Below are 57,671 nucleotides of genomic sequence, written 5' to 3'. Positions count from 1 at the left end.
CTACACCAGCCTGACCCGACGCCTCGGCATCGAGGAACTGACGACGCTGCTCGAGGAGTTCGAGTCGATCGCGACGGACATCATTGCCCGTGGCCGCGGGTCCGTCATCAAGAATGTCGGCGACGAGGTCATGTTCAGTGCGCAGACCGCCGAAGATGCGGCACATATCGCTCTCGATCTCCAGCATGCGTTCGAGGCACACGAGGACATGCCCGAACTCCGCATCGGTTTGGCATGGGGATCGGTGCTCGCCAGGTACGGCGACCTGTACGGCTCGGTCGTCAACATAGCTGCCAGACTTACCAGTTCGGCACATCCGGGAACCATTCTGGTGGACACCGCGATGACCGGGATGCTCGACGGCGACTCGGAGTTCCGCCTCAAAGCCATCAGATCCCTGCGGGTGCGTGGTTTCCACAAGCTCAAGCCGCATGCACTGCGTAGAAGCGCGGACGTTCAGCCGAAGGAACGGTAGCCGTGCCCGGACCGATACCCTGGGGTCTGTCCGCACCACTCGCCTGCAAGTAAGAGGAACAAAGATGATCGGCGCCGTCAGCGGCCTGTTGTATGCGATGTCACTGGTCGTCGGCGTATGGGTACTCGTCAAACTTTTCTCGAACAGCCCGGTGCTGTTGAAGAACCGAGCCGACCGTGCCCTCTTCTGGACCATCTCAGCGACAGAGGTGGTGGTTCTCGCGCAGGCCATCATCGGATTTGTCGCGATGTTCACCAGTGATCGCGAGATTCATCGGCTCACCTTCGGCGCGTACCTGATCGGCTTGCTGCTACTGCTTCCGATCGGTACGTGGTGGTCGCTAGGCGACCGCTCTCGCGGCGGCACAGCGGTTCTGCTGGTCGCCGTCCTCACCCTCGCGGCCATGGTGCTGCGCCTGAGCCAGATATGGGCCGGATATGCCTGATACTTCCCAAGACGACAGCCTGAAGAAAGCAACCCGTACCGGTTTCGGCCGTTTCCTCATCGCGGTCTACGCAGTCTTCGCGGTCGCGGCGACATCGAGATCTCTGGTCCAGCTGACGACGCGCTTCGACGAAGCTCCGTTCGCGTACATCTTGTCGGCGGTGGCAGCGGTGGTCTACATCATCGCGACCGTCGGGCTCGCGCGAGCAACCGAGGCCTCGCGACGGGTGGTGATGGTCTCCTGCATCATCGAGCTGGTCGGAGTGCTGGCTGTGGGCGCTCTCAGCTACCTTCAGCCCGATGATTTCCCCGACGCGACCGTGTGGTCGCACTTCGGGCAGGGCTACGTGTTCATCCCGGTGATTCTGCCGATTGCTGGGCTGTGGTGGCTGCGTCGCACCCGCAACGCCGGGGTCTAGGCGGGTAGAGCGGCGAGGTTCGCCACCGACTTGGTGACGTCCGAGCCCAGAGCCCGCGCGACGACACTGCCGACCGGCCCGAAAAGCACTCCCCCACCGAAATAGGCGTCGAGCGTCAGTTTCGATCCGCTCCGATGCTTGCGGACGTGGATGGTCAGCGAGATCTTGATGCCGCCTTTGCCTGTTCCCGACATCTCGATCAGCTTGGGTTCGTCGAACTCGGTGAACGTCCATTGGATCGTGTTCTTGAAGCCTTTGACCTTGACGAGGGACTCCACTTCGGTGCCTTTGCTGAGCACTTTGGGGGGCGGGGAGCACCAGCCACCGTGGATTGTCATCCACTCGTCGAACCTGTCGAGCGCCGACGCTTTGTCCCATGCGCCCTGCGGATCCTCGGGCATCTCTACCGAGACGCTGATCGTTGCCATGCTTCGAGCTTTGCACAACTCTCTCGCGGCCCCGCTGGCGACCGTTAGCCTGAGCACATGGCGACGCTCGACATCGCAGGTCGGAAGGTCTCGGTGACCAATCTCGACAAGGTGCTGTTTCCGAGTACTGGCACTACCAAAAGCGAGGTCATCGAGTACTACACGAGCATTGCCCCGGCAATGCTCCCGCACATCATCGGCCGAGCGGTCACCAGGAAGCGCTGGCCGAACGGCGTCGAGCAGCCCTCGTTCTTCGAGAAGAATCTTGCGTCCTCCGCTCCGGACTGGCTCGACAGGCGCGAGATCAGGCACTCCGATCGCGTCGTGACGTACCCGCTGTTCTCCAGCGCTGCCGATCTCGCGTGGCTCGGACAGCAGGGCGCGATCGAGGCGCATGTTCCGCAGTGGCGATTCGACGGGAACTCACCCGGCCCCGCCACGAGGATGGTGTTCGATCTCGACCCGGGTGACGACGTCGATCTGGACCGCTGCGCCGAGGTCGCATGCGAGATTCGGGACATGATCGCCGAGATCGGATTCCGGGCGTTTCCCGTCACCAGCGGGAGCAAGGGGATTCATCTCTATGTGCCGTTGGGGAAGCCGCTTTCGTCCTCTGGTGCCTCGACGGTGGCCAAGCGCGTCGCGACGCTGTTGGAGGATCGATCGCCCGATCGAGTGACAGCGACGATGGCGAAGGCCAAACGCGCCGGCCGGGTGTTCGTGGATTGGTCGCAGAACAACGGGAAGAAGACGACCGTTGCGCCGTACTCGCTCCGAGGACGGGCCGAACCTACCGTCGCCGCCCCACGGTCGTGGGAAGAACTCGAGTCGCCAGGACTGAGGCAGTTACGTTTCGAGGAAGTCCTCGACCGTTACCGCCGCGACGGTGACCTGCTCGCCGAGCTGGATCCACCGATCGAGTACCTCGAACCGGACAAGCTGACCACTTATCGGAACAAGCGCAGTGCCGCCAAGACCCCGGAACCGATACCGGAGAACACCGAGGAGACCGGGAACGGCGATACGTTCGTCATCCAAGAACATCATGCTCGACGGCTGCACTACGACTTCCGGCTCGAACACGACGGCGTCCTGGTCTCGTGGGCGGTGCCGAAGAACATTCCCGAGGACCCGGAAAAGAACCGCCTCGCCGTGCGCACCGAGGACCACCCGCTCGAATACGCATCGTTCGAGGGCAGCATCCCCAAGGGTGAGTACGGGGGTGGGGAGGTCTCCATTTGGGACAGCGGAACCTACGAACTGGAGAAGTGGCGCGAGAACGAGGTGATCGTTGTCCTGCACGGCGACAAGGCGAAGGGGCGCTATGCGCTGATCCGCACCAAGGGCGATCAATGGCTCATGCATCTGATGAAGGACGCGGCTCCGATCAAGGCTGACATCGCGCCGATGCTCGCCACGGCGGGTGACATCACCGACCTTGCGGACGGAGAGTGGGCGTTCGAGGGAAAGTGGGACGGATTCCGTGTGATCGCACGGTGTGCCCACGGAGAAATGAAGCTTGTATCGCGCACCGGTAACGACCTCACCGCGCGCTTTCCCTCACTTTCTACGATGGCCGACGAACTGGCAGACCACGATGTCGTTCTCGACGGTGAAGCCGTGGTATTCGATGACGACGGCATTACCAGCTTCGAATTGCTTCAGAACAGTTCGGGCCGAGAAGTGCGCTTTATCGCCTTCGATCTGCTGAATCTCGACGGCACGTCGCTGCTGAAGAAGAAGTACTCCGATAGGCGACGCCTACTCGAATTGCTGACGACCGGACTCGAGTCGGTGCTCGTGCCGGAGCAACTGATCGGCACGGCAGAAGACGCACTCGCCGAGAGCGTCCGACGCGGCTGGGAGGGGGTCGTCGCCAAACGAACCGACTCGATCTATCAGCCCGGCAAGCGAGCCAAGACCTGGATCAAAACCAAGAATTGGCGGACCCAGGAGGTGGTCATCGGAGGGTGGCGACGCGGCCGCGGCCGTCGGGCAGGCGGCCCTGGGTCGCTGTTGGTCGGTGCTCCCGGGCCTGACGGGCTCCAATATCTGGGTCGCGTCGGAACCGGTTTCAGCGACCGCGCACTGGAGCAGCTGAGTGAGCGGTTGGCTCCGCTCGAGACCGACGTATCACCATTCTCCGAGCAACTTCCCACCGCAGACCGGAAAGACGCCGTCTGGACCACACCGACTCTCGTCGCCGAGGTGCGGTTCTACGAATGGACCGATTCCATGCATCTCCGTCATCCGAGCTGGCGTGGAATACGTGAAGACAAACGACCTTCGGAGGTCGTCATCGAGAACAACCGATAGCCTCGTACAGCACACCTCTTACGGGGCTCCAATAGTTTTTCGGCGCACTTTCCCTGCTGCACCCTGGGGAGCGGCGAGTAACAGGTGGGATATCTTTTTACATATACCCCTCGTGTGGTTGCGAAATGAGCCAGTCTCAGTTCGGGTCGGATAATTTTCGAAAGGGTACGACGCTATGCGCGCTATTGCATTGATGGGGGCTGCCGGAATGACCGCGGCCCTGGTCGCGTGTTCCGCCCTGGTGGCAGCGGTGCCGACTGCCGCCGGTCCGCTACAACCGACGCCGATCTCGGACGCGTTCTACGGTCCGACGCCGGATCTGGAGGCGAAGAACCCGGGCGACATCATCTCGAGTCGACCGATGGCTCCGCCGGCAGGATTTTTGGACGTAGATGTCTGGCAGCTGCGATTCCGCTCGACGAATTCGACCGGTGCACCGATCGCGGCGGTCACCACCGTCATCGCTCCTAGGAACAAAGCGCCCAATGGCCCCTTGCTTTCCTACCAACACATCATCAATGCACTCGGTTTGGAATGCGCTCCATCACAGGCGCTGTGGTCCAACGACCCCAACCTCGTCATTCGCGAAGCCCCGGCACTCAACGCGGCGCTGCAGCGCGGTTGGACCGTCAACATCGCTGATCACCTCGGACCGAACAGTGCGTACGGCGCCGCGAAGTTGGGCGGACAAATCGTCCTCGACAGCATTCGGGCCGCCCAGCACTTCGATCCACTCCAGGTAGCGCAGAGCCCGGTGGCCCTCGCGGGATACTCGGGCGGCGGAATGGCTACGGCGTGGGCTGCGGCCCTGCAGGCTGCCTACGCACCGGAACTGAACATCGTCGGAAGCGCCGCAGGCGGAGCTCCGATGAACCTCGAACGGATGGCTCGCGACCTCGGATTCAATCCCCATCCTGTCTTCGGCCTCGCTTTCGCAGCAGCCCTCGGTCTCGAACGCGAATACCCCAACCGCATTCCGATCACCGCGCAGCTCAACCCGCTCGGACAGCAAATGGCCCGTGAAATGCAGAACGGATGCACCAACGACATCCTTCGCGTGGGCGCAGGCAAGAGCGCGACCCAGGTCGCCGACACCACCGACCTGATCAACAGCCCAGAAATGGTCGCCGCCGTCAACGAGAACAGCGTCGAAATGTATCCAGGAGTGCCGAAAGCGCCGTACTTCGAGTGGCACAGCCCGACCGACGCCCTGATTCCAGTCTCGTCGATCACCAACACACTCGGGCGCTACTGCGCAGCCGGCGTCCAGGTCCAAGAGGTCCAGGTGGAAAGCAACGACCACCTCACCGCAGCGGTCCTCGGATTGCCGCAAGCACTGGACTGGATCAATGCCCGCTTCGACGGGGTCCCTGCACCCAGCACCTGCTGAGCCCTACCCCCGGGTCACTCCGCAGGCTGCGCTTCCACCCACCCGGGTCACTCCGCAGGCTGCGCTTCCACCCACCCGGGTCACTCCGCAGGCTGCGCTTCCACCCACCCGGGTCACTCCGCAGGCTGCGCTTCCACCCACCCGGGTCACTCCGCAGGCTGCGCTTCCACCGAAAACTGGGTCCGATGCAGCTCCTCGTAGCGTCCCCCCGCTGCGAGGAGTTCGTCGTGGGTACCGCGCTGGACGATCCGGCCTGCTTCGACGACCAGAATGACGTCGGCGGCACGGATGGTCGACAGTCGGTGGGCGATCACCACGGACGTCTTCCCTGCCAACGCTTCACTCAGCGCAGCCTGGACGGCGACCTCCGACGTCGAGTCCAACGACGCAGTGGCCTCGTCGAGAATCACCACACGCGGGCGCGCGACGAGTAGACGTGCGATCGTCAGTCGCTGTCTCTCTCCGCCGGACAACCGGTACCCACGCTCGCCGACGACAGTGTCCAGCCCGTCGGGCAGCGAAGCGACGAGATCGCTCAACCTGGCCCGGTTCAGCGCATCCCACACTTCCTCGTCCGTCGCGTCCGGTCGCGGCAACACGATGTTCGCTCGGATGGTCTCGTGGAACAGATGCCCGTCCTGGGTCACCATCCCGACTGCACCGCGAATCGACTCGGCGGTCAGGTCGCGCACGTCTACACCGGCGAGGCGTACTGCGCCACTGTCGACGTCGTAGAGCCGTGCGATCAACTGGGCGATCGTCGATTTACCTGCACCCGAGGTGCCGACGAGTGCCACCATCTGGCCGGGCTCCGCGCGGAACGACACACCGTGCAGAACTTCCTCGCCGCCTCGTGAATCGAGCGTGGACACTTCTTCGAGCGAGGCCAGGGACACCTTGTCTGCCGACGGGTAGGCGAATCGGACGTCGTCGAGTTCCACAGATACCGGCCCGTCGGGAACGTGTGTCGCGTCGGGCTTGTCCTGGATCAACGGAACCAGGTCGAGAACTTCGAAGACTCGCTCGAAGCTGACGAGCGCACTCATGATCTCGACCCGGGCGCTGGCCAGCTGCGTCAACGGCGAATACAGCCGAGTGAGTAGCAAGGACAGTGCCACCACAGAGCCGGGGTCGAGCTGACCACGGAGAGCGTAGAAACCGCCGAGCCCATAGACCACGGCGAGCGCAAGTGCCGAGACGAGCGTCAACGCCGTGATGAAGACCGTCTGCACCATCGCGCTGCGGACGCCGATGTCGCGGACACGGGAAGCACGTACCGCGAACTCGGTGGATTCGATGTCGGGTTGGCCGAACAACTTCACCAGCGTCGCTCCCGGGGCGGAGAACCGCTCGGTCATCTGTGTGCTCATCGCCGAGTTGTGATCGGCCGCCTCACGTTGCAAACGCGCCAGCCGCCGGCCCATCCGCCGTGCGGGTATCACGAAGACCGGCAACAGAATCAGGGCCATCAGAGTGATCTGCCAGGAGATCCCGATCATCACGACCAGAGTCAGCACCAGGGTGACCAGGTTGCTCACCACTCCGGACAGAGTGTCGCTGAACGCCCGCTGGGCGCCGATGACGTCGTTGTTGAGTCGACTGACGAGGGCGCCCGTCCTGGTGCGGGTGAAGAACGCAATCGGCATCCGCTGTACATGGTCGAACACTGCGGTACGCAGGTCGAGGATGAGACCCTCGCCGATGTTCGAGGACAGCCACCGACTGAAAAGGCCGATAGCGGCGTCGACGATGGCGATGAGCCCGATCAGCAATGCCAGGCGCAGGACAACCTCGAACGCGTCGCCGTCGACGATTGCGTTGACGACTCGACCGGCGAGGACGGGCGTTGCGACCGCCAACGCCGCCAGCACGACACTGAGCAGCACGAATCCGATCAGCTTGCGGCGGTGTGGCTGCGCGAATGTCAATATCCTGCGTGCGGTCTCAGCCGAGAACTTCGTCTGTTGCGAGGAGGCATTCATCGTCCGATACATCTGGTTCCGCGCCGTGACTTCCATGCTCATGTCTTGACCGTAGAACCTCGATGAAATTCGAGTTCGAGCGGTTACCGTGGCGACGGTAGGCCGTGCAGCAGTTCTAGTGGCGGCGCGTCGGAATCGTTCCGAGCACGACCGTTGCATCGAGCTCATCCGAGCGCACCACGCGTGTGTCGAAGCCTGCCTCTCGAACGAGGCTCTCGGTCTCGGGCGCCTGCACCGCGCTGGTTTCGATCAGCAGATGACCGCCGGAGACAAGCCAGCGCGGTGCGTCCGCCGCCACGCGCCGCTGCACCTCGAGACCGTCTACGCCGCCGTCGAGGGCCACCATCGGTTCGTGATCGCGCGCTTCCGACGGCATCGAGCCGATCTCATCCGTCGGAACGTAGGGCGCATTTGCCACCACGACATCGACGTTGCCGCGCAGGTTCAGCGGTAGTGCCGCATACAAGTCACCCTGGTGCACCTGTCCACCGAGGGACTCGACATTGATTCGGGCGAACTCCAGAGCAACCGGATCCACGTCGGTGCAATGCAATTCGATGCCCGGGAGCCCGGATATCAGGGCGGCTCCGACGGCGCCCGAGCCGCAACAGATGTCGACCACGGTCTCGATCGATAATGATGCGGCCTGCTCCACCAACAACTCGGTGCGTCGGCGAGGCACGAAAACGCCGGGGCCGACGGTGACGCGTATGCCACAGAACTCGGCCCACCCGAGCAACTGCTCCAGCGGGATCCCCGACGCGCGTCGGGAAACCATGTCTTCGAGTTCGGCGCCGCCGAATGCGGCGGTGAGCAACTGTGCTTCGTCCTCGGCGTAGACGCATCCGGCGGAACGGAGGATGTGGACGACGTCGAGGAGCAACAACGGATGGAGCGAGTCCTGTCGAATCATCGAGGAGCCTTCCGGGACGACCGTGTCCAGCGCCCTAACGACTGTGTGACTTTCGATTCGACTTTAACGCAGCTCCCATTCTCACGCAGGGAGAAAAATTCGGCCGGACACCGATCCGCGCACCGTGTTGGTCGCCACGACCGCCCATGCGATGACGAGGAGCACGAACAATGCGACTGCAAGCAGATGTAGCCCGGTACTGTTCGTTGCTGTTCCGAGAGCTGCTGCACCCGTAACGCAGGTGCCGACGGGGAAGGTGAAGCTCCACCAGGTCAGCGAGAACGTCAGTCCCTGCGACGCCGCCCTGACGGTCAATGCCGTGGCCGTCGCGAACACGAGCGCGCCGAATACTGCCATCACAATTCCGTACACGATCCCGAAAACATGCAGACCCGACGCGATCGCTGCATCGTCACCGGAAAACACCTTTGCCGAGACGGCGCCGAGCAGGTTCGCTGCGGTGATGGACTGGCCGATCAACCCCAGACAGATCCACACGGTGGGCATGGCCGCAAGCGGCGGAGTGCCGCCGCGAAGCAGGTGTCGCCCGATCAGCGCCATGGTGAACATGCCGACGGTCAGGCTCAACGCGAACATCGCGTAGCAGGCGACAAGAAGAACCAATCGCGGCCGACCGTCCATGTGCTGCAACAGGAATACTCCTGTCGAGGCAGACACCATGGGTGGGACGACGGGCATCAGCCAGGCCGGCAGTGGCGCAGCGTGGGCGCGCGTAGCGATCATCCGCCATGGAATCCACACGGTGGTCGCCAGCCCCATCAGCGTGCCTGCAGTCCACAGGACTACGTCGATCGACAATGCCGCGCTCTGCCCCAAGACGTCTTTGCCGACGAGGAGCGTTCCGGCGCCGACCGTCAGAAACGCCATCGGTGGGGCCCCGTAGAACAGCGACGCAACGGGGTGTCGTGCGTATCGACGGGCATTGCCGCCGTGCAGGATCCAGTGCGCTGCGAAAGCGACGACCAGTGCGATCAACGCCGTCGACGCGATCGCCCACACGATCAGCGCGAATGAGTGAAGGCCGGTGACCTGCAGCGGAAGCGTCGCGGCTGCATTGGCGACGATCCCGGTACCCATGATCGATGCGAACCAGTTGGGGCCGAGGTGTTCGAGCACCTGCCCCGGACGGTCGAGGTTCTCGAACAGCCGCGTCCGCGATGAGGTCAGGGTGGCTGGTGCGGTCATGCCTCCACGTTGACTGCTCGATGGCGCGACCGGTAGAGGTCTTGCACTTGTGCGGCCACAATTTCTGATTGTTACGCCAGGTCGGTCGAGGTAATTTGACCGGCGCATCTGGGTCGGACCACAGTTGACGGGTGACTCCGCCCGCCCCACGACCCAACCTGCTCGCCGACTGTTCGAGCTGCTTCGGCCTCTGCTGTGTCGCGCTGCCGTTCGCCCGATCCTCCGACTTCGCGGTGAACAAGGATGCAGGCGAGCCCTGCCGCAATCTGCAGGAGGACTTTCGCTGCGGAATTCACACGAAGCTCCGCAGCTCGGGGTTTCGTGGGTGCACGGTGTACGACTGCTTCGGCGCCGGCCAACAAGTCTCACAGCACACGTTCGGCGGCCGAAGTTGGCGCGAGGACACCGCTCTTGCAGGTCGGATGTTCGAGGTCTTTCCAGTCGTGCGTGCGCTGCACGAACTGCTCTGGTACTTGACCGAGGCAGTCGGCATTCCAGCGGCAGAGCCCGTTCGTGCTCGACTGCAGAGCACGCTCGACGCCACCGAAGCACTGGCCGACGGGTCGGCCGAGGAGCTCGCACAACTCGACGTCGATCGACACCGAGCTCGGGTGAACGAGGTATTGCTGACAGCCAGCGATCTGGTTCGGGCGCAGGCGAAGGGCAAGAAGAAGAACTATCGAGGTGCGGACCTCATCGGGAAGAGGTTGACGGGTGTCGACTTGGCCGGTGCCAACTTCCGCGGCGCCTACCTCATCGCCGCCGACATGCGGGGGTCCGATCTGCGATTCGCCGACATGATCGGCGCAGACTTACGCGACACCGACCTCTCCGGCGCGGATCTTCGAAAGAGCTTGTTCCTCACACAGTTTCAGATCAACGCCGCCAAAGGCGATGCCGAAACCAGGATTCCCGACGCGCTGGAGCGTCCGCCGCACTGGGGCTAGGCGACGACTCCGCATTGAGATAGGGCATTTCCGCTACCGTCGGCGGTCGTGCACGCCAACCAATTGTCTGTCATAGTCCCTGAGTACAACGAGGAAAACTACATAACCGCCTGCCTCGAAGCGCTACTCGAGCAGGGCGAAGATGTGGCTGAAATTCTTGTCGTGAACAACAATTCCACCGATTCGTCAGTCTCGATCGTCAAGTCCTTTGTGCGCGATTCAGCGAAGGTCGTCTTGCCCGATGAATTTAAGCGTGGTGTCGCATTTGCCAGGAATGCCGGGTTCGACGCCGCATCACACGACATTCTCGGCCGTGTCGATGCCGATTCCCGCGTATGCCCAGGTTGGGCTCGCACCGTCATCGACTACTTCGACCGTGGACACCGCGCAGATCGGCGCCGTGACAGGCCTCAACAATTCGTACGACTCCCCTTTCCGCTCACTGAAAGGTTGGTTCGTCGAAAAGCAGATTTCTCGTGGCGTATTCGGTGGTGAACGCAAGATTCAGAACATTCATGGCGCAAATATGGCAATCCGGCGCTCGACGTGGCTACAGGTGCGCGACTCGGTCAGCGTGCACCCAGACATTCACGAGATCGAGCGCGCACTTCGAATTCACTGGACATGGCACGTGCTGCTCTTCGCGCAGCACAAGCCGTACGACACGGAGCGCGGTAGATACTCGCTCCGCTATGTTCTCGGCCAGAACCGCGCACGCGGACTCCCGATCGACATGAACCGCTGACGTCGCGCGCTGGTCCGTGTGCTCAACTCAACGCGATCAAGTTCCTGGGGTCGGACAGCATCGATGCAATGTCGGCAAGAAATCTCGAACCTTGTTCGCCGTCGACGAGACGGTGATCGAACGACAAGCTCAAGGTGGTCACCGATCGTAACGCGATCTCCCCCTCGAACTCCCACGGTTGACGCCGAATTGCGCCGAAGCACAAGATCGCCGCCTCGCCGGGATTCAGAATCGGTGTTCCCGAATCCACCCCGAAGACACCGATATTGGTGATCGTGATCGTTCCTTCGGCGATATCGCCGGGCCCGGTCTTGCCTTCTTTTGCCGTCCCGGTCAACGTGGCCAGTGCACACGCAAGATCTTTCAGGCCGAGCAGATGCGCGTTCTTGATGTTGGGCACCATCAGACCCCGCGGCGTGGCAGCGGCGATACCAAGATTGACGTAGTGCTTGGTGACGACTTCCTGCCGGTCCTCGTCCCACTCGGAGTTCAAGCCCGGATTGCCCCGCAGCGCGACCAACAAGGCTTTGGCAACCATCGCCAACGGCGTCAAGCGCACCTCGCGGAAATGATCCGTGGTCCGCAGTGAGTCCAGTAGTTCGATGGTCGGTGTGACGTCGACGGTGATGAACTCGGTGACGTGTGGAGCCGTGAAGGCACTGGCGACCATCGCTGCGGCCGTGTGCTTTCGGACGCCTGCGATCGGAGTGCGAGTCTCATCCCTCCCAGCATCGACCTCCTCTGGAGCCCGGTCGAGATAGGCAGCGATATCTGCACGAGTGACGTCGCCATGCGCTCCGGTGGCGGGCACCTCGGCCAGATCGACGCCTTCCTGCTGCGCGACGTGCCGGACCGGCGGTGACGCCAACGGTTTGGCGGCAGCCGAATCGGCCACCGGAGGCGCGGGCTGTCTGCGGTTCGCTCGTTTGCTCGGCGCCACCCCGGCAACCCCGTATCCGACCAGGACGGGAATATGCTCTTCTTGTTGAGCCGGTTCTTCCGGCGCAGGATCGACCTCCGCTACTTGCGAGATATCGATCAGCGCGGTGCCGACCTCGACGGTAGTTCCCGGCTCCGCACGAAGAGCGGTGACGACGCCCGCGTAGGGAGAAGGCAGTTCGACACACGCCTTGACGGTCTCCACCTCGGCGATGACCTGGTTGAGTTCGATGGTGTCACCGACCTTGACCGACCAGTTGATCAGTTCGGCTTCGGTGAGGCCCTCCCCGAGGTCTGGAAGCAGGAAGCTCTTGACAGTCACCATGTCAGGTCTGCCCGAAAGCAAGTGCGCGGTCCACGGCGTCGAGAATCCGGTCGGCATCGGGAAGGAAGTGCTCCTCCAGCTTCGCCGGCGGGTACGGAGTGCTGAATCCACAGACTCGCAGTACCGGAGATTCGAGGCTGTAGAAACACTGTTCCTGCACGCGCGCAGCAACTTCCGCACCGATACCGAGGAAGGTAGCGGCCTCGTGCGACACGACGAGTCGGCCGGTTTTACGTACCGAGGCGCTGATCGTGTCCATGTCGAGCGGCGAGAGAGAGCGCAAGTCGATGATTTCGATCGAATGTCCCTCCTCTGCAGCAATATCCGCTGCCTGAAGCGCGGTGGTCACCAGAGGTCCGTACGTGACGATCGTCGCGTCGGTGCCTGCGCGCACGACGCGCGCCTTGTGCAGCGGATAGGCATCGTCGAGTGAAGCCGTGACGTCGACCTCGCTCTTCTGCCAATAGCGCCGTTTGGGTTCGAAGAACAACACCGGATCGTCCGACGCGATGGCCTGCCGAATCATCGTATTGGCGTCGGCCGCGTTGCTGCAGCTGACAACGCGGAGGCCCGCGGTCTGGGCGAAGTAGCCCTCGGGGGACTCCGAGTGATGCTCGACGGCGCCGATACCACCTCCGTAGGGGACGCGGATGGTGATAGGCATCTTGACGTTGCCGCTGGTTCGATAGTGCAGCTTGGCCACCTGCGAAACAATCTGGTCGAACGCTGGATAGATGAAGCCATCGAACTGGATCTCGCAGACCGGGCGATAACCGCGAATGGCCAAACCTACTGCCATTCCGATGATTCCGGACTCGGCAAGCGGCGTGTCGATCACCCGGTTCGGCCCGAAGTCCTTCTGCAGCCCCTCGGTGATCCTGAAGACCCCACCTAGTTTGCCGATATCCTCACCGAGGAGGATCACCTTCGGATCTTCGTCCATGGCTCGGCGCAGGCCGGCGTTCAACGCCTTTCCGAGCGGAAGCGTCTTCGGCGCGATCGGGAGCGTCCTGGGCGCGGCGAGTGTTGCAGTCATGACCGTGCTCCTTCGAATCCGGCGAGATAGGCGGAATAGTGTTCCCGCTCTTCGCTTATCAGGGAATGCGGTTCGGCGTAGACGTGGTCGAACAGCGACATCGCCGACGGTTCGATCGTGCCGAGACATCCCGCTCGCAGCTGATCGGCCGTCGTGTCCGCGCGGTCCCGTACTCGGGACTGAAATTCCTCGTCCAGGCCACCTGCGCGCTCGAGCAGCAACCGGATCCGTTCGATCGGATCCTTACGCTTCCACTCGTCGTCGACTGCGGCGGACCGATACCGCGTCGGGTCGTCGGATGTGGTGTGCGGACCCATGCGATACGTGAGAGCCTCGATCAGCGTCGGGCCGCTTCCTTCACGTGCCCTGGCCAACGCGATACGGGTAGCTGCCAGAACTGCCAGGACGTCGTTGCCGTCCACGCGCAGGGACGGGACCCCGAATCCGCGCCCTCGCTCGGCAATGGTGATGTGGGTTTGAACCGATACCGGCGCCGAGATCGCCCACTGATTGTTCTGGCAGAAGAACACCACCGGTGCACTGAAACTGGCAGCGAATCCCAGCGCCTCGGAGATGTCACCCTGGCTGGTGGCGCCGTCGCCGAAGTAGGTGATGACAGCGCCTTCCGCTCCGTCGAACTTCATCCCCAGCCCGTAGCCAGCGGCATGCAGCCCCTGAGATCCGACGATGATGGCCGGCGTTGTCATGTTGTAGTCGTAAGGATTCCAGCCCGACTGTGTCGAACCACGCCAGAATCGGAGCATCTCCGTCGGGTCGACGCCCCGGCAGTATGCGACGCCGTGTTCACGGTAGCTGGCGAACACGAAGTCCTCGGAGTGCAGAGCGCGAGCCGAACCCACCTGCGCGGCTTCCTGACCGAGTAGCGGCGCCCACAGTCCGAGCTCACCCTGACGCTGCAACGCTGTCGCCTCGGCGTCGATGCGGCGAACCACGACGAGATCCTCGTACAGCTCACGCACGGTGTCGATCGTGACGTCCGCGATCGCGTCGCTGTACTCCGACTGGGGTGTCCGCTTGCCCTCCGGTGTGACAATCTGGATGAGCGTGTCGGCACTGCTGTTCGCGAACATGACCTCGCCTCCAATTCAACTGCACTGTTACCTACGACACAACTCGCAATCATCAGCTAGCGCAATAGTTGGTTTCCCAATTGAGCAGGGTGCACGGTTACAGCCTGGGCACGAGTGCTGACTTTGCGCTCGATGTGCCATCAGCCGGCTCTGACCAGGGGACGTGGGCTACTCCGCGTCACCTCGCCCGGATGACACGCACCACATCGCGAATCCAGCGCCCATCACCCCTGGTCGTTAGGTTTGCCAATCCTGGGTATGGCATCATTTTTGTAGACGGCTGGAAAGGTCCCGCTGCGCCGACAAAGGACATTCGATGAAAAGACGAAACGGACTGACGTCTGCGGTTGCACTTGCTGCTGCCGCTGTGTTGACCATGTCGGGGTGCTCGAATTCCGGATCGGACAACGAGACCGACTCTGGCGCGGCCAAGAAGATCACCGTGTACAACGCGCAGCACGAGTCGCTGACGCAGGAGTGGGCCGACGCCTTCACTGCGGAGTCCGGCATCGAGGTGGAACTGCGTAACGGCAGCGATTCCGAACTCGGCAACCAACTCGTAGCCGAGGGCGATCGGTCACCCGCAGATGTGTTCCTCACCGAGAACTCCCCCGCTATGACGCTGGTGGAGAACGCCGGGCTGTTCGCCGACGTGAACCAGGACGCCCTCGACCAGGTGCCGAGCCAATACCGTCCGTCGAGCAACAAGTGGACCGGCATCGCAGCCCGTTCCACCGTCTTCGCATACAACAAGGACATGTTGAAGCAGGATCAGCTGCCGAAGTCTCTGCTCGATCTGCAGGATCCCGCATGGAAGGACCGCTGGGCCGCCTCACCATCGGGCGCCGATTTCCAAGCAATCGTCAGCGCGCTGCTGGAGCTGAAAGGTGAAGACGCCACTCGGCAATGGCTGGCGGGGATGAAGGACAATGTCCGCACCTACAAGGGCAACAGCACGGTGATGAAGGCCGTCAATGCCGGTGAAATCCCGGGCGGGGTCATCTACCACTACTACTGGTTCGGGGATCAGGCCAAGACCGGCGAGAACAGCAACAACGTCGCACTCCACTACTTCAAGAACGAGGACCCGGGCGCATTTGTCAGCGTCTCCGGCGGGGGCGTTCTGGGATCCAGTTCGAAACAGGATGCGGCACAACAGTTCCTGAAGTTCATCACTGGTCGCCAAGGTCAGGACGTCTTACAGACCGGGACGTCGTTCGAGTACACGGTGGGCAGCGACGTCGCGGCAAACCCGGAGCTCGTTCCGCTGGCTGATCTACAAGCGCCGCAGGTGGACCCGGCGAAGCTCAACAGCCCGCAGGTTTCCGAACTGATGACCGAAGCCGGCCTGCTCTGAATCTCGAACTGATCGGCCGGCGACGGCCGAGGGAGTCGAATACGTTGCGTCGCGGTAGATCCCGACGTCGTATCTCGCTGCCCTTGGCCGTCGCCGCGCTCGTCGTGGCGGCCGCATCGATCATCCCGCTCGGGTACGTGATCGTAGAAAGTATCGACACGGGCTTCGATACTGCGTCGTCGTTGTTGTTCCGACCCAGGGTTGGGGAGCTACTCACCAACACGGTCTTGCTCGTCGTCATCACAGTGCCGATCTGCATCGTCATCGGCGTCATGGCTGCCTGGCTCGTCGAACGCACCCGAGTGTTCGGAGCCAAGGTCTGGGCAGTGCTGCTGGCGGCGCCACTTGCCGTACCGGCGTTCGTGAACAGTTATTCGTGGGTGAGTACCGTCCCCTCCCTCGGTGGCTTGCATGGCGGCGTTCTCATCGCGACGATGTCTTATTTTCCGCTGGTCTACATACCTGTGTCTGCGACGCTACGTCGGCTGGACCCAGCGGTAGAGGAGTCGGCGCGCGCTCTCGGAGCCGGTCCGTGGGCCGTGTTCTTCCAGGTCGTGGTGCCACAGTTGCGGCTGGCCATAGCCGGCGGGGCTCTGCTGGTTTCCCTGCACCTGCTCGCCGAGTACGGCGCGTTCGTCTTCATCCGGTTCGACACGTTCACCACCGCGATCTTCGATCAGTACCAGTCGACGTTCAACGGGTCGGCAGCGACGATGCTCGCCAGTGTCCTGGTATTGCTCTGTCTCACGCTGCTGGTGATCGAATCGGTCGTCCGGGGCAACGCGCGGTACGCCCGAATCGGCGCTGGTGCTGCGCGTCGGGCCGTCCACGCCGAACTCGGTTGGAAGAACTCGATGGTCGCGCTGTTGTTCCTCGCTGCGCTGATCGTCCTGTCCGTCGGTGTCCCGGTCGTCAGCGTCCTGCGCTGGCTCGTCATCGGCGGAGCCGCGGTGTGGGAGCTCGATTTCCTCGGCTCCGCGGTGGTCCAGACTGTCGGCTTCGGTGTTGCCGGCGCGGTAGTAACCTGCGTTCTCGCCTTCCCGATCGCCTGGATTTCGATCCGCCGCCGCGGGCGACTCAGTCGCATCCTCGAAGCCTGCACGTACATCTCGAGTTCGCTACCAGGAATCGTGGTGGCACTGGCATTCATCACCGTGTCCATCCGCTACCTGCAGCCGCTCTATCAAACAGTCACCGTCGTTATCGCGGCGTACGCACTGCTCTTTCTGCCCCGCGCGCTGGTGAACCTGAGAGCCGGACTTGCGCAGGCGCCCATCGGTCTGGAGGAGTCCGCACAGTCGCTCGGTATCTCACCGCTGTCGGCCTTCATCCGAGTGACGTTGCCGCTCGCTGCCCCAGCCACGGCGGCCGGTGGGGCGTTGGTGTTCTTGGGAATCGTCAACGAATTGACCGCGACTCTGCTGCTGGCACCGACCGGTACTCGTACCCTGGCCACGCAGTTCTGGTCACTGAGCAGCGAGATCGACTACGCCGGGGCGGCGCCGTACGCATTCATGATGATCGTGCTGTCGCTGCCCATGACCTACGTACTCTTCACTCAGTCGAAGAAGGTAGCCGGACTATGACCTACACACTCGAAGTGCACGGCCTCGACAAAAGGTTCGGACCTACGACCGTCTTGAACCAGATCGGATTCACCGTCGAGAGTGGATCCACCACCGCGATCGTCGGTCCATCCGGTTGTGGCAAAACGACGTTGCTTCGTCTGATCGCCGGATTCGAACGACCGGACGCCGGAACCATCGCACTCGCCGGCCGTGTCGTTGCCGGCGGAAGTTGGACACCCGCACACCGGCGGTCGATAGGCTACGTCGCCCAGGACGGGGCATTGTTCCCGCACACCACTGTCGGTGCCAACGTCGGATTCGGGTTGCCCCGGCGGGGCCGGACCACAGCCAGAATCACCGAACTACTCGAAATGGTCTCGCTGGACGCATCTTTCGCTACCCGTCGACCCGACCAACTCTCGGGCGGGCAGCAGCAACGCGTTGCGCTAGCTCGGGCCTTGGCCCGCGAACCCGAACTGATGTTGCTCGACGAACCGTTCTCAGCGCTCGACGCCGGGTTGCGGGCGCATACGCGTCGGATCGTCGCCGGCGTTCTGGAGAAGGCCGGAATCACCACGATTCTCGTCACTCACGATCAGCCCGAGGCGCTTTCGTTCGCAGACCGCGTGGCAGTGATGAGTGCAGGCCACCTCGCGCAGATCGGAACCCCCAGCGAAATCTATTCCACGCCCATCGACGTCCCCACCGCTCGATTCATCGGCGACGCCGTCGTATTGGCAGCGTTCGTCACCGCAGGCACGGCCCGCTGCGCCCTCGGCGACATCGCGGTCGCATCGAACAGCGCTCATGGCGACGTGCGCGTCATGGTGCGTCCGGAGCAGATAGAACTCACGCCGGACGGTACAGGCGTATCCGGAAGAGTGATCGACGTCGAATACCTCGGATCGGAGATGTTGCTCGGCATCCGCCTGGATACCGCAACTGGAACGGACACCGGACGGGTGACGGTCCGGCGCTTCGGTGCCACCACCCTCATCCCTGGGGACCACGTGCGCGTCCGTGTCGTCGGCCAGGCCGTGACCTACCCCGCCTGAGGCGCCCAGTTACCCTCGGTTATGGCCGTACACCCGAAGCTCCACGCAATTCCAGGCCTCGCCAGCACCTTTGCCGATCAGTTGGAAGGCCTTGCGGTCCCGTGGGAAGGCGCGTCCGCGCCCGAGCCGAGACTGCTCGTACTCAACGAAGAGTTGGCGGCGTCGTTGAACCTCGACGTCGATGCGCTGCGCGGTGAGGACGGGGTGGCCATCCTGTCCGGATCAGCAGCTCCCGAAGGTTCGAGCCCAGTGGCGATGGCCTACGCCGGGCATCAATTCGGTGGATACGTACCCATGCTCGGCGACGGGCGCGCACTGCTGCTCGGTGAGCTCAGCAGCGCCAAGGGCCAGGTCGATCTGCACCTCAAAGGATCTGGCCGTACACCTTTCTCACGCGGCGGCGACGGCCTGGCCGCGACGGGACCGATGCTGCGCGAATACTTGATCAGCGAGGCGATGAATTCGCTCGGCGTCCCCACCACGCGAGCGCTGTCGGTCACCGCCACTGGCCGCGACGTAATGCGCGAGGGCCCCGAACCCGGTGCGGTGCTCGCCCGAGTCGCCGCCAGTCACATTCGCGTCGGAACGTTCGAGTTCGCGGTTCGACAGGAAGGCCAGGTGCAACTACTCGCCGATTACACCATTGCCCGTCACTATCCGGATCTTGCCGGGGACTACTCGGCGTTCTTCGAGGCCGTCGTCGAAGCACAAGCGTCACTGGTCGCGCGATGGATGCTCACCGGATTCGTCCACGGTGTGATGAACACCGACAACACCACGATCTCCGGCCAGACCATCGACTACGGCCCCTGCGCGTTCCTCGATGCCTACGATCGGTCTGCGGTGTTCAGTTCGATCGACCACGGTCGCCGCTACGCCTTCGAGAACCAACCCACCGTGCTGCAGTGGAACTTGGCGAGATTCGGCGAAACGCTGCTCGCGCTCATCGGGCCTACTCCCGAACAAGCGATCCCGGTTGTGACCGACATTCTCGATACCTTCTTCGATCGGTACGAACGCCACTTCGCGACGGGTATGGCGGCCAAGCTCGGCCTGACCGAGGAACAACTCGACGGAGTAGCGGTCGACGATCTGCTCCAGCTCATGGAAACCCATGGCGCCGACTGGACCGGCACCTTTCGCGCTCTCGCCGACGAACTGCGCGGCAACCCCGAGCCCCTCGACGCTCTGATCCCGCGCGAACACAGCCGGCCGTGGCTCGACCCTTGGCGGTCGGCCCTGACCGACGAAGCGCACACAGCCGACGCGATGGACCGCATCAATCCGCTCTACATCCCACGGAACCATCTCGTCGACGCCGCCCTACGCGCTGCAACAGGCGGCGACCTCGAGCCGTTCGAGAAGCTACTGGACGTCGTGACCCATCCGTTCGACCTCCGCGAAGGCTTCTCGGACTATGCGCAACCTGCACCGCAACTGTTCGCGGAAAGCTTCCGGACGTTCTGCGGGACCTGATCCGTGCTCGAAGACTAGGCAGTTCGGTTGTCGACGCCAGGGATCAGGTGCGTTGTGATGCCGATGCGATTCCACGCGTTGATGGTGAAAATTTGCGCGATCAACTGGGCAATGCCGTGGTCGTCGAAATGCTCGGCGACGCGGTCGTACACGTCGTCGGGGACACCACCTTGCGAGATCAACGTGACCGATTCGGTGAGTGCCAGGACGACCTGCTCCTTCTCATCGAAGAAATTTCTCGCATCCCGCCACACCGCCACCAGCGCCAGCCTCTCTTCGCTCTCCCCAGCTTTGCGTGCGTCGGATGTGTGCATGTGCAGGCAGTACGCGCACCCGTTCAGCTGCGATGCTCGGATCCTGATCAGCTCCGCCAGGGATGGATCGATTCCCGCTCTGGTGGCGGCATCGAGTGCGACCAATGCCTTGCGGACTGCAGGATCGGAAGATGCGAAGTCGATTCGTGTTGTCATGCCAGGAACACTACGAGGCCAGGTGACCGCAGGTATGGTTCAATCCCGTGGTCGAAAATCTGGTCAATCGACATCCATCTGCCGTCGATCTGCATCTGAATCTCGCTCCCGACGGCTCTCGTAAGGCAGCACTGTCCGAAGCATTGCGCGAGGCAGTGACCTCGGGTCGTCTCGAATCCGGATTCAAGCTTCCGTCCTACCGAGCACTGGCCGAGGACCTCGCAATTGCGCGAAACACCGTGGCCGAGACCTACGCCGAACTCGTCTCCGAGGGGTGGCTGGAGGCACGGCAAGGCTCCGGCACCCGCGTCGCACATCGCCCTGGAGCACCGCAAGAAAAGGCCAGAGCAGTCATCCGAGCCGAGATTCGGCCACAGTTCGAATTCCGTTCCGGCAGGCCGGATCCCACGACCTTCCCCAGGTCGCGATGGCTTGCCTCTGCTCGACGCGCAGTAACAGCAGCACCGACGCACGCATTCGGGCCGGGTGATCCGCACGGCAGGATCGAGTTGCGTCGGGCACTGGCCGACTATCTGTCGCGCACGCGCGGGTTGGTCACCGATCCACGCAAAATTGTGGTGTGCGCCGGCTTTTCTCACGCCGCTGAGATCCTTTCCGACGTGGTTGCGGCGCCACCGTTCGCAGTCGAATCGTACGGACTCCCGTTTCACCGAGCGATCTACGAGAAGACCGGCCCGACGATTGCGCTTCCGATCGACCGAAACGGTTGCATCACCGACGAACTCACGAGCACGGACGCGCAGGTGGCGGTATTGACTCCGAGCCACCAATTCCCCACCGGATCATCACTACATCCACGACGGCGCACCGCTGCCATCGACTGGGCACGCACGACCGGAGGGCTAGTGGTGGAGGACGACTACGACGGCGAGTTCCGGTTCGACCGAACTCCGGTAGGTGCAATGCAAAGCCTCGACCCGGACCGAGTGATGTACGTGGGCTCGGTGTCGAAGAGCCTCTCTCCCGCGCTTCGGTTGGGTTGGATGGTCGTTCCGGAACGACTACTGGATCCGGTCCTCGAAGCCAAGGGTGTTCGCGAATCGACCGTGGGCGTGATCGACCAACTCACTCTCGCCGATCTGATCGCAACCGGCGGGTACGACCGCCATGTCCGCGCGATGCGAACGCGCTATCGGCGCCGCCGTGCTCACTTGATCGATGCTCTCGGAGAACGAGTTCCGTATGTTGCAACGATGGGGATCTCCGCGGGTTTGCAAGTAGTGGTGACACTCCCACCGGGCACAGAATCGGCGGTGCTCCGCGCGGCCGGCGATGTCGGAGTCGCCGTCGACGGACTCTCGCGGTTCCGACACCCTGACGCAGCCGGCAAGAAGGTGGACGGCCTTCTCGTCGGCTACTCCGCTCCGACGGAGCACACGTTTCCTGCTGCAGTCGACGCGTTGGTGAACGTCTTGGTCAGCGTTGGCCGAGTCCGCTGAGTGGGTTCGGGGCGGATTCCGCGCGCCCCTGATCGCTTCAATGGTCCTTTCATACGATTGTTTCGTATGAAAGGACCATTGAAGCAAAGGAATTGGGCGCGAGCGGAATTTGGGTTGCGCGAGGCCGTCAGGCGCCGAGACCTGCTCCGGCCCGCGTGACGACGATGCGCGGAACCACGGCGCGGGAGGAGAGGTTCAGAATGCTCGTGGCCAGTTCGACGATGTCGGCGACCTGGATCATCGTGTCTGCCGGAATCTTGTCCTTGGTCCAGTCGCTCATGTCCGTGTCCACGTACCCGGGTGCGATCGAGGTGCCGGTGACGCCGTTACCACTTTCCTCCGAGTTGAGTGTGTCGATCAGGGAGAGCACCGCTGCCTTCGTGGCACCGTAGATGCCGAGTCCGGCTTCGGAATAGACGCCGGCAAGGGACGCGAGTGCAATGACTTTTGCGCCCTTGTCCGGGTTCTTCTCGGCCGCGGCACGCAGCAGCGGTATCGAACTCTGCAACAACGTGAACGGTGCTCGCAGATTGACGTCGAGCGTCTTGTCGAATCGACGCATCGGGTAGTCGGCAATCGAACCTGCGGTTCCCACACCGGCATTGAGGATCAGGGCATCCATGGAATCGAAGTGTTCACGGTGTGCCGCGACGATCTTGTCGGCGGACTCACGGTCGGCAAGGTCGGCGGCGACTGTCACGACGCGTGGTGCACCTGCCGCGCGCAACGCCGGTTCGACAGCGTCGAGTGTCTCCTTCGTTCGCGCAGTGATGGTGAGCGAGTACCCCAATTCCGCTAAGCGGGTAGCGATTCCGAGGCCGATCCCGCGCGATCCGCCGGTGATGAGAGCAGATTTTCCGACCATCAGTTCTTCCCTTCGATCGCTCGTAAGCCTGCTGCCATGAACTCGTGTGTCGCTTCCGCTGCGGCTGCCGCCCCCGAACCGGTGTCGGAGCCCGCCAGTGCGCGATGAGTGATGCCCTCGCCGATGACCCCGAGCTTGAAGTTCGCCAGCGCGATGTAGAAGTTCCAGTCGGTCAGCTCGACTCCGCTCGCTTGCGAATACAGTTGAGCCAGTTCGTCCGCGGTCGGGTAGCGATCACTGGTCCATGCCGCGCTGACACCGAGGACGTCGTCGAAAATCGGCTGCCGATAGACACACATCAATGCGACGTCGGTAAGCGGATCGCCCAGCGTGGACATCTCCCAGTCCACGACGGCAGCAATGGAACTGGTGTCACCTTCGGTGAGGATGACGTTGTCCACCCGGTAGTCGCCGTGCACGATGCTCGACGCCGACCTGGACGGAATTGCGGCCTGCAGCTTGTCTCGCAGCCGATCGACATCAGCGAGATCGCGCGTCTTGACCGACTCCCACTGCCGTGCCCACGTCCTGACCTGCCTGCCGACGAAACCGTCCGGCTTTCCGAACGACCCGAGCCCTACGGCCTCGAAGTCGACCGAATGAAGCAGTGCGATCACTCGGACCAATTCCGCTGTGTTGGCGGCAATGTCGGCATCGGACAGATCGTCGAGATCGGCGCGTGTTCGAATGACCCGGCCTGGCTCGAAGTCGACGATGGTCATGGGAGCACCGAGGACTACGCCCTCGGCGTCGAAGGCAACGGTTTTCGCAACTGGAACCTCGGTACTCTGCAGCGCGTTGGTGACAGCCCACTCGCGGGCCATGTCATGCGCCGACGGCGTCAACCCGCTGGTGGGCGGTCGGCGAACCACCCATGCCGAGGTGTCGTCGTAGGCTTTGAAGGTCAGGTTGGAGCGGCCGCCGCTGATCAGCTCGACCCTGAGCTCACCGGAGACTTCGACGCCGCTCTCGGACAGGAGCTTTTTCAGCGCGGGCGTATCCATGCCTGGTAGTTCGCTCATGCGTTCGCCTCTCGTCCTGCTCTTTTCGCGGCGCCGACAACCCGCTTCGCGATGGCCCAGCGATGGACCTCGGACGGGCCGTCGTATACCCGGAAAGGGCGGATTTCACGCGAGAGCCGCGCGAGGGGAAGGTCATCGGAAACCCCGAGGCCGCCGCACATCTGGATACTGCGGTCGACGATCCGGAAGACGGCTTCGGCGGCGAAGGTCTTCGCGATCGACGTCTCGTTGCCGGCAGTCGAGCCCTGATCGAGCGCAAAGCAGGCCTGGACCAGTAGCGCTCGCGTCGCGGCGATGTCGATTTCGTTGTCGGCAACCATCTTCTGGATCATGCCCAAATCGCCGAGGACCGAGCCGAACCCTTCACGCTGCGCGACCTGTGCGACAGCGATCTCGTGTCCGCGTCTGGCTGCACCGAGCCAGCGCATGACGTGTGTCATGCGGGCGGGTCCGAGACGCACCTGCGCGTAATTGAATCCTTCGTCGACGGCACCGAGCACGTTCTCGTCGGGGACGAAGACATTGTCGAAGAAGACCTCGCAGTGCCCACCGATCGTCGCTTGGTCGAGTGTGCCGATGTGGCGGCCGACCTTGATACCTTCGGTGTCGGCGGGAGCGAGGAACATCGTCGCTCCTGCGCGGTCACCGGGCTTGCCTGCGGTGCGGGCCATGATGATGAAGAATCCTGCGCCGTCGGCGCCGGTGATGAACCATTTGTGCCCGTCGATGCGCCAGCCGCCGTCGACCTTGATTCCGGTGGACCTCAACGCCGAGGGATCCGAGCCGGCACCCGGTGCGGGTTCGGTCATCGCGAATGCCGACCGGACATCGCCCGCTGCCAGCGGCGCCAGGAACTGTTCTTTCTGTGGCCCGGAGGCAATGTGCGCCAGCATGTGCACGTTTCCCTCGTCGGGCGCCCCGATGTTGAGCGCGGCAGGTCCGAAGAGCGAGTATCCGCCCTCTTCGAACAGGGGTGCGCGGTCGCTCATGTTCAGGCCTGCGCCGCCGTACTCGATGGGTGCGTGGGGCGCGAACACGCCTGCTTTCTTCGCCGCCTGTTGCAGCGAAATCCGCAGCTCATCGCCACCTGCGTCGGTGAAATTTCCGAGGAATTCGTCTTCGACCGGGAGGACTTCTTCCCGTATGAACGTCCGCGTTTTGCCGATCAGCGCCTGGACGTGGGGTGAGTAGGTCAGATCGACAGCCACAGACATGCTCCTCGAAATCTCAGACCGAGCGATCGCTCGGTAAGGAGCACGCTCCCATGCTTCGGCCGGGTCCGTCAAGATGCGACATCGCTTCCGAAGCGCTGGGCCAGCCGCACGAGGGAGGTCGCTTCCAGATCCGGGGCGTGAAAGTAGTCGGGGTACCCGCCGCCGTCGCGGTTCAGCCACGCCGTGGCCAACCCGGCTCGGCTTGCCCCATCGATGTCCCAGGGATGGACGGCCACGAGCATGGCCTCGCGTGGATCGTCGACGTCGCATTGCGCGAGTGCGTACTCGTAGGCGTGGGCAGCAGGCTTCCATTCTCCGACTGCATCGACGGAGAGCAGCATCTCGAATCTGCTCAGCAGTCCGGCCGAATCGAGAAGTTTCTCGGCGACGCCGACCGACCCGTTACTGAGGGTGATCATCCGAATCCCGATCTCTGCCAAGGCGGTGACCCCGTCCGCGACGTCCGGGTGGACGTCGAGCCTGAGGAATCCGTCCATGATGTGTTCGACTGCTGCGTCGAGCGGTCGGTTGAGCTGCACACCATGAAGCATCGCTTTCAGCAACCTCGACCCCACGTCCGCGAACTTCCCCGCATTCCCTGCAGCGCTCAAAGCGAACCCGTCGCGCAAGAGGCCACCGAACCACGACCCCGCCAAGGGCGAGGTCGCTCCTACATCGACGAACCGCTCCGGCATCGTCGACATATCGGACAGAGTTTCGTTGACGTCGAAAACGATCACCCGCGGTCGACGAGGATTGCCGACGAAGGTCGATGAACTCATAGAGACTCCTGTCGTTGGCGTATGCCCACCGGAACCCACTGCCAGGGCATATCCATTCCAGTCTCTACCTCGTCACTGGTACGAGACCATCAACGGTTGCGGCTGTCGCAGCATCGTCTCGGCGGGCGTGAACATCGGCGCGTCCTCGTCGTAGAAGTTCTTCCACCCCAATGGTGTTCCCACGGGGAGGGAGTCTCGGACCGCGGCCCAAGTTTCCTCTTTCGCTGCCGGGCCACCTTGGCCGTCCATGTGCACCAAAATTTGAACGCCAGGCTGGGAGAGCTCGACGCGCTCGAGTCCGCGCACCATCTGAAGTTGAAATTGGTGCAGTAGCAACAGCTTCTGCGGTAGATCACCTGCAGTCACTATGCCGTCGAGCAGGGCTTTCACCTCTTCGATTTCGACTGCATCGACGCTACCCACCCGCTCGAGTGGGTACTGGCCGGGCTCGAGTTTCCATTCCGGATCGAGCGCGAGTCCCACATTGGGAAACGCGAGCAACTCTGCATAGATGCGTGCTTGATCGACGAAACGGGCCCGGCCGGGCTGCAGATCCAACAGCACGTAAACGCCCGCCTGCTGTGCTTTCTCGACCCATGGCCGCAACATCTCCACACTGGCCTCACCGGAGTAGTCCCCATCCGGTCCGGGCGCTTGGTGAGCGACTGTGGCGATGAGCTCGAATGTCGGCACGACCGGTACTTCGCTGAATTCTTGGTATTGGGCTGCCAAATGCCGAACCCGGTCGATTGCTGCATCCGGACCCTGCTCACCGAGGGCACCGAGCCCGGGGGCACCCGGATGTCCGTAGAGCGCGACCAGTCGACGGCCCGGGAAAAGCTGTCTACCACCACCAGGAAGTTCCACTGGTTCAGGAACCACTGCTGGTTCAGGAACCACTGCCGCGGGTGTGTCGGGGCTATCAGCGGAGACGCCCGACGTCGCCGGAGCGGGTTCGGTGGCCCCGGCGGTACAGCCGGCCGTCAGCAACAGTGCCATCACTGCGGCAGCGGCGGCGTATCGAGAACATGTGGGTGAACCAGGACTGTGCATCGTCGCTCCCCCTTTTTCACAGAGCACCTCTTGGTGCGTGCGCAGCGTAGACACAAACGATGCTCGTGACCAACTTGCCCGACGCCATTCCTGGCTGCGGCGCAAGTATCAATCGACCACGTTTTCCTGGAGATGGTCGAGTAGGACCACTTGTGCCGCATTGAGCTTCGAACGGGCCTCGGCGACCGAAAACCACTCGACCCGATCGATCTCCGGAAATGTAGTCTTCGTGCCGGACTTGGGCGGCCACTCCATTTCGAAGGTGTTGCTGACGGCACTTGCGGGATCGAAGTCAGCTTCGACGGCGAAGACAGTCACGATCTTGCCGCCGCGCTGAGTGATGACGGGTAACTCGATCGACAGCTCTTCCGGTGGCTCGTAGCCGGTCTCTTCGGTGAACTCGCGTCGGGCGGCGTCGCGGGGATCCTCGTCGGTGTACTCACCTTTGACGACCGACCAGGCACCGAGGTCCTTGCGACTCCAGAACGGGCCCCCGGGGTGCGCGATCAACACCTCGAGGACGTCGCCCCGTCGTCGAAACGGAAGTAGGCCCGCACTCTTCTTCGGCACTCGAGCAGCATGGCAGATGCAACTGCTTCGTAAAGTCGCATTCATACCCCCTGGGGTACTTGCATACCCCCCTTGGTATATGACAACCTGGAAGCAACCCGACAGACAGGACTGGATATGTGCAACCCCGTCAAATGCCCGAAGTGTGGCAAGACCACCTGGGCCGGCTGCGGTCGCCACGTCGACGACGTTATGAGAAATGTTCCAGCATCTCGCCAGTGCACCTGCGCGCCCGAGCCGGCGGCACCGACAGGAAACAAAATCTTCCGCTCACTGTTCCGCCGTTAGCTCTACCAGCGTCGGACTCCATTGCCGCAGTTCGACGCCCGGAAGGATTCCCACCATGAGCATCACTCTGCACGCAGCCATCGACACATTCGGCGACCAGGCAGCAATGCAGCGCTGATGACACTGGTCCTGGCTCTGATTCTCGGCGTCGCCGTCGGCATCCTGCTCGGTCTCCTCGGAGGCGGTGGGTCGATCCTGGCCGTTCCGGTCCTCGTCTACGCCCTCGGACTACCGCTGTCGGAGGCGATACCGACCTCGCTGTTGGTGATCGGCATCGCCTCGGCAACCGGTGCGATCCCCAAGGTGCGGGCACGGCTCATCGAATGGCGACTGGCTGCAATCTTCGCGGCCACCGGCATAGTCGGCACCCTGGTAGGTACAGCCGTGGGGAGGCATCTGCCCGATACCGCCGTGATGATCGGCTTCGCGATCGTCATGATCATCGCTGGAACACGCATGCTGCGCACCAACGATGACCTCGGAACTGCTTGCAGGACCGACAATTCCGGGATCGACTGGCGGCGATGCGCACCGCGGTCCATACCGACAGGTTTCGGTGTCGGCGTTCTCACCGGACTGTTCGGCGTCGGCGGAGGATTCCTCATCATTCCGGCCTTGGTGCTGCTGTTGGGAATCGAAATGAGTGTTGCCGTCGGGACCTCGCTGGTAGTCATCGTGGCCAACTCCGCCGCAGGTCTTCTCGCCCAATCAGGAGGCCTCGGTGGGAACTGGCCCCTCACCGTCACATTCGCCGCCGCCGCGATTGTCGGCTCCCTTGCAGCAGGACGCTTCAGCAACCGCGTCGATGCCGACAAGCTCCGGCAATGGTTCGCCTACCTGGTGTTCGCCGTCGCAGGCTACGTGCTCGTCGACACCCTCTTCCTCTCATGACGGTCGATGGCCTCGCGGCCCTCTCCGCATGCCGACAACGACCCCAAGGAGCACTCACATGAACGCGACCGCACCGGACATCGCCATCATCGAAACCACGAGCCTCGGCGACCGCAGCTACTTCATCAGCTACGACGGCGTTGCGGTCGTCATCGATCCCCAACGTGACATCGACCGCGTCCAGGCATTGGCTGCGGACAAGAGCGCCAGGATCACGCACGTGCTCGAAACCCACATACACAACGACTACGTGACCGGTGGACTCGAACTCGCCCGCGCTACCGGTGCCCAGTACCTCGTCCCGGACGGCGATCCCGTCGAATACGAACGCCGAGCCGTGCTCGACGGCGACATCATCGAGGCGGGCGCGATGACACTGCAGGTCATGCACACCCCAGGCCACACTCATCACCACGTCAGCTACGTTCTGCGCCATGACGGTGAGCCGATCGCGATCTTCACCGGTGGCTCGATGCTCTACGGATCCACCGGCCGCACCGACCTACTCGGCTCCGAGCACACCGAGGAACTCACCCACGCGCAGTTCCACTCGGTTCGTCGTATCGCTGCCGAACTACCCGCCGATGTCGAGGTCTACCCCACCCACGGTTTCGGTAGCTTCTGTTCCGCCACCCCCACTACCGGCGATTCCTCCACCATTGCCCAACAGCAGCAGTCCAATCCTGCTTTGACTCAGGACGAACAGAGCTATGTCGAGGAATTGATCGCCGGTTTGTCCGCGTATCCCGCTTACTACGCGCACATGGGCGTCATCAATGCCCAGGGGCCGGAACCGATCGACCTGTCCATGCCCGAGCCCGTCGATCCCGAGGAACTTCGTCGCCGCATCGACGCCGGACAATGGGTCGTCGACCTACGTGCACGCACCGCATTCGCCGCCGGACACCTCGATGGATCTCTCGGCTTCGAGCTGTCCTCGAGCTTCGTCACCTACCTCGGCTGGCTCTACCAATGGGGTGCGCCGCTGACGCTGATCGGCGAATCATCCGATCAGATTGCAGAGGCCACCCGAGAGCTTGCGCGCATCGGTATCGATCGCCCCTCCGGTTCTGCTGTCGGAGAGATTCATTCGCTCGTCGGTGATGGAGAATTGCGGTCGTACGAGGTGTCCGACTTCGCCGGACTCGGTGGCGCTGCCGGTGAGCGTGAGGTACTCGTACTCGACACGCGTCAACACTCCGAGTACGCAGACGGCCATATCCCCGGTGCCGTCAACATCCCTCTCCACGAACTGCCGCATCGCCTCGCGGAGATCCCGGCCGGCGAGATTTGGGTGCACTGTGCATCCGGTTACCGTGCCTCGATCGCAGCCTCGCTGCTCGACCGAGCAGACCGCAGCGTCGTCCTCATCGACGACGATTACGACAGCGCAGTCGAGCTCGGCCTGCAAAAAATCTGACTGAACCGCCGAGTCCTCGGCTCGGCAACGAGCTAATGGCTCACAGTCGGCGACCGAACAGAACCAACACCGCCGACCACAGCAGCGCAAGGAGACCGAACGCTGCGCGGAGCGAGAACGCCGTCGACCAGACGGTGTTGACTCCCGACGGCGGCACCGGCCGTCCCGCGAATCGATCCTCCAACCAGTCGAGCGTCAGCGGAGCCGAAAGCGGATGCAACGACAAGTGCTCGCTGAACCGATCGCGAAGGTAGGTGACGTGCGCACCGTGGTTCAGATAGCGATCGACCTGACTGTCGACGTCGTCGACCGCGATGATCTGATCGTGCACCGCCTGGACCACGAGCATCGGCACGGTCGGTGCTATCTGCCCTGGCTGGATGGCTTGAAAGATGTCGAGGACTTCGGGGCTGGCCAGCAGGTCGGCGAGGGGTATATCGATGTACTCGTCCAGGTCGTGCCGCGCGAGTCTCCTCACAGCCGAGACGGTGGTGAGATCGTTCACCGAGTCGAGCAGCTCGAGACCGGCCGAACTGACGTGTTGCGTTATGAAGCGGTCGAGGTCGGGGTAGGTGCGGCGCAGGCCCGCGACCACCAGCGTCGGCAGGCCGGCATGCACTGTCGCATTGAGCCGAATGAAAGCCGAGGCGGGATCGCCGACCGGTGATCCGAGTGCTGCTCCGAGAAGATTGATCTCCGGTGCATACTCGGGAGCCATCTCCGCCGCCCACGACGACGCCAGGCCGCCACCGGAGTAACCCCACAACCCAACCGGACCGTCCCTTCTCAGTCCAAGTGGCGAGAAGCTCAGGGCCGCACGCACCGCATCGAGCGTGCAGAACCCCGGCTCACGGGGTGATCCCCAATGCCCATGCGGGCCTTCATGATCCGGAATCGAGACCGCCCATCCTCGGCGGAGCGCATGGAGGATCAATACGAATTCGAACTGCGGGACCGCGCCCCACGCTTTCGCACCCTTCTGCAGCGCGTACGAGGGAAAACACGAATCCGACACCGCATCGATCGCGCACTGATAGGACAGCAGCGGCACATCGCCGACGCCCGTTCCACGCGGCCGCAGTACCGTGGTCACGCTCGCTTGTGGCGCATCGTCGAGGTCGTTGGTGCGATAGAGCAATTGCCAGGCGTCGACCTGCTGCGTAATACGGCCATAGAGGGCCAAGTCCACTTCGCGTATCCGAAGGATCGCCCCCGGTTCCGTCGTCTCGAAACCCGCCGGCGGGGCATAGAACGCGTCGTCAGAGGGCCGAAGTGCCCGTCGAGGCCGTGGCGATTCTTCCGCCGAGAACGGCGTTGCGCCACTGTCCCTGTCGACGCTCATCGCCCACCCCTTTTTATCCGAGTCTTTCAGTCACAGTAACCCGGGGAAAGGATAACCGGTCTCGGCCGCCGGCCATGGACCTCACTCGACGAGCCGGTACCCCATTCCCGTTTCGGTGATCAGATGGCGTGGCTGCGCGGGATCGACTTCCAGTTTGCGCCGCAGTTGGGACATGTAGATCCGAAGATAGTTGGATCCATGATCGTGGCCGGGGCCCCATACCGTTCTGAGTAGCTCTTTCTGCCCGACGAGTTTTCCGTTGTTGCGGGCGAGCATTTCGAGTACACCCCACTCGGTCCGGGTGAGGTGTACTCGCTGCCCTTCCCTGGTGACGGTCTTCGAGGCCAGGTTCACGGTGAACGTCGAGGTTGTGACGATCGGGTCCACTCGTCCACTGGCGGCAACCCTCCTACGCACCGCAACCCGTAACCGGGCCAGGAACTCGTCCATCCCGAACGGTTTGGTGACGTAGTCGTCCGCCCCTGCATCGAGCGCCTCGATCTTGTCGCTGCTGTCGGTACGTGCGGACAACACGATCACCGGGACATCGCTCCACCCTCTCAACCCGGCGAGGACTTCGAGCCCGCCGAGTCCCGGTAGCCCGAGGTCGAGCACCACCACGTCCGGGCGCTCGGAGGCAATCGCGCGCAGAGCTCCCGTTCCGGTGTCAGCGGTCACGACGTCGTACCCCCGCGCCGAGAGATTGATGCGCAGCGCCCGCACGATCTGCGGTTCGTCGTCGACGACTAGAACTCGCGTCCTGCCGACGACCTCATCCACGGGTCGCTGCATCGGTAATATCATGGGCCACAGCATTATTGGTCAGCGATGCCGCCGATGCCAACTCTACGGTCATCGTTACTCCCCCACCGGCGGTCTCGGAGATGGTGACCGCTCCTTTCATTGCCTCGACGAATCCACGAACAACCGACAGGCCCAGACCGACGCCTGTGGTGTTGTCACTGTCCCCCAGCCGCTGGAACGCTTCGAAGACTGCCTCTTCGGTACCTCTCGCGATTCCAGGTCCACTGTCGGACACAGTGATCAGAGCTCGACTCCCCGCATACGTTGCGCCCACCCGCACCGGCGTTCCGGGGGCGTGACGCAGCGCGTTGTCGATCAGATTGGCCAAAACCCGCTCGAGCAACCCCGCATCTGCAGCAACAGCCACGTCATCGACGTCCACGATCACCCGCTCGCGGCTGCCGGCGGCGGCCGAACTGGCCAGGGCAGCGGACACCGCATCCTCGACATAGACCACCGTCGAGCTCGGTGTGATCACGCCAGCAGCCAGTCTCGACGAATCGAGTAGGTTCCCGACCAGTCCGGTCAGCTGGTCGGTCGATTCTTCGATGGTAGTGAGAAGTTCGGCGGTGTCTTCCGGTGAGAATTCCACGTCGGTGCTGCGCAGGCTGGACACGGACGCCTTGACTGCGGCAAGGGGCGTCCGGAGGTCATGGCTGACGGCCGAAAGCAGAGCGCGCCGAAGGCGATCCGCTTCGGCAAGACCGGCGGCTTTACTCGCTTCGAGTGCCAGTTCGGATTGCCTGATCAACCCCATCGCCTGATTGGCGACGGCGCTGAGTACACGGCGGTCGTGTGCGCCGGTCTTCGATCCGGACAGAAGAAGGGTGAAGGTACCGTCGGCGGTCTCGATTGCCGTGTCGGCGTCGTCGGGCTCGGCCGGCGGGTCCTCTCCGACGGATTCGACGACGCTGCCCTCAGCTCTGATGATCGAAACCGCTCGTTGTGAGTACGTTTCACGGACCCGCTCGAGCAGCGTCCTGATGTCGCCGCCGCGCAGAACGGTTCCGGCGAACAGGGTCAGCAGCTCTGCCTCCTGAGATGCTCTGCGCGCCTGTACTGTTCGACGGGCTGCGGAGTCGACGAGAAATGCCACGGCGACTGCCATGATGAGCAGCACTATCGTGGTGACGAAGTTGTCGGGTTCGGCGATGGTGAAGCTGTGTCGCGGGTCCGCGAAGAAGTAGTTGAGCAGCAAGCCGGCAATCAGTGCCGACAATGCTGCGGGCGCAACGCCACCGAGGAGCGCCACTCCGAGTACGACCATGAAGAACAGAGCGCTCTCGCCGCCGAGGTCGAGGTACGGATCCACGAGCAGCATCGCCAGTGCCGAGAGGAAGGGGACGATGACCGCAGCGGCCCAGGACAGGATGCGACGCTGCGTCGGTACCAGTCGCTTGATCCGCCAACCACGGCTGATTTCGGCGTGAGTGACCATGTGCACGTCGATCTTTCCCGAGTGCTGAATAACAGTCGCACCGATGCCCGCATCCATGATCCGAGCCCAGCGGGACCGCCTCGAGGTTCCGATGACCAACTGGGTGGCGTTCGCACTCCGCGCAAACTCGAGCAGCGTGGAGGGCACATCGTCGCCGACGACGCTGTGCATGCTGGCGCCGAGGCTGGCCGCGAGCTTGCGCACCTTACCCATCTGTGGCGCGGAAACACCTGCCATACCGTCACCACGGATGACGTGCAGCACCATCAGCTCCGCACTCGACTTCGAGGCGATACGGCTGGCCCTCCGGAGCAGGGTTTCCGATTCCGGCCCGCCGGTGACCGAGACGACGACACGTTCCCGCGTCTCCCACGTGTCGGTGATGTCGTGTGAGCTGCGGTATTTCGTCAACGCCGCGTCGACCTGATCGGCTATCCACAACAGGGACAGCTCACGCAGCGCGGTCAAATTTCCTTGACGGAAGTAGTTGCTCAACGCTGCATCGACCTTCGCTGCAGCATAGATATTGCCGTGGGACAGCCGACGCCGCAACGCTTCCGGTGCGACGTCGACCAGTTCTATCTGCTCTGCACCGCGGACCACCGAGTCCGGAACGGTTTCGCGCTGCGGTACCCCGGTGATCTGCTCGACCACATCGTTGAGGCTTTCCAGGTGCTGCACGTTCAGCGTCGACACGACGTCGATGCCGGCGTCGAGAAGCTCCTCTACGTCCTGCCAACGCTTCTCGTGCGTGCTCCCCGGCGTGTTGGTGTGGGCGAGCTCGTCGACCAGTACCAGGCTCGGGTTTCGTTCGATGATCGCGGCCACGTCGAGTTCGTGTGCCGTCGATCCCCGGTATTGGATCGAACGCAGAGGGATCTGCTCGATCCCCTCGAGCAACTCGGCAGTGCGGGCGCGGCCGTGGGTTTCCACCACGCCCGCGACCACATCGCAGCCACGTTCCTGCCTGCGGTGCGCTTCACCGAGCATCGCGAAGGTCTTCCCGACGCCCGGTGCCGCACCGAGGTAGATCCGCAGATCACCGCGGTCGGGTCCAACAGAACCGCGCCTGCCTGCCGTGTTGCTCATACTCCTCGTCCTACCGCATCTGTCCGCTCGGCGCTTAGCGTGTGCCGCAGCCCGGCGCGGTCAATCCGAGCGCAAGGTTGAGCTCGGCCACGTTCACTCTCTCACTGCCGAGGAACCCGAACTGGCGTCCGTCGGTGTGCTCGGCTACCAACGAGGCGACAGTGTCCTTACTCATTCCGTTGACGGTCGCGACTCGTTCGATCTGAATCTGCGCGTACGCCGGACTGATCTGGGGGTCGATGCCCGATCCTGAGCCGGTCAATGCGTCGACCGGGACAGCAGCGGGGTCGACGTTCTCGCGCTCGGCGATCACCTCGCGACGCTCCTCGACGAATGCCGCCAGAGCCTCACTGCTCGGTCCCTGGTTGGTCGGCAGTCCTGCTGCCGGGTCACCCGTTGCGAAAGCATCCTCATCCGATACCGAACCGGTGACGCGAGCATGGAAGAAGGGATCCGGTTGCCCGGGGTCGACCTGTGAGTCGACACCGACGAGGCTGCTACCTACGACGCAGCCGTTGGCGTCGGTCAACGGCGACCCCTCGGCAGAGTTCGAGCCGATACGGCTCACTGCCCAGACCGCCGCCGGGTAACCGATACCCAAGATGACCGTCAATACCAACAGAACCGACAATCCTGCCGCGATCTGCCCGAAAAACCTCTGTACGAACCGCATGTCAGCCTATCCCTGGGATGAATCGAACAACGAGGTCGATGAGCCAAATACCGACGAACGGCGTAATGACACCACCCACTCCGTAGAGCAGGAGGTTGCGCCTGAGCAACTTCGAGGCACTCGACGGAACATAGCGAACACCTTTGAGTGCCAGAGGTATGAGCCCGATGATCACCAGTGCATTGAAGATGACCGCCGACAGGATCGCGGACTCCGGAGTCGCGAGACCCATGATGTTGAGTGCACCCAGTTGCGGATACACGACACTGAACATGGCCGGCAGAATGGCGAAGTACTTCGCCAGATCGTTGGCCAGGGAGAACGTAGTCAAGGCACCGCGGGTGATCAGCAACTGCTTGCCGATCTCGACGACCTCGATCAACTTGGTCGGGTCGGAATCGAGATCGACCATGTTGCCGGCCTCTTTGGCCGCCGACGTACCGGTGTTCATCGCTACGCCGACGTCCGCCTGGGCAAGTGCGGGTGCGTCATTGGTGCCGTCACCGGTCATGGCGACGAGCCGTCCGCCTTCTTGCTCCTTGCGGATGAGGGCGAGTTTGTCCTCGGGTGTAGCTTCGGCGAGGAAGTCGTCCACACCTGCTTCGTCGGCAATTGCTTTGGCTGTCAACGGATTGTCACCGGTGACCATGACGGTCCTGATGCCCATGGCACGCAGCTGTGCAAACCGTTCGGCGATATGCGGCTTCACGACGTCGGAGAGTTCGATGACGCCCAGAGCACGTACCGGTCCACCGATCGGGCCGGATGCGACGACGAGCGGAGTAGCACCCATCGACGCGATGGTGTGAGTCGTCTCGTCGACCTCCGGGTTGATCAGAGGTCCGCCGTTGGCGCGAACCCACTCGAGTACCGAGTCGGTTGCACCTTTCCGGACCTGGACGCCGTCGAGATCGATACCACTCATCCGAGTCTGTGCAGTGAACGCTACGAACTCGCCACCCTTCTCACTGTCGGTTGCCTGCGCAGGCAACGAGTAGTCGCGGGTGCAGAGATCGACGATGCTGCGTCCTTCGGGTGTGCCGTCGGCCAATGACGACAGCCGAGCAGCAGCTGCGAGTTCTCCGGCTGTGACGCCGGGAGCTGGGTGCAGCCCGGTGGCGCGACGGTTGCCGTAGGTGATCGTTCCGGTCTTGTCCATCAGCAGTGTGTCGATATCGCCTGCGGCTTCGACAGCGCGCCCGGACATCGCCAGCACGTTGCGCTGCACGAGGCGGTCCATACCGGCGATGCCGATAGCGGACAGCAATGCGCCGATGGTCGTGGGGATGAGGCACACCAGCAGGGCGATCAGCTTGATCGGATCCTGTGCTTCGCCGCCGTAGGCGCCCATCGGACCGATTGCGACTACCGCAAGAAGAAAGATGATCGTGAGCGAGGCGAGCAGGATGTTGAGCGCAATCTCGTTCGGCGTCTTCTGGCGCGATGCGCCCTCGACGAGTGCGATCATGCGGTCGACGAACGACTCACCTTGAGCAGAGGTGATCTTTACGACGATCTCGTCGGACAGCACACCGGTTCCGCCGGTCACTGCGCAGCGGTCGCCGCCCGATTCGCGCACAACCGGCGCGGATTCGCCGGTGATCGCCGATTCGTCGACGGTGGCAATGCCTTCGATGACGTCACCGTCGCCGGGGATTATCTCGCCGGCGGAGACGACGACCTCGTCGCCGATCCGCAATTCGGTGCCCGGCACTTCTTCGATAGCTCCCGAGGACGTCCGTCGGCGCGCGATGGTGTCGCGTTTGACAGCACGCAGGCTCGCGGCCTGCGCTTTACCTCTACCTTCCGCAACGGATTCGGCCAGGTTCGCGAACAGCAGCGTGAACCAGAGCCAGGCTGTGACAAGCCAGGAGAACACCGACGGGTTGCTCACTGCGAGAACGGTAGTGATGACCGATCCGATGAGTACCACGAACATGACCGGATTGCGGGCAAGGTGTCGTGGGTCGAGCTTGCCGAAGGCTGCGGGGAGCGAGGTCCACATCTGCCGTGGGCTGAAGTAACCGGCCTTCACCGGTGTCGGCGAGTCGACGACGTCGGCTTCGTTGTCTATCAATCGAGATGATGTGACGGTCATTGCAATGCCTCTGCGATCGGGCCCAGAGCGAGGGCCGGGAAGAAGGTAAGTGCCGCAACGAGTACGGCAGTTCCGAGCAACAGTCCACCGAAGAGCGGGCCGTTGGTCGGCAGCGTGCCGGTATTCGGTGCGGTTCGCTTCGATGTAGCCAGTGATCCGGCGAGCGCCAGAACGAAGATGATCGGCAGGAATCGCCCGAGCAACATGGCAAGGCCGAGTGAAGTCTGGAACCAGTCACTGGTCACCGTCAGGCCACCGAATGCGCTGCCGTTGTTATTGGAGGCAGAAGTGTAGGCGTAGAGCACTTCACTGAACCCGTGGATCGAGCTCGGGGTTCCGGGGTCGCCCGAATTCCCTTGGTAGCCAGTGGTGGACGAGAGAATCACCGAGATGGAGGTTCCCACCAACACCAGGGCCGGCATGACCAGAACGGACAAGGCAGCGAGTGTGATCTGACGCTGACCGATCTTCTTGCCGAGGAACTCGGGAGTACGGCCGACGAGAAGTCCACCGACGAACACTGCGATGATCGCCAACACGAGCAGTCCGTACAGGCCGGTGCCCACGCCACCGGGCGCGATCTCACCGAACAACATGTTCAGGATGGCGGCGCCACCACCGAGCGGAGACATACTGTCGTGCGCGGAGTTGACTGCACCCGTGGATGTTCCGGTAGTCGCTACCGCGAACAGGGTCGATCCGGGAATTCCGAAGCGAACTTCCTTACCCTCCATCATCGAACCGGCAGCCTGAGCGGCAACGCCGCGAGCACCGGATTCAGCGAGCGCAATGACGGTGAGCATTGTTGCGAACAGTGCAGCCATGACTGCGAGCAGCGTCAGACCCTGCTTGCGATCGCCGACCATCGTTCCGAAGGTGCGCGTCAAAGCGACCGGAATGAGAAGGATCGCAATGATTTCGACAACGTTGGAGAAGGGAGACGGGTTCTCGAACGGGTGCGCGGCGTTGGCCGCCATGATTCCGCCTCCGTTGGTTCCGAGTTCCTTGATCGCTTCCTGAGAAGCAACCGGTGCCAACGCATTGCTCACTGTCACACCGTCGAGACCGGTCGAGGCGAATCCCGAGCTGAAGGACTGAATAGCGCCTTGCGTCAACAGGATCAGAGCGATGATGAACGACAGAGGCAGCAGGATGCGAAGCGAAGCGCGAACGAGATCGACCCAGAAGTTGCCGATCTCCCCACCGGTACGGACCCGTACGAATCCGCGAATGACGGCGATGGCCACGGAAATGCCGACCGCGGCAGAAACGAAGTTCTGCACAGCCAAGCCCATCGGCTGGGTCAGGTTCGACAGCGTCGTTTCGGGGGTATAGGACTGCCAGTTGGTGTTCGTGGTGAACGAGACAGCGGTGTTGAAGGCGACCGACGGGCTCACTCCCGACAAACCGCCGTTCAGCGGCAGCACCCCCTGAATCCGTTGCAGCACATAGAGAAAGACGACGCTCGCAGCAGAGAAGCCGAGCAGCGACAGCGAGTAACCCACCCAGGTCTGCTGTGCGCGGGGATCGATTCGGCAGATCCGGTAGATCCACGATTCCACCCGCAGGTCGGCCCAGGCGGTGGTAGTGCCACCGCGGGTCCGCTGGAGTGTCGCAGTGCCACCTCCTGATGCGTGGCCGGAGCCGGCACCTTCCTCGTCGGTATCGTGTTCGGTGGCGAAAACCTTCGCCATGTAGTCGCCGAGTGGAACATAGGCAATAGCCAGAACAGCCACGACGAAGGCAATCTGAAGTCCGGCAGCCAGAGCGGCATTCATATGATCAGAACCTCTCTGGATCGAGTAGTGCGACGAATAGGTAGATCGCCGTCAGAGCAGCGATGACCACCAGGACGATGCTGATGATTCCGTCGGTGGTCACTTCGTCTTCACCTTCGAGGTTGCAGTGTTCGCCAACAACCGCAGGATCAGTGCACATACACCGAATCCCACGGCGGTGACGGCGAGATAGCCCAGATCAGCCATGGATGTTCATGCCTCTTCGACATAGTGGGGTCAACGCATATAAGCGCTGGTCGACGGACACATCGCCCGACGTTCATGGATATGTCTACGCCGACAAAACCACCCCGCCGAAGATCCTTACGGTTCCTTTATGCCTCGGCCGACAGTCATGACGCGAAAGTGACGAGTGCACGCGAATCTGTGTCATAGCTCTCGGGCAGCCCGCGCCGGCCCGGCAGCGTTGCCCCTGTCCGACAATGTGATCGCCATTCTCGCGATCGGTGTAACGCAGGCGCGGGCACTTGGACACGAGCGCTCACTGCGCCGACAGTGGTAAACCCTGTCTCTGCACAAGCGTCGAGCATGGACGTGAGCTCAGGGATGGGTCTTTCGTCGTACGTCGGTTCTACCAGGATGCCGGCGGCGGTGCGGTCGAGACACCTCAACGGATTTCGAGACGTCGTCCATGAGATGTCCTTCGGGGACGGGATCGACGGGTCGGCCGGGGGCAGGGAGCGGGGCGGGCCGGAGTGTCGGGTCAGGCATTCCGGTGCGCCCCCGCTGTCCGGTGGGATCAGAAAGGCTTGGTGGGCAGGTACTTTCCGTCGAGGGTGATGACTGCCCGCTCACCGCCGTCGGGATCGGCGACCTTCTCCACGTCCAGCTTGAAGTTGATTGCGCTGATGATGCCGTCGCCGAACTGCTCGTGGATCAGGGCCTTGAGGGTGGTGCCGTAGACCTGGAGCATTTCGTAGAACCTGTAGATGGTGGGGTCGGTGGGAATGCCGCCAGGAATGGACCCGCGGGACGGGATGGCCTGCAGTGCCATCGCGTCGTCGGCGCCGAGGCCGAGGAGTTCGGCGACTGCGTCGGCGGCGTCGGCGGGCAGCGGGTGCTGACCGAGCACGGCAGCGGTGACGAAGGCGACCGAAAGTCCGGTGACGTCGGCGATCTCCTGCCAGCTCAGGTCCTTGCGAATCTTGGCGTCGACGGCGGCGACGGCCAGGTTCTGGCGGACGGTCGGATCGAAGTGTGCGTGAATCATCAGGGGTATTCCTTTTGTACGGGCTGCTCCATGAAGCGGTGCGAGGCAGCGGCGTTGTGGATCCCGCGCAGGTGCGCGGGATCCGGACTGCGGGAGGTCAGGCTGCGGTAGCGGCGAAGCGGCCGGTGGTGGGGTCGGTCTCTTCGACCATTCCGGTGCCGATGTCGTAGACCCAACCCTGCAGAGTGAGGGTGTCCTCGGCAAGAGACCGTGCCACCGAGGGGTGGGTGGCCAGGTTGGCGAGCTGGGCGAGGACATTGTTGCGGACCAGGGTGGTGACCCTGTCCAGATCGGTCCCGGCGGAGACCGTTCGAGCCCGGGCTGCGTCGGCGTGACGCAACCAGTCGGCGATCTCGGGCAGTCCGGTGAGGTCGTGCCCGTCGGCCAGGGCGGTCATCGCGCCGCAACCGGAATGCCCACAGATGATGATGTCGGATACGCCCAGGACCGCGACGGCGTACTCGATGCTCGCGGCCACCCCGTCGGAGCCGGGTGTGTAGGCGGGGACAAGGTTTCCGGCGGTGCGGATGACGAACAGCTCGCCCGGCTCGCGCTGGGTGATCAGTTCGGGCACGACGCGGGCGTCGGAGCAGCTGATGAACAGCGCAGTGGGCTCGTGGGTGGTGGCCAAGTGCGCGAACAGCGTCGCCTTGGCGGGGAACACATCGTGCTGAAAACGCCCGACGCCTTCGGTGAGGTTGTGCATGGGGGTTCACTCCCTTCTGGACTTCGACCCTGTCGGGCTGACGAGATTCAGCGTGCATGAACAGCACCTATAGTGTCCAAGACGTAGTAGGTATCATTATCATTGATGACATCTATAGTTGTCCTATGGCCTTGGAACTTCGTCACGTCCGGTATCTACTCGCGGTCGCCGAGCACGGCAACTTCACTCGCGCCGCCGAAGACCTTCACGTCTCACAGCCGACCCTGTCGCAGCAGATCAAACAGCTCGAGCGCACCATGCGTGTCCAGTTGCTCGACCGCACGGGCCGCACGGTGCGGCTCACCGACGCCGGCGAGGCATACGTCCACTACGCTCGCCGTGCCCTGCAGGACCTCGCCGCAGCCGAACGGGCGGTCCTCGACGTGCAGGACCTGACCCGCGGCAGCCTGCGTCTGGCGATGACGCCGACGTTCACCACGTACCTCATCGGGCCCCTCGTCGCTCGATTCCACACCCACCATCCCGCGATCGTGCTGGACGTGCGGGAGATGACGCAGGACCGCATCGAAGCGGAGTTGCTGGCTGGCGATCTCGACCTCGGAATCGCTTTCAGCGGACCACATCTACCCGGCATAGAAGCTACGTCACTGTTCGCCGAGGACCTCAGCCTTGTTGTCGGCGCGGGCCATCCGCTGGCAAGCCGCGCTGAGTCGCTCCCGGTGAGTGACCTCGCCGAATGCCCAATGGCATTGTTGCGCGGCGACTTCGCCACCCGTGGCCACATCGACACCTATCTCACCGAACACGCTGTGCGGCCAGTGATATCGGTGGAGGCCAACTCGATCACCGCACTGACCGAGATAGTCGAACGAACTTTGCTCGCTACCGTGCTGCCGGCCGCCGTCACCGTCGATCATCGCGACCTTCGTGTCATCTGCCTCGACCCGCCGCTTCCCTCGCGCACCGTCACCCTGCTGCGCCGCGAAAGCGCCTACCAGAGCGCCGCAGCCTGCGCATTCACCGATCTCGCACACCACTGGGCCGACGCGAACCCGCCACCGGGGAACCCCACTGGGGAGGACGCACCGCATTTCGATCACCGGGCAGATTCTAATTCTGTTCTCCCGCATACGCTTCGCCCCCACTCGGCTGCGCGTGTCGGTAAGCGCGACATCGGCGCCGGTCTCACAGACTCAGGATCGCCGACGCGGTCCCGGCAACAGTCCGGTCACCGTCCCGGGTCAACTCGGCAAGTAGGTCACGGGCCCGGGCGCCCGGAATCTCGGCGAGCGCCTGCGTAATTCGCAAACGGGTCGCGGCGTCGACCGTAGCGTCGAGCTTGTCCTGCATCGCTCGGATGATGTCTCTCGAAACGGTCGGGTCGTCGGCCAACAGTCCCAGCACCTCGGCGGCCTCGACATCGGACCGCCCTTCGACCACGATTCGAAGTAGAGCAGGCACTGCCTCGACGACTCGCCTCGCGCCGAGTTCCAGGGCGGCCCGATCTCGTACCGCCACGTCACAGTCGGTGAGAGCAGTCGTCAACAGCGACGTTGCTTCGGCGGTGGGTATCTCCGCGATTGCGGCGGCTGCACGACGCCGAACCGCGACGGACTCCGATACCAGTCCGACGGCCAGCGCCGTCAACCCCTCACCGCCTCCTCTCGCCAGCGACCATCGAAGCGCTCCAGCGACATTCAGGTCATCCTCCGAGAGCGCCGCTTCGACGAGCGCTTCGACGGACAGCGGGGCTCCCTCGTTCTGGGCCAGCACCGCTTGCTGACGGCGGGCACCCGATTCCGATTCGAGCGCGCGGAGCAACGACACGATGCCCATCACGTCCTCCCACTGCGAGGCTCCCCCGACGCGCTCGAGGTTTTCGAGCAACTCCTCCTCCGCGGCAATCCGCGCTTTCGTATGACGAATCAACTCCGCCACCAGATCTGCCGGCGCGAAGTCCGGTTCGTCGAGCGCTCGCTTGGCATCGTTCAACGACATCCCCAGAGTCCTGAGGGATTCGACCTGGAACAATCGACGAATATCGTCGGTCGAATACTCGCGATAGCCACTGGACGTGCGGCCCGTCGGCTTCACCAACCCCACTGCGTCGTAGTGACGCAACATGCGGGTGCTGACCCCCGAGCGCCGGGACACCTCACCGATCAACAATTTTCCGCCTCTCTCCTACATCTCTGTACCGGTCACCGCGACGCGCTTTGCCGCCTCGACTGAGAGGGTGAAACCACTCTCGGGGTCATCCAGCAGTCTTTCCGTCGCCGCCGCATGAGCCCGGACGCGTGGATCACGGCTCGCTCCAGCGGCATCAAGAGCCGGCGATGCGTCCGGCCCCAGCGTTGCCAACGCGCGGCTCATGCTGCACTGCATGTCATGGTCACCCCGTCCGAGCGCCTTGACCAAGTTGGCCGCGAGCTCACCCTCGGCGCCCGACGGGACGAGGACCACGGCGGCACGCCAGGCGCTGAGCGCAACCTCGTCGTGCGCGTCGTGCAGCAGTGCCGATACTGCCGGCCATGCCGTCCGATCACCGATCTTGGAAAGAGTGTGCAGTGCTTGACTCCGAGCCTGTGGCGTGGTCGAAAACAGCTCCTCGAGCAACCTCGGTACCGTGATCTCCGGCGGAAGTCGGCACAATGCCCACGTCAGCATGTCTCGAACGAAGAAGTCTGGTTCGACGGCACACCGCGCCAGCAAAGCCTGAGCCAGGCCCGGATTACCCAGCGTTCCGGCGGAGAGGGCCGCCCGAAGGCGCGTCGAAGAATTAGTAGCGGCAAGAGCGTCGAGCAGGCGAGTATGCGGCTCGCCCGGGTTGGTCGTGTTCACGACAACCACCTCCTTCACTCGACTACTCCACTCCTTGTCACAGTGTCAGGGTCAAGCGATGAAGTCACTCGATGACGGACAACGGTGCATAATTGACCGATGAATCCCACTGGACTCCTCCGCCGGACGCCCGACGGTATCGATCTCGAGTTGACCCGAGCGATTGCAGCCTCCCGGGAGGACGTATGGGGGTCGCTCACCGAATCCGACCGCACGGCGCTGTGGTTCGGTCCGTGGGAACGATTGCCGGAGAAGATGATTCGTGTTCAGATGGCTTTCGAGGAAGGCTCACCCTGGTCCGAGATGCGCATCGACGCCTGCGAGGTGCCGTCCCGACTGGCGGTTTCGACGATCGGAGATGCCGGAAGCTGGAAGCTGGAAGTTGTCCTGACCAAGTCCGAGGGCACCACACTCGTGACGCTGATTCAGCATCTGAGCGACACCGAAGGTATCGGTGAAATAGGCCCCGGTTGGGAGTACTACCTCGACATGCTCGTCAACTCTCGAAACGACGAGCCACTGCCGACTTTCGACGACTACTACCCTGCCCAGGCTGAGTACTACTCCTCACTCTCACCCCTCTAGCGGTAGGGCCTACGCGCAGTTTCCGGGTCTCCGAAGGTGATCGCTCGTTCGCGGCGAGAACCGGTCGCCAGAGTTGCAGCCCAGTTGATCAGCGTGCCGACGCGATTGCGGGCTCCCGAGAGAAACGCGATGTGGATGACTCCCCAGGACACCCATCCGAGGAACCCGGACATCCGCAGCGGTCCGGCCTGGACGAGCGCGTGCCCGCGGGAGATGTAAGCCGCGGTGCCGAAGTCTCGGTATCGGAACGCCTGTCGTGAGGCCATCGGGTCGGTCCGATCGGTGGCGATGACCGAACCGACGTGACGCCCACCCTGCATGGCGACCTCGGCGACACCCGCCAGATCCTGATAGGACATCAAGTCGCCGACGACCCAGATGTTGCGGTGGCCCGGCACCGACAGATCCGACTCGACAGCAATTCGCCCCGATCGGTCCTGTTCGACACAGAGCGCCTCCGCAAGTTGCCGAGCAAACGGAACTGCCTCGACGCCCGCGGTCCACAGGACGGTTCGAGTGTCGTAACGAGTGACCGTCTTCGGCTCTGCCTTCGACGTGGTTTCGACGTCGGTGCCGGTGACGTCGGTGACGTGCACACCCAAGTGCGTTTCGACGCCGACGGTATCGAGGGTTTTCTGCGCCGCAGCGGACAACTTCCTGTCGAACGAGGGCAGGACTCGATCGTCGCCGTGGAGTAGCAACACCCGCGCCTCACCTGGGTCGATTGACCTGAACTCGTCCGCCAACGCCCTGGTTGCCAGTTCGCGGATCTGTCCGGCCAACTCCACGCCCGTCGGCCCCCCGCCCGCGACGGCGAACGTCAGCCAAGGCCGCCGTTCCTCTGCGGTGGACAATGCTTCCGCCATTTCGAATGCCGCAATCAACTTGCGACGGACGGTCAAAGCGTCGTCGAGCGTTTTCATGCCCGGCGCGTGCTGAATGTACTCGTCGTGCCCGTGGTAGGACTGCCGCATACCTGCGGCCACCACAAGGTAGTCGTAGGGGAACTCGTAGGTCGTACCGTCGAATCTGCTCGCGGTCACCACCCGGATCTCGGGATCGATTGCGGTCGCCTCGCCGAGTGCGACGTGAGCGTTTTTCTGCCTGCGCAGTAGGTGCCGGAGTGGACTGGAGATGGATCCTTCGGACACTAATCCCGTCGCACATTGGTAGAGCAGGGGTTGAAAGACATGACTCGTTCCGCGCTCCAGCACGGTGACGTCCACATCACTCCGACGTAGTGCGCGCGCGGCGTACAGTCCGCCGAATCCGCCGCCGACTATCAACACCCGAGGCCGAATCTGCGCGGTCATGAGGCGCGACCACCGCGGCGAGCAGGGTTGGGCGCAGACGGCGTCATACACATGACTGGTTCTCCTCGCGAAGTTTTAGGCGGTCCAGTTATCGAAGATAGACCGGGGCCTTGGGGGTCGGCCGGACACTCGGAAAAATCTATGGTCGCTGGGGTAGACATTGTGGTTTCTGTGGTTTACAGTAGTTCTCGTACACGAAAGAAGAGATCGAAAGGCGCGGGAGAGGACGAACTACCCGCGAGAAGACCGGCGGTTCGAGTTTTTTTTACATCACCGCCGATGCAGGTGCAGTACAAGCAGGGCTAGTTGGTAATTGGAAGAAGGGAGGAGTTGCATCGTCAGTTCGCCCACGTTGTCATGTTCTTCGGGCGAACACCGCAAATGTCATCAGGCAAGTGGAAATAGATGGTAGTAATTCCCCACCAGGGCCCCGGTGCGATCTTGCACCGGGGTCCTTCGTCTATCAAGCACCACGAAGGCTCGCGCACACTTCGGATTTGCGTACTCAGCGGTGAAAGTGGCTCATACCCCGGTGCTGGATGATCCGTCCGAGCCGTCGATGACTTCCTGAAGATCGGCGTTGGTCCGTCGAGCAGCAGCAAGCTGATCCTCGAGGACGACGATGCGGCACGCGGCATCGAGCGCAGTGCCCTGATCGAGCAGATCACGGACCCTCGACGCAATCCTGAGTTGGAAGCGAGAGTATCGACGGTGACCGCCCTCGGATCTATGCGGAATCAACAAGTTCGCCTCGTCGAGGCTGCGTAGAAATCCGGGAGTCGCATTCAACATCTGTGCGGCGGTGCCGATGTTGTACGCCGGGTAATGCTGATCGTCGAACTTGTCGCCTGCCGACGTATCGTTCACATCGCTATTGCTTTGGTTCACAACACCTTCCGGATGAGCTCGTTACTGGGGCCGGCACATGGAGACCGCCACACACGAGCAACACCATCATGGCGCCAAGCCTGGTCCATTCACCTGAAACGACACAAGCATCACACGCCCCAAGGGTCGATTCAGACGAATAATACCGCTCACGCTGCAACGATGTCTACCGTAGCCACAGGAGATTTACCTGGACCGGTAAGAGCTGCGCGAGTCAGACCCGACTAGTTGTCGCGACTGATCGTGTCCGACTGATAGACGTCGGGAATTCCGTCGTTGTCGTCGTCGCAGGTCTCTTCTTCGTAGATGCGCTTGTACACCTTGTTGCGCATGCGCAACAAGGCAGAAGCCAGCAGTGCGGCGAGAATCGATCCTGCTAGGACGCCGATCTTGACGTGATCATCGCGCTCGGTACCCGGGCCGAATGCGAGGTCGCCGATCAGCAAAGAGACCGTGAACCCGATGCCTGCAAGGATCGAGATCCCGAGGATATCGATCCACTGGACAGACTTATCGAGTGAAGCGCGAGTAAATTTCGACAGCAGGAACGTCGTCCCGAAGATGCCGACAGTTTTGCCTATTACCAATCCGAAGATGATGCCCAGCGCAATCGGATCGCTGAGCGCGCTGGTCAAACCGCTGAAGCCACCGACGGTGACCCCAGCGGCGCAGAACGCGAAGACGGGGATGGCCACGCCCGCGGACAGCGGGCGGATTCGGTGCTCGAAATATTCGGCCAACCCGGGGCCGGCATCAGGGCCACCGAGCGCACGACTGCGCGCCACCGGGACTGCGAACCCGAGCAGGACGCCTGCGACGGTCGCGTGGATGCCCGATTCGTGCACCAGTGTCCAGGTGACGAATGCGAGCGGTATCAGAATCCACCACGCCCGGACACGCTTTTGAACAGCGAAAGTGAACAAAGCGAGCGGAATCAGTGCCAAACCGAGAGCAATGAAATTCACGTCGTCGGTATAGAAAATCGCGATCACGGTGATCGCGAGAAGATCGTCGACCACAGCGAGCGTGAGCAGAAATGTCCGTAGTGCAGTGGGCAGATGTGTACCGATTACGGCAAGGATCGCGACCGCAAACGCGATATCGGTAGCAGTGGGGATAGCCCAACCCTGCAGTGCGCCGCCACCAGTGTTGCGGTTGAAAGCGACGAAAATAATGATCGGAACTACCATGCCGCCCAACGCGGCCGCGATGGGCAGTGCCGCACGCCGAGGATCGCGCAGGTCGCCGGCAACGAATTCGCGTTTGAGTTCCAGACCGACGACGAAAAAGAAGATCGCCAGCAGACCATCGGCCGCCCACGTCGACAGCGTCAGATCCAGATGTATCGCCGACGGCCCGACCTTGACGTTCATCAACGACTCGTAACCGTCGGCCCACGGCGAATTCGCCCACGTCAACGCCGCAACAGCAGCAATGAGCAGCAGGATGCCGCCGACGGTTTCCTTGCGCAGAATCGCGGCGACGCGATCCGCCTCGGACCAGGATCCGCGGGAGAACAGCGGCAACCGCTGCGAGCTGGACGACATATGTGGCGAGCCTTTCGTTGAGCATCCGCAGCCACCGTAACGACGCTCTACTGACGGGACGTTCGGCTTGATCGGCAAGCATTTGAGCATGATCGGACCATGCCGACCAGACTTCCCGGCGCACCGGAAACCAGTTTATCGGTTACTACGTCTGAACGACAACCGAGTAATCGCGCCCGCCACTCACCATCGGTTGGTCCATCGGCACTCGTCCCCTGCTCGTTGGCACGGCTGCACTCGAAACCGGTCGATTTGGTCAGGCTTCGCCGGTCGCATTACCGTAAGTTCGAATCGATATCACTTTCTCTACATATTCACCAAGCAATGCAAGGGATCTTCCTCGATATGAATTCTGTGATCACAGCGTGGCGTGGCCTACGCAAACCGGTGTTCATTCCGGCGTCATTGATAATTTTGGCGATGATCACCTTCTCGGTGGTTTTCGCAAGCACCGCCTCCGATGCATTCGAATCACTGAACACTGCAATCACCAACGGTGTCGGCTGGTGGTACATCCTCAGTGCCACTGGATTCGTGCTGTTCGCCCTGTATTGCGGCATCAGTCGCATCGGCAACATCCGCCTCGGCCGCGACGACGAAAAGCCTGAGTTCGGCGTTTTCTCGTGGTTCGCCATGCTCTTCAGCGCAGGGATGGGCATCGGCCTGGTGTTCTATGGCGTCGCCGAGCCACTCTCGCATTACGTGAACCCACCGGAAGCGGGGCGGATCGAGGGGTCGACCGACGGTGCGGCGAACCAGGCGATGGAACTGACGCTCTACCACTGGGGCCTGCATGCCTGGGCGATCTACGTGGTCGTCGGGCTCGGGCTGGCCTACATGACCTACCGCAAGGGGCGCCCTCTCTCGGTTCGATGGCTGCTCGAGCCGTTGCTCGGCCGAAAGCGCATCGAGGGCTCCATCGGTCACGTCATCGATGTCATCGCTATCGTCGGCACCTTGTTCGGCGTCGCGACCTCGCTCGGCTTCGGGGTCCAGCAGATATCGGCCGGCCTCGAGTATCTCGGCTGGATCGAGTCCAGTAACTGGCTCACGGTCATTCTCATCGTGGGCGTCACCGGACTGGCAACATTTTCCGTGGTCTCCGGTGTATCGAAGGGCCTGAAATGGCTCTCCAACATCAACATGGTGCTCGCCGCCAGCTTGGCAGTATTCGTACTGATCCTCGGGCCGACCTTGTTCTTGATGCAATCCTGGGTGCAGAACCTCGGTGGCTATGTCCAAGCCCTACCGGAGTTGATGCTGCGCACGTCCCCGTTCGCCGATGACGGCTGGGCGGGTGCGTGGACAATCTTCTACTGGGGCTGGTGGATGAGCTGGGCCCCGTTCGTGGGCATGTTCATCGCACGCATTTCGCGTGGCCGCACGATCCGCCAGTTCGTGTTCGGCGTTCTGTTGGCACCCACCATCATCGGCTCGCTGTGGTTCACCATCTTCGGCGATGCCGGCATCCTGCGTCAGCGCAACGACCAGGACATGCTGACCGCCGCCGGTGAGGTCGATACCAACACCACCCTGTTCAATCTGCTCGACGGATTCCCCCTCGCCACGGTCACGAGTGTTCTCGCAATCCTGGTGGTGGTGTTCTTCTTCGTCACCTCCTCGGACTCGGGGTCCTTGGTGATCGACATCCTCTCGACCGGTGGCGATCTCGATACCCCGAAGATCACCCGCGTGTACTGGGCAGTTCTCGAGGGCATCGCGGCGGCAGTCCTGCTCCTGGTCGGTGGATCCGGATCACTGACGGCGTTGCAAACAGCGTCGATCGCGACGGCGGTTCCGTTCTCGATAGTCCTGGTTCTTGCGTGCATCTCGATGCTGAAGGCCTTCCACTACGACGTCGCCACCACCCCCAGCTACGTCCGAATCACCGCAACAGGCGAGGCCTCCAACGGTGCGTTGGTGGCAGCGAACAACAATTCCGCCGGACCAGGACGTCGCAAGCGTGGTGCGGGAATCTCCTCGACCTTCGCCGGTCTCGCGCCGTCTCGGGAAAACGTCGCGACACCCAACTCCGAGCACGTGGTCGTCGCTGTCCATCAGCTCACGTCCGACCAGATCGGAATCGACCCGAACACCGGCGCAGTCGAGTACTCCCCCGGCGAGGCGCGACGCGATCCGCTCGGTGGAGAAGTGTTCGATTCTCAGGAGTTCGTCGACTCCGCAGAGGGCCACGCACAGAAGGCGGAGGGGCAAGTGCAGAAAGCCCAGTCGTCAGACCTGCCAGAGTAGAAGCAACTTGCCGTCATGTCGGCGGTCGTGCCCGGATCGAGTCTGATCCGGGCACGATGCATATGTGGGTCACCGAGGGCTTCCGTTTCGATGCTTGCGCTGCTCGGCGAGCCACAGTCCGAACCCGATCGTGGGAAAGCCGGCACCGAGCACGCAGACTCCTGTCCAGCCGGCCTGGGTGTAGGCCAGCACCGACAGCGCGCTCCCGATGGAACCCGCCGTGAAGTAGGTCGTCATGTAGGCGGTGTTGAGTCTGCTGCGGGCGTCGGGCCGCAGGGGATAGAACAGGCTCTGGTTGCTGATGTGCGTACCCTGAATGCCGAGATCGAGCAACGCTACGCCGGCCGCCAGCAGGAACACGTTGTGTTCTCCGAGTGCCACAAGCACGAAGCTGAGCGCCGTGAGAGCCACGAACCAACCCGTCTGGCGTTGCGCATAGCCGCGGTCGGCCAACGTTCCGGCGAGCCGCGCGGCCAGTGCACCGGCAACTCCGACGAGGGTGAACAGTCCGATTCGAGCATCCGACCATCCGTATCCCGGCCCCGACAGTAGAAATCCGATGGACGTCCAGAACACCCCGAACGACGCGTAGGTGAGCGTTCCGTATCCGATACGCCACCGGAGCACCGGTTCTTCGCGGATGAGCTCGAAGACAGAAGCCAGCAGCGCTCGATACGACGAAGTCGCGCTCGGCGGCACGACGGGCAGCGTGCGAACCAGCAATGCGGCGACGACCATCAAGATCGCTGCGACGACGAAGACCGCTCTCCAACCCGCGACGTACGCAATCAATCCGGCTACTACGCGTGAGAGCAGAATGCCCAGCAGCAGACCTGTCATCACGTTGCCGATGACTCGGCCTCGTTCTTCTTCGGCCGCCAGCGAGGCAGCGAACGGCACCAGAACCTGACCGACCACAGATCCGACCCCCGCGACCATCGCGGCACATGCCAACACCTGCCACGACGGTGCTACAGCCATCACCACGAGGGACGCGCAGGTCACCGCGAGCATCCAGGTCATCAGCTTCCTGCGCTGGATCATGTCGCCGAGCGGTACGAGAAATGCCAGCCCGATGGCGTACCCCACTTGACTGGCGGTCACCACCAGGCCCACTCGCATCATCGAAGCATCAAGGCTGTCGGCGATAGCCCCCACCAGCGGCTGGGCATAGTAGCTATTGGCAACCACCAATCCGGAGATCACTGCCATGATCCCGACGAGCCGCCCGTTCATCCGAGTCGTCGAGGGCAGTTCAGAGTGCATGTGCCCATGGTCGACAACTCCCGACGTTCTGTCCAACATGTTATTCCGTACTCATTCATTGATAGAATCGCTCAATGGAGTTGCGACAGCTCGAACATTTCACCGCCGTAGCAGCCGAAGGCCATTTCACCCGGGCGGCGTCCCAGCTACATATTTCGCAATCCGCGCTCAGTTCGTCGATCCGGGCACTCGAGAAGGAGATCGGCACCGCGCTCTTCGAACGCACGACGCGCAGAGTGCTTCTCACCGCCTCCGGGTCGGTACTGCTTCGGTATGCACGCAGAATCACCGGTGACGTCGCCGATGCACGCGATGCCCTGCGTCAGATCTCCGACGGTGAAACCGGCACTGTCGCAATCGGAACCGTCCAAACGTTCACTGCCATCGACTTGCCCGCTACTCTGGGCCGATTTCACTCCGCCCACCCGGGTGTAGCAGTGACCCTGCGCGAAGGAACCACCGCCGAGTTGCTCGATGCACTCGTCGGGGGAAAGCTGGATCTGGCGTTCGTCGCACTGGATGCACAACCCCTCGAGGTTGGGATTTTCGCGCTGGCGACCTACACCGAGTCGTTGACTCTCGTCGTAGCCGACGGACATCCTCTGGCACAACGAAAGTCAGTTTCGCTCGCCGAGCTCGCCGACTACCCGTTCATCGACTTCGAGGCCGGCCGCGGCTTACAGACCGTCGTCGACGCGCTGTTCGACAATGCAGACGTCGACCGTGACATCACATTCCGTATCAGCGACATGGATCGATTGTTGGGGTTGGTGCGTCACAGCCTCGGTGTCGCGATAATTCCAGAGCCTCTTGCGCGGCGACATGCCGGCCTGTCCACGGTTGCCATCGACGTACATCCTGCTCCCACAAGAGAATTGACATTGGCATGCCGCACCGAGGAACCCACCAATTCGGCGGCGCGCTCGTTCATCGGTGAACTCGCTTGAAAGTCAGCCGTGCCTATCGTCAGCGGTCGGTCGAGATGAAAAGACAGACTGGTCGACGGGGTGCAATCCCGTCGCCACCCAGGCTAGTTGCTAAGATTCGCAAGTATCACGACCGTGGGCTCCCGACAGTCCTGCTCGAAAAACTGGAGGCGTAGTGGCACATTCACGCGAGCCCTTGTATCGAATGAAGGCCGACTTCTTCAAAACCCTCGGGCACCCTGCACGCATTCGCATCTTGGAGCTTCTGAGCGAGCGCGAGCATGCCGTCTCCGAAATGCTCCCCGAGGTCGGTATCGAGCCGGCGAATCTATCTCAGCAACTCTCCATTCTGCGGAGAGCAGGCTTGGTTGCCGCGCGTCGAGAAGGACTGTCCGTCTCCTACGCCCTGACGTCACCGCGAATCGCCGACTTGCTGACCACTGCGCGGACCATCTTGACGGGCATGGTCGCCGGGCAGGCCGAGATGCTGGTCGACGACGCAGCTGCCGCGGAATCGATCGCCGCGACAGCCAAGGTGGCCGAGCAGTAGAACTCGCACGACGTCGAGGGCAGTGTCGAACTTCACGGGTCCACCGCCTTCATTACTTGCTAATCTTAGCAAGTAATGAAGTAAGAGTTCATCTCCCTCTCGCGGTACCGAGGACCCTATGACCGAGTCGCCCACACCGAAGCACGCTCCCGCTCCCCCAACCACACTCCATGGAGCCGGACAGTCGATCCGAGAACTACTGCCCCGCTGGAGCGAGTGGAGCACTTCGCTGCGTGCACCCGGCGCGGACCTGCTGGCCGGCCTGATCGTGGCCCTGGTGGCGCTTCCGCTGGCTTTGGGATTCGGAATCTCGACCGGGCTCGGAGCCGCTGCGGGCCTGACCACAGCAGTCATCGCAGGTGCGGTTGCCGCGGTATTCGGCGGTTCACGCTTTCAGGTGTCGGGCCCAACCGGCGCCATGACCGTCGTCCTGGTCCCGATCGTCCACGAGTTCGGTGGATCCGGAGTACTTGCGGTCGGCCTGATCGCCGGAATCGTGCTGTTGATCCTCGCATTCGCCGGAGTCGGACGGGCTGTGCGATTCATGCCCGCTCCCGTCATCGAAGGATTCACCGCCGGAATCGCTGTGGTGATCGCACTCCAACAGGTCCCCGCAGCTCTCGGCATCGCCGACGCGCAAGGCGACAAGGTGTGGCGCAGCGCTGCCGACGCAGTGGTCGAGTTCGTGGATCATCCGTCGATTCTCACGCCGGTAACGGCACTTGCAGTGGCCTTCGTGATACTCGTCGGCGGACGTTCCTTGCCCAAGGTTCCCATCTCACTCGTCGCGGTCGCCATCGTGACGCTTACCGCGAAACTGTTGCATCTCGATATTGCACGCATCGGTGAGATCCCATCTGGAATCTCAGCTCCGACGTTGAATTTCTTGCACCTCGAGGACCTCACCTCCTTATTGGCACCGGCACTGGCCGTCGCCGCGCTGGCCGCGCTCGAGTCGCTACTGTCCGCAACCGCGGCAGACTCGATGGGAGTAGGCACCCGGCACAATCCCGACAGGGAGTTGTTCGGACAGGGCCTGGCAAACATCGTTGCACCGCTGTTCGGAGGGGTGCCGGCCACCGGTGCCATTGCCCGCACCGCGGTCAACGTTCGGTCCGGTGCTCGCAGCCGACTTGCCGCGCTGACCCACGCGGTCATTCTCGCCGCAATCGTTTACCTCGCATCGACGCTGGTCGCCGAAATACCCCTGGCTGCACTTGCCGGAGTCCTCCTCGCAACGACGGTACGCATGGTCGAGACGGCCTCGATCATTGCCATCGCCCGCGCTACCCGCGCAGACACCGCAGTCATGGGAGCAACGTTTCTGGTGACGGTTGCACTCGACCTGGTTACCGCAGTCGCAGTAGGCGTCGCATTCGCCGCAATCCTCGCGCTTCGCGCAATCGCCAAGTCGGCCAGGATCGAACAAGTTCCCCTCGACGACGAGGGACACCAAAGCGAAGAATACGAACTACTGCGTGAGCACATCGTCGCCTACCGCATCGACGGTGCATTGTTTTTCGCTGCGGCACACCGGTTCCTGCTCGAGCTCGCCGAAGTCTCCGACGTCCACGTGGTCATCTTGCGTATGTCCCGTGTCACCGCCATCGATGCCACCGGTGCCATCGTGCTCAAAGACGCCATCGACAAGCTCGAACGCCGTCACATCACCGTATTGATCTCGGGTATGAAACCGGAACACTCACGACCGCTCCAAGCACTCGGAGTCTTCACCACCTCGGACAGCGAACGTAGGCACTTCTTCGAAAACACGCCTCAGGCAATCGAACACGCCCGCACGCTGCTCGAACAACGGCCTCCTGGCCGCTCTACCGCCAAAGACGAAACCGAGTCGGTGAACACCATTCCGACATGATCATGCCTCGACTCGTATTCGAAGCGAGGTCCCAGCGGAAACGGGCCTGCGAAGCAACGAGATCTGCTGCACGGGATACACCTTGCACCGCCATCATCAACGCCACTGCGCGATACACCGCATCGAGCTGACCCGCCAACGGAGAGATCAACAGATCATGTGGACCGCTGCTGGCAATCATGCGTGCGGCACCACGAGCACCGGGCATTCCGCTCGGCGAAGGACAGTGGTAAGCGTACTGCCGCACGTGCGTCCTCGCTCATGGCCGACAACAAGCAACCTAGCGGTGCCGGACACTGCGACCAGTTCCGATCCCGAGCCGGCCTCGGCGTAGACGGTCGAGCAACGCACCGTGGGGTAGTCGTCGCGAAACGACTCCAGCCGGGCGTCCATAGGCGATTCGGGAGCCACGTTGGCGTTCGCTCCCCCGATCACATGAGCGACAACCTCCGAGATCGAGCGAGTATGGATAGCCAGGACATCGGCTTTCCTACTCGAAGCTTCGCGAAAAGCTTCTGCAACAACGACGTCGGACTCGAGAACCTCCGCATCTCCCAGCGCGACCACCACCGCACCATCGGAACCAGTACTGCACTCTCGAACGATCAATACCGGACACACCGACGATTCCACGAGTGTGAAAACCGTCGACCGCAGGACTCGTTCAGTCAAGGCATGCCCTTGGCTTATGCCGAGCACGAGTAGACGCGCAGATTTCGCCTCCGCAAGAATCGCTGATTCCGGTTGACCATGCAGCACTACAGTTTCTACCAACACACTGCTGTCGATCTCCGCCGCCGCGTGCACTGCCTCGCGGAGTACCGTGCGACCGTAGTCGCCATCCACATCAGGAGCGCCGTACACAGTCTCAGGCTGGGGATGCGGGCTGATCACATGCACCAACCGCAATGAGGAGTGCCGTTCTTGTGCCTCCGCCACTGCCAGTCGCACGGCGTCGAGCGCCGCCCTCGATCCATCGACTCCGACGACGATAGGCCCACCCGTATACGAACTGTTCATCAGTTTCCTCTCGATGTTCACCATCGGCGCCGCGCCACCCACGAAGTGCAGCGGACAAGCAGCGCCTCCCCCCGAGAACGCTACGAGTGCTTTCCTTGCCGACGCAGTGGCCAGAGGTCACCATCGTTCGGGACGTAAGTACGCGACTTCGTCGCACGTGCACGGAAATACGTCGCAAAAGGTGTATTTCCGTGCACATAGGTAGCAGTCACGGCAATGGCGCGGCCCAGACGATGCAGGCGCCGACGCCGGATGCGGGCGTGCCCACCGTCATCTCGCCGCCGCATTCGAGTGCTCGCGCGCTCAGGTTCGCCAAACCGCTTGCAGTGGCGTCGTCGGGCATTCCGATGCCGTTGTCCGACACCTCGATTCGAAGGTCGTCCCCGACCCAGATGGTCACGGTAACCGTGTCTGCCTCTGCGTGCTGGACCACGTTGCTGACCGCCTCCCTGATGACGGCAACAGCGTGATCAGCAAGCGAGTTTTCGATAACCGACAATGGTCCGGACATTCGAACGACCGCACGGATGGGTACGTGTTCGGTGAGTTCGAGGACCGCGTCGTCGATGCGTTGGCGCAGGCGAGTGGCAGAATGCGACGAACTTTGCAGATCGAAAATCGTCGAGCGAATGTCCTGAACCGTGTCTTGCAAGTCGTCGATCGTTCTCGTGAGCCGTTGGCGAATATCGTCCGACTCGGTTCGTTGCAGTGTGCTCTGCAACGACAAACCGACAGCGAATATTCGCTGGATCACGTGGTCGTGCAAGTCACGGGCGATCCGATCACGGTCGGACAGGACATCGAGTTCGTGGACCCGACGAGCGTTGTCGGCCATCTGCATCGCCAGCGCAGCCTGGTCCGCAAAACTCGCGACCAGTTCGAGTTCGGCATCGCTGAACGACCCGGCACCTTCCTTGCGCAACACCACCAGCACACCGCTGACACCGCCGGTGACACGCAACGGAGAAATCAGAGCGGGACCGAATTCCTGGTCCATCTCGATGGACTCGTCGTCGAAGTCTTCCTTCCGGAATGCCGCACGGCGCCTGAACGCGGCGCCCGAACTCGACCCTTCGATGGGGATGGTGGAACCCAATAGCTTTTCGGCACAATGCCCTTCGCTCACCGAGACGACAAGCTGGGTAACGAGTGCTGGGTCCGCGTCGACGCCCTCCGGGACGGCGATGAAAGCCAGGTCGGCGGTGAGGAGATGCAACGCCTTTCGCGACACCATTTGCAACACGTCACCGATTTCGGCGCCGGCCAGCAGTTCGGTGCCGATATCTCTCGTCGCTTCCATCCATGCTTGACGAGTACGTGATTCCTCGTACAAGCGTGAATT

At 62.6% G+C, this 57,671-nt stretch carries 51 protein-coding genes and 1 pseudogene (2 of these 52 cut by a window edge); 21 read left to right on the top strand and 31 right to left on the bottom strand.

Translation table 11 applies throughout. The features are described from left to right. The 3 genes from BJD99_RS01380 to BJD99_RS01370 all read left to right on the top strand — a co-directional run. Positions 1–475 carry the end of an adenylate/guanylate cyclase domain-containing protein gene (locus tag BJD99_RS01380; protein WP_084345013.1) on the top strand. Its footprint begins 560 nt before the window's first position, so the window shows 475 of its 1,035 coding nt (coding positions 561–1,035); the start codon falls outside the window, past its left edge; it ends in the stop codon at positions 473–475. 64 nt (positions 476–539) lie between these two features. Continuing rightward, positions 540–920 (top strand): hypothetical protein, encoded by a 381-nt coding sequence (locus BJD99_RS01375; protein ID WP_084345012.1) that lies wholly within the window; start codon positions 540–542, stop codon positions 918–920. Continuing rightward, the gene (locus tag BJD99_RS01370) at positions 913–1,338 is read left to right on the top strand and encodes a hypothetical protein (RefSeq protein WP_084345011.1); all 426 of its coding nucleotides are present in this window, start codon (positions 913–915) and stop codon (positions 1,336–1,338) included. Before BJD99_RS01375 ends, BJD99_RS01370 begins: the two co-directional genes overlap by 8 nt. Here the strand turns inward: BJD99_RS01370 and BJD99_RS01365 are convergent. Next, complete coding sequence (locus BJD99_RS01365; protein WP_084345010.1) at positions 1,335–1,766, bottom strand: SRPBCC family protein; 432 nt, start codon at positions 1,764–1,766, stop codon at positions 1,335–1,337. The genes BJD99_RS01370 and BJD99_RS01365 overlap by 4 nt on opposite strands. Before the next feature lie 57 nt (positions 1,767–1,823). On the opposite strand from BJD99_RS01365, the gene BJD99_RS01360 reads away from it, so the two are divergent. After that, the gene (locus tag BJD99_RS01360) at positions 1,824–4,082 is read left to right on the top strand and encodes an ATP-dependent DNA ligase (protein ID WP_084345009.1); all 2,259 of its coding nucleotides are present in this window, start codon (positions 1,824–1,826) and stop codon (positions 4,080–4,082) included. Positions 4,083–4,257: 175 nt separating this feature from the next. After that, positions 4,258–5,472, top strand: a complete 1,215-nt coding sequence (locus BJD99_RS01355) for a lipase family protein (RefSeq protein ID WP_084345008.1) — start codon at positions 4,258–4,260, stop codon at positions 5,470–5,472. Between the two features lie 146 nt (positions 5,473–5,618). Here the strand turns inward: BJD99_RS01355 and BJD99_RS01350 are convergent, their stop codons facing one another. The 3 genes from BJD99_RS01350 to BJD99_RS01340 all read right to left on the bottom strand — a co-directional run bounded on the left by BJD99_RS01350 (position 5,619) and on the right by BJD99_RS01340 (position 9,573). Next, positions 5,619–7,496, bottom strand: a complete 1,878-nt coding sequence (locus BJD99_RS01350) for an ABC transporter ATP-binding protein (protein WP_084345007.1) — start codon at positions 7,494–7,496, stop codon at positions 5,619–5,621. A gap of 73 nt (positions 7,497–7,569) precedes the next feature. Continuing rightward, on the bottom strand, positions 7,570–8,367 hold the full coding sequence (locus BJD99_RS01345) for a putative protein N(5)-glutamine methyltransferase (protein WP_084345006.1): 798 nt from the start codon (positions 8,365–8,367) through the stop codon (positions 7,570–7,572). Positions 8,368–8,448: 81 nt separating this feature from the next. Next, entirely contained in the window at positions 8,449–9,573 is a 1,125-nt protein-coding gene (locus tag BJD99_RS01340; protein ID WP_084345005.1) for a TDT family transporter, read from the bottom strand. Positions 9,574–9,704: 131 nt separating this feature from the next. Here BJD99_RS01340 and BJD99_RS01335 point away from each other — a divergent pair, with 131 nt between their 5' ends. Genes BJD99_RS01335 through BJD99_RS21375 form a run of 3 tightly spaced genes read left to right on the top strand, consistent with a single transcriptional unit; the run spans position 9,705 to position 11,265 of the window. Next, positions 9,705–10,520 (top strand): pentapeptide repeat-containing protein, encoded by an 816-nt coding sequence (locus BJD99_RS01335; RefSeq protein WP_084345004.1) that lies wholly within the window; start codon positions 9,705–9,707, stop codon positions 10,518–10,520. A gap of 48 nt (positions 10,521–10,568) precedes the next feature. Further along, positions 10,569–11,015, top strand: a complete 447-nt coding sequence (locus BJD99_RS21380; RefSeq protein ID WP_306294081.1) for a glycosyltransferase family A protein — start codon at positions 10,569–10,571, stop codon at positions 11,013–11,015. 31 nt (positions 11,016–11,046) lie between these two features. Next, complete coding sequence (locus BJD99_RS21375) at positions 11,047–11,265, top strand: hypothetical protein (RefSeq protein WP_306294080.1); 219 nt, start codon at positions 11,047–11,049, stop codon at positions 11,263–11,265. 22 nt (positions 11,266–11,287) lie between these two features. Here the strand turns inward: BJD99_RS21375 and BJD99_RS01325 are convergent, their stop codons facing one another. Genes BJD99_RS01325 through pdhA form a run of 3 tightly spaced genes read right to left on the bottom strand, consistent with a single transcriptional unit; the run spans position 11,288 to position 14,656 of the window. Next, complete coding sequence (locus BJD99_RS01325; RefSeq protein WP_084345003.1) at positions 11,288–12,529, bottom strand: dihydrolipoamide acetyltransferase family protein; 1,242 nt, start codon at positions 12,527–12,529, stop codon at positions 11,288–11,290. A 1-nt stretch (position 12,530) separates the two neighbouring features. Further along, the gene (locus BJD99_RS01320) at positions 12,531–13,565 is read right to left on the bottom strand and encodes an alpha-ketoacid dehydrogenase subunit beta (RefSeq protein WP_084345002.1); all 1,035 of its coding nucleotides are present in this window, start codon (positions 13,563–13,565) and stop codon (positions 12,531–12,533) included. Beyond that, on the bottom strand, positions 13,562–14,656 hold the full coding sequence (pdhA, locus tag BJD99_RS01315; RefSeq protein ID WP_084345001.1) for a pyruvate dehydrogenase (acetyl-transferring) E1 component subunit alpha: 1,095 nt from the start codon (positions 14,654–14,656) through the stop codon (positions 13,562–13,564). The genes BJD99_RS01320 and pdhA overlap by 4 nt, the downstream gene beginning before the upstream one ends. Before the next feature lie 316 nt (positions 14,657–14,972). Between pdhA and BJD99_RS01310 the strand changes: the two genes are divergently transcribed. The 4 genes from BJD99_RS01310 to BJD99_RS01295 all read left to right on the top strand — a co-directional run bounded on the left by BJD99_RS01310 (position 14,973) and on the right by BJD99_RS01295 (position 20,112). After that, complete coding sequence (locus BJD99_RS01310; RefSeq protein WP_084345000.1) at positions 14,973–16,013, top strand: iron ABC transporter substrate-binding protein; 1,041 nt, start codon at positions 14,973–14,975, stop codon at positions 16,011–16,013. A 71-nt stretch (positions 16,014–16,084) separates the two neighbouring features. Further along, positions 16,085–17,599, top strand: coding sequence for an iron ABC transporter permease (locus BJD99_RS01305; protein ID WP_179142138.1), 1,515 nt, complete (start codon positions 16,085–16,087; stop codon positions 17,597–17,599). After that, on the top strand, positions 17,596–18,636 hold the full coding sequence (locus tag BJD99_RS01300) for an ABC transporter ATP-binding protein (protein WP_084344998.1): 1,041 nt from the start codon (positions 17,596–17,598) through the stop codon (positions 18,634–18,636). Before BJD99_RS01305 ends, BJD99_RS01300 begins: the two co-directional genes overlap by 4 nt. A gap of 21 nt (positions 18,637–18,657) precedes the next feature. Beyond that, positions 18,658–20,112, top strand: a complete 1,455-nt coding sequence (locus BJD99_RS01295) for a YdiU family protein (protein ID WP_084344997.1) — start codon at positions 18,658–18,660, stop codon at positions 20,110–20,112. 14 nt (positions 20,113–20,126) lie between these two features. Here BJD99_RS01295 and BJD99_RS01290 read toward each other — a convergent pair whose 3' ends face one another. Beyond that, positions 20,127–20,582 (bottom strand): carboxymuconolactone decarboxylase family protein, encoded by a 456-nt coding sequence (locus tag BJD99_RS01290; RefSeq protein ID WP_084344996.1) that lies wholly within the window; start codon positions 20,580–20,582, stop codon positions 20,127–20,129. 47 nt (positions 20,583–20,629) lie between these two features. Here BJD99_RS01290 and BJD99_RS01285 point away from each other — a divergent pair, with 47 nt between their 5' ends. After that, on the top strand, positions 20,630–22,042 hold the full coding sequence (locus BJD99_RS01285; RefSeq protein WP_084344995.1) for a PLP-dependent aminotransferase family protein: 1,413 nt from the start codon (positions 20,630–20,632) through the stop codon (positions 22,040–22,042). 127 nt (positions 22,043–22,169) lie between these two features. On the opposite strand, the gene BJD99_RS01280 is transcribed toward BJD99_RS01285, so the two are convergent. From BJD99_RS01280 to BJD99_RS01255, 6 genes are all read right to left on the bottom strand, one after another. Beyond that, positions 22,170–22,907 (bottom strand): SDR family oxidoreductase, encoded by a 738-nt coding sequence (locus tag BJD99_RS01280; protein WP_084344994.1) that lies wholly within the window; start codon positions 22,905–22,907, stop codon positions 22,170–22,172. Beyond that, positions 22,907–23,929 (bottom strand): phosphotransferase family protein, encoded by a 1,023-nt coding sequence (locus tag BJD99_RS01275; RefSeq protein ID WP_084344993.1) that lies wholly within the window; start codon positions 23,927–23,929, stop codon positions 22,907–22,909. The genes BJD99_RS01280 and BJD99_RS01275 overlap by 1 nt, the downstream gene beginning before the upstream one ends. Continuing rightward, positions 23,926–25,137: an acyl-CoA dehydrogenase family protein gene (locus BJD99_RS01270; protein ID WP_084344992.1), complete on the bottom strand. Its 1,212-nt coding sequence runs from the start codon at positions 25,135–25,137 to the stop codon at positions 23,926–23,928. The genes BJD99_RS01275 and BJD99_RS01270 overlap by 4 nt, the downstream gene beginning before the upstream one ends. Before the next feature lie 74 nt (positions 25,138–25,211). After that, positions 25,212–25,925: a haloacid dehalogenase type II gene (locus BJD99_RS01265; RefSeq protein ID WP_084344991.1), complete on the bottom strand. Its 714-nt coding sequence runs from the start codon at positions 25,923–25,925 to the stop codon at positions 25,212–25,214. Positions 25,926–25,997: 72 nt separating this feature from the next. Beyond that, the gene (locus BJD99_RS01260; RefSeq protein ID WP_084344990.1) at positions 25,998–26,978 is read right to left on the bottom strand and encodes a hypothetical protein; all 981 of its coding nucleotides are present in this window, start codon (positions 26,976–26,978) and stop codon (positions 25,998–26,000) included. A gap of 108 nt (positions 26,979–27,086) precedes the next feature. Beyond that, complete coding sequence (locus tag BJD99_RS01255; protein ID WP_084344989.1) at positions 27,087–27,548, bottom strand: NUDIX domain-containing protein; 462 nt, start codon at positions 27,546–27,548, stop codon at positions 27,087–27,089. A 405-nt stretch (positions 27,549–27,953) separates the two neighbouring features. Here BJD99_RS01255 and BJD99_RS01250 point away from each other — a divergent pair, with 405 nt between their 5' ends. Both BJD99_RS01250 and BJD99_RS01245 read left to right on the top strand, forming a co-directional pair. Then, positions 27,954–28,727 (top strand): sulfite exporter TauE/SafE family protein, encoded by a 774-nt coding sequence (locus tag BJD99_RS01250; RefSeq protein ID WP_084344988.1) that lies wholly within the window; start codon positions 27,954–27,956, stop codon positions 28,725–28,727. A 58-nt stretch (positions 28,728–28,785) separates the two neighbouring features. Beyond that, positions 28,786–30,147, top strand: coding sequence for a rhodanese-like domain-containing protein (locus tag BJD99_RS01245; protein ID WP_084344987.1), 1,362 nt, complete (start codon positions 28,786–28,788; stop codon positions 30,145–30,147). A gap of 40 nt (positions 30,148–30,187) precedes the next feature. Here the strand turns inward: BJD99_RS01245 and BJD99_RS01240 are convergent, their stop codons facing one another. From BJD99_RS01240 to BJD99_RS01200, 9 genes are all read right to left on the bottom strand, one after another. Beyond that, positions 30,188–31,489, bottom strand: a complete 1,302-nt coding sequence (locus tag BJD99_RS01240; RefSeq protein WP_084344986.1) for a lipase family protein — start codon at positions 31,487–31,489, stop codon at positions 30,188–30,190. Positions 31,490–31,570: 81 nt separating this feature from the next. Next, positions 31,571–32,281, bottom strand: a complete 711-nt coding sequence (locus BJD99_RS01235) for a response regulator (protein WP_084344985.1) — start codon at positions 32,279–32,281, stop codon at positions 31,571–31,573. Further along, entirely contained in the window at positions 32,262–34,820 is a 2,559-nt protein-coding gene (locus tag BJD99_RS01230; RefSeq protein ID WP_084344984.1) for a sensor histidine kinase KdpD, read from the bottom strand. The genes BJD99_RS01235 and BJD99_RS01230 overlap by 20 nt, the downstream gene beginning before the upstream one ends. 34 nt (positions 34,821–34,854) lie before the next feature. Beyond that, positions 34,855–35,493 (bottom strand): potassium-transporting ATPase subunit C, encoded by a 639-nt coding sequence (locus BJD99_RS01225; protein ID WP_084344983.1) that lies wholly within the window; start codon positions 35,491–35,493, stop codon positions 34,855–34,857. A gap of 1 nt (position 35,494) precedes the next feature. Further along, complete coding sequence (kdpB, locus tag BJD99_RS01220) at positions 35,495–37,591, bottom strand: potassium-transporting ATPase subunit KdpB (protein WP_084344982.1); 2,097 nt, start codon at positions 37,589–37,591, stop codon at positions 35,495–35,497. Further along, on the bottom strand, positions 37,588–39,369 hold the full coding sequence (gene kdpA, locus BJD99_RS01215; protein ID WP_084344981.1) for a potassium-transporting ATPase subunit KdpA: 1,782 nt from the start codon (positions 39,367–39,369) through the stop codon (positions 37,588–37,590). The genes kdpB and kdpA overlap by 4 nt, the downstream gene beginning before the upstream one ends. 4 nt (positions 39,370–39,373) lie before the next feature. Next, the gene (gene kdpF / locus BJD99_RS20600; protein ID WP_125458724.1) at positions 39,374–39,472 is read right to left on the bottom strand and encodes a K(+)-transporting ATPase subunit F; all 99 of its coding nucleotides are present in this window, start codon (positions 39,470–39,472) and stop codon (positions 39,374–39,376) included. Between the two features lie 657 nt (positions 39,473–40,129). Further along, positions 40,130–40,600, bottom strand: a complete 471-nt coding sequence (gene cynS, locus BJD99_RS01205; protein WP_084344979.1) for a cyanase — start codon at positions 40,598–40,600, stop codon at positions 40,130–40,132. Positions 40,601–40,697: 97 nt separating this feature from the next. Beyond that, positions 40,698–41,306 carry a carbonic anhydrase gene (locus BJD99_RS01200; RefSeq protein WP_084344978.1) on the bottom strand — a complete coding sequence of 203 codons (609 nt, stop codon included), beginning with the start codon at positions 41,304–41,306 and terminating at the stop codon, positions 40,698–40,700. Between the two features lie 131 nt (positions 41,307–41,437). Here BJD99_RS01200 and cynR point away from each other — a divergent pair. Continuing rightward, positions 41,438–42,301: pseudogene (gene cynR, locus BJD99_RS01195) on the top strand (transcriptional regulator CynR); the annotation flags it as partial. A 151-nt stretch (positions 42,302–42,452) separates the two neighbouring features. On the opposite strand, the gene BJD99_RS01190 reads toward cynR, so the two are convergent. Both BJD99_RS01190 and BJD99_RS01185 read right to left on the bottom strand, forming a co-directional pair. Further along, positions 42,453–43,436: a MerR family transcriptional regulator gene (locus BJD99_RS01190; RefSeq protein WP_084344977.1), complete on the bottom strand. Its 984-nt coding sequence runs from the start codon at positions 43,434–43,436 to the stop codon at positions 42,453–42,455. Between the two features lie 15 nt (positions 43,437–43,451). After that, positions 43,452–44,117: a HEAT repeat domain-containing protein gene (locus BJD99_RS01185; protein ID WP_179142137.1), complete on the bottom strand. Its 666-nt coding sequence runs from the start codon at positions 44,115–44,117 to the stop codon at positions 43,452–43,454. Positions 44,118–44,207: 90 nt separating this feature from the next. Here BJD99_RS01185 and BJD99_RS01180 point away from each other — a divergent pair, with 90 nt between their 5' ends. Beyond that, complete coding sequence (locus BJD99_RS01180; protein ID WP_084344976.1) at positions 44,208–44,693, top strand: SRPBCC domain-containing protein; 486 nt, start codon at positions 44,208–44,210, stop codon at positions 44,691–44,693. Here BJD99_RS01180 and BJD99_RS01175 read toward each other — a convergent pair. From BJD99_RS01175 to nhaA, 3 genes are all read right to left on the bottom strand, one after another. Beyond that, positions 44,690–46,006: an NAD(P)/FAD-dependent oxidoreductase gene (locus BJD99_RS01175; RefSeq protein ID WP_084344975.1), complete on the bottom strand. Its 1,317-nt coding sequence runs from the start codon at positions 46,004–46,006 to the stop codon at positions 44,690–44,692. The genes BJD99_RS01180 and BJD99_RS01175 overlap by 4 nt on opposite strands. A gap of 522 nt (positions 46,007–46,528) precedes the next feature. Further along, positions 46,529–46,894: a MerR family transcriptional regulator gene (locus BJD99_RS01170; RefSeq protein ID WP_084344974.1), complete on the bottom strand. Its 366-nt coding sequence runs from the start codon at positions 46,892–46,894 to the stop codon at positions 46,529–46,531. Positions 46,895–47,118: 224 nt separating this feature from the next. Next, entirely contained in the window at positions 47,119–48,441 is a 1,323-nt protein-coding gene (nhaA, locus tag BJD99_RS01165) for a Na+/H+ antiporter NhaA (RefSeq protein ID WP_084344973.1), read from the bottom strand. A 345-nt stretch (positions 48,442–48,786) separates the two neighbouring features. On the opposite strand from nhaA, the gene BJD99_RS01160 reads away from it, so the two are divergent. Next, positions 48,787–50,691, top strand: coding sequence for a BCCT family transporter (locus BJD99_RS01160; protein WP_084345056.1), 1,905 nt, complete (start codon positions 48,787–48,789; stop codon positions 50,689–50,691). A gap of 69 nt (positions 50,692–50,760) precedes the next feature. Here BJD99_RS01160 and BJD99_RS01155 read toward each other — a convergent pair whose 3' ends face one another. Continuing rightward, positions 50,761–51,957, bottom strand: coding sequence for an MFS transporter (locus tag BJD99_RS01155; protein ID WP_256895271.1), 1,197 nt, complete (start codon positions 51,955–51,957; stop codon positions 50,761–50,763). A gap of 74 nt (positions 51,958–52,031) precedes the next feature. Here BJD99_RS01155 and BJD99_RS01150 point away from each other — a divergent pair, with 74 nt between their 5' ends. The 3 genes from BJD99_RS01150 (at position 52,032) to BJD99_RS01140 (ending at position 55,309) form a co-directional block, all read left to right on the top strand. After that, the gene (locus BJD99_RS01150; protein ID WP_084344972.1) at positions 52,032–52,904 is read left to right on the top strand and encodes a LysR family transcriptional regulator; all 873 of its coding nucleotides are present in this window, start codon (positions 52,032–52,034) and stop codon (positions 52,902–52,904) included. A gap of 184 nt (positions 52,905–53,088) precedes the next feature. After that, positions 53,089–53,433 (top strand): metalloregulator ArsR/SmtB family transcription factor, encoded by a 345-nt coding sequence (locus tag BJD99_RS01145; protein WP_084345054.1) that lies wholly within the window; start codon positions 53,089–53,091, stop codon positions 53,431–53,433. Between the two features lie 118 nt (positions 53,434–53,551). Beyond that, positions 53,552–55,309, top strand: a complete 1,758-nt coding sequence (locus BJD99_RS01140; RefSeq protein WP_084344971.1) for a SulP family inorganic anion transporter — start codon at positions 53,552–53,554, stop codon at positions 55,307–55,309. Between the two features lie 177 nt (positions 55,310–55,486). Here BJD99_RS01140 and BJD99_RS01135 read toward each other — a convergent pair whose 3' ends face one another. Next, positions 55,487–56,329 carry a universal stress protein gene (locus tag BJD99_RS01135; protein ID WP_179142133.1) on the bottom strand — a complete coding sequence of 281 codons (843 nt, stop codon included), beginning with the start codon at positions 56,327–56,329 and terminating at the stop codon, positions 55,487–55,489. Between the two features lie 208 nt (positions 56,330–56,537). After that, on the bottom strand, positions 56,538–57,671 hold the 3' portion of the coding sequence (locus BJD99_RS01130; protein ID WP_084344968.1) for a GAF domain-containing sensor histidine kinase. The gene runs 573 nt beyond the window's last position; only the last 1,134 of its 1,707 coding nucleotides appear in the window; its start codon lies off the right edge, out of view — the gene reads right to left on this strand; its stop codon occupies positions 56,538–56,540.

This window comes from Rhodococcus sp. 1163, assembly GCF_002091985.1.
Lineage (GTDB): Bacteria > Actinomycetota > Actinomycetes > Mycobacteriales > Mycobacteriaceae > Rhodococcoides.
Note: the sequence above shows the minus strand (reverse complement) of the source record. Positions and strands in the feature narration are given on the sequence as shown.

Coding starts and splice junctions, on each gene's coding strand:
- BJD99_RS01375 (WP_084345012.1), top strand. CDS start 540: ATGATCGGCGCCGTCAGCGGCCTGTTGTATGCGATGTCACTGGTCGTC.
- BJD99_RS01370 (WP_084345011.1), top strand. CDS start 913: ATGCCTGATACTTCCCAAGACGACAGCCTGAAGAAAGCAACCCGTACC.
- BJD99_RS01365 (WP_084345010.1), bottom strand. CDS start 1,766: ATGGCAACGATCAGCGTCTCGGTAGAGATGCCCGAGGATCCGCAGGGC.
- BJD99_RS01360 (WP_084345009.1), top strand. CDS start 1,824: ATGGCGACGCTCGACATCGCAGGTCGGAAGGTCTCGGTGACCAATCTC.
- BJD99_RS01355 (WP_084345008.1), top strand. CDS start 4,258: ATGCGCGCTATTGCATTGATGGGGGCTGCCGGAATGACCGCGGCCCTG.
- BJD99_RS01350 (WP_084345007.1), bottom strand. CDS start 7,496: ATGAGCATGGAAGTCACGGCGCGGAACCAGATGTATCGGACGATGAAT.
- BJD99_RS01345 (WP_084345006.1), bottom strand. CDS start 8,367: ATGATTCGACAGGACTCGCTCCATCCGTTGTTGCTCCTCGACGTCGTC.
- BJD99_RS01340 (WP_084345005.1), bottom strand. CDS start 9,573: ATGACCGCACCAGCCACCCTGACCTCATCGCGGACGCGGCTGTTCGAG.
- BJD99_RS21375 (WP_306294080.1), top strand. CDS start 11,047: ATGGCAATCCGGCGCTCGACGTGGCTACAGGTGCGCGACTCGGTCAGC.
- BJD99_RS01325 (WP_084345003.1), bottom strand. CDS start 12,529: ATGGTGACTGTCAAGAGCTTCCTGCTTCCAGACCTCGGGGAGGGCCTC.
- BJD99_RS01320 (WP_084345002.1), bottom strand. CDS start 13,565: ATGACTGCAACACTCGCCGCGCCCAGGACGCTCCCGATCGCGCCGAAG.
- pdhA (WP_084345001.1), bottom strand. CDS start 14,656: ATGTTCGCGAACAGCAGTGCCGACACGCTCATCCAGATTGTCACACCG.
- BJD99_RS01310 (WP_084345000.1), top strand. CDS start 14,973: ATGAAAAGACGAAACGGACTGACGTCTGCGGTTGCACTTGCTGCTGCC.
- BJD99_RS01300 (WP_084344998.1), top strand. CDS start 17,596: ATGACCTACACACTCGAAGTGCACGGCCTCGACAAAAGGTTCGGACCT.
- BJD99_RS01295 (WP_084344997.1), top strand. CDS start 18,658: ATGGCCGTACACCCGAAGCTCCACGCAATTCCAGGCCTCGCCAGCACC.
- BJD99_RS01290 (WP_084344996.1), bottom strand. CDS start 20,582: ATGACAACACGAATCGACTTCGCATCTTCCGATCCTGCAGTCCGCAAG.
- BJD99_RS01280 (WP_084344994.1), bottom strand. CDS start 22,907: ATGGTCGGAAAATCTGCTCTCATCACCGGCGGATCGCGCGGGATCGGC.
- BJD99_RS01275 (WP_084344993.1), bottom strand. CDS start 23,929: ATGAGCGAACTACCAGGCATGGATACGCCCGCGCTGAAAAAGCTCCTG.
- BJD99_RS01265 (WP_084344991.1), bottom strand. CDS start 25,925: ATGAGTTCATCGACCTTCGTCGGCAATCCTCGTCGACCGCGGGTGATC.
- BJD99_RS01260 (WP_084344990.1), bottom strand. CDS start 26,978: ATGCACAGTCCTGGTTCACCCACATGTTCTCGATACGCCGCCGCTGCC.
- BJD99_RS01250 (WP_084344988.1), top strand. CDS start 27,954: ATGACACTGGTCCTGGCTCTGATTCTCGGCGTCGCCGTCGGCATCCTG.
- BJD99_RS01245 (WP_084344987.1), top strand. CDS start 28,786: ATGAACGCGACCGCACCGGACATCGCCATCATCGAAACCACGAGCCTC.
- BJD99_RS01240 (WP_084344986.1), bottom strand. CDS start 31,489: ATGAGCGTCGACAGGGACAGTGGCGCAACGCCGTTCTCGGCGGAAGAA.
- BJD99_RS01235 (WP_084344985.1), bottom strand. CDS start 32,281: ATGCAGCGACCCGTGGATGAGGTCGTCGGCAGGACGCGAGTTCTAGTC.
- BJD99_RS01230 (WP_084344984.1), bottom strand. CDS start 34,820: ATGAGCAACACGGCAGGCAGGCGCGGTTCTGTTGGACCCGACCGCGGT.
- BJD99_RS01225 (WP_084344983.1), bottom strand. CDS start 35,493: ATGCGGTTCGTACAGAGGTTTTTCGGGCAGATCGCGGCAGGATTGTCG.
- kdpB (WP_084344982.1), bottom strand. CDS start 37,591: ATGACCGTCACATCATCTCGATTGATAGACAACGAAGCCGACGTCGTC.
- kdpA (WP_084344981.1), bottom strand. CDS start 39,369: ATGAATGCCGCTCTGGCTGCCGGACTTCAGATTGCCTTCGTCGTGGCT.
- cynS (WP_084344979.1), bottom strand. CDS start 40,600: ATGATTCACGCACACTTCGATCCGACCGTCCGCCAGAACCTGGCCGTC.
- BJD99_RS01200 (WP_084344978.1), bottom strand. CDS start 41,306: ATGCACAACCTCACCGAAGGCGTCGGGCGTTTTCAGCACGATGTGTTC.
- BJD99_RS01180 (WP_084344976.1), top strand. CDS start 44,208: ATGAATCCCACTGGACTCCTCCGCCGGACGCCCGACGGTATCGATCTC.
- BJD99_RS01175 (WP_084344975.1), bottom strand. CDS start 46,006: ATGACCGCGCAGATTCGGCCTCGGGTGTTGATAGTCGGCGGCGGATTC.
- nhaA (WP_084344973.1), bottom strand. CDS start 48,441: ATGTCGTCCAGCTCGCAGCGGTTGCCGCTGTTCTCCCGCGGATCCTGG.
- BJD99_RS01160 (WP_084345056.1), top strand. CDS start 48,787: ATGAATTCTGTGATCACAGCGTGGCGTGGCCTACGCAAACCGGTGTTC.
- BJD99_RS01155 (WP_256895271.1), bottom strand. CDS start 51,957: ATGCACTCTGAACTGCCCTCGACGACTCGGATGAACGGGCGGCTCGTC.
- BJD99_RS01150 (WP_084344972.1), top strand. CDS start 52,032: ATGGAGTTGCGACAGCTCGAACATTTCACCGCCGTAGCAGCCGAAGGC.
- BJD99_RS01145 (WP_084345054.1), top strand. CDS start 53,089: ATGAAGGCCGACTTCTTCAAAACCCTCGGGCACCCTGCACGCATTCGC.
- BJD99_RS01140 (WP_084344971.1), top strand. CDS start 53,552: ATGACCGAGTCGCCCACACCGAAGCACGCTCCCGCTCCCCCAACCACA.
- BJD99_RS01135 (WP_179142133.1), bottom strand. CDS start 56,329: ATGAACAGTTCGTATACGGGTGGGCCTATCGTCGTCGGAGTCGATGGA.